Here is a 56,616-nt window from a genome sequence, read left to right on the forward strand (position 1 = left end):
GGCGGATGTCCAGGCGCACCGAGGCGTAGAACTTGAGCGCGTTGCCGCCGGTGGTGGTCTCGGGGCTCTGGCCCGGCATCATGATGCCGATCTTGTGCCGCAGCTGGTTGATGAAGATCACCATGCAGTTGCTGCGCTTGATGTTGCCGGTGAGCTTGCGCAGCGCCTGGCTCATCAGGCGCGCCTGCAGGCCCGGCAGCTGGTCGCCCATCTCGCCCTCGATCTCGGCCTTGGGGGTGAGGGCCGCGACCGAGTCGACCACCACCACGTCGACGGCGTTGGAGCGCACCAGCATGTCGGCGATCTCGAGCGCCTGCTCGCCGGTGTCGGGTTGGGACACCAGCAGGTCGTCGATGTTGACGCCAAGCTTCTGCGCGTAGTTGGGATCCAGCGCATGCTCGGCGTCGATGAACGCGGCGGTGCCGCCGGCCTTCTGGCACTCGGCGATGGTCTGCAGGGTAAGCGTGGTCTTGCCCGAGGATTCCGGGCCGTAGATCTCGACCACGCGACCCTTGGGCAGGCCGCCGATGCCCAGGGCGATGTCCAGCATCAGCGAACCGGTGCCGATGACTTCGGCCGGCTCGACGCTGCCGTCTCCCATGCGCATCACCGAGCCCTTGCCGAACTGCTTCTCGATCTGGCCCAGGGCGGCGGAAAGGGCGCGCTTCTTGTTCTCGTCCATCGTGGTGGTCCTTGTCATGTTGATATCGGGTTGGAAGCATCCTTGCAGGCGCCCATCGCAGGGACTGCGACGCCGACGCCAGGATCGACGGTAGTGCGGCCCGGGGAACGTGCCAGCCGGTCGACGCCGCGGACGGGCGTCGGAAAACCTCCCGCCCTCACCGGTTCGGCCTCACCAGCCCGCAGTACAGGCCCTCGATCGCGAAGTCCTGGTCGGGCAGCACCTCGATCGGCGCGTGATCGGGATTGCGCGGCAGCAGGCGGATGCGGTCCTTGCCCACCCTGAGCAGCTTGACGGTGATCGCATCGTCCACGCGCGCGACCACGATCTGGCCGCTGCGCGCCTCGGGCGTGCGGTGCACGCCGATCAGGTCGCCTTCGAAGATGCCCTCGTCGATCATCGAATCGCCCTTCACCTTGAGCAGGTAGTCGGGCGCGGGCGAGAACAGCACGCGGTCGAGCACGATGTAGTCGTCCGAGCCGATGTCGGCGCCGATCGGCAGACCCGCCGCCACCTGCCCGAGCACCGGCAACCGCAATGCCTCGTTGCCTGCAGGCAGGTCGAGCGCCTGCTGCGGGGGCGCGACAGGACGCAGGACGCGGATGCCGCGCGCCCGGCCCGGCACGCGTTCGATCGCGCCGGCCGCCTCCAGCGCCTCGAGATGGTATTGCGCGGCGCGCACACCGCTGAAACCGAAGGCCCGGGCGATCTCGGTCTGCGAGGGCGGGACGCCTTCGGCCTCGATCCGTTCGGCGATCAGGCCCAGGATCGCCTGCTGGGTGTCGGTCAGGGCTGCGGTGCGCATGGTTAGTAGTAATACTACTAAGCCGCAGTCCGGTCAACCTCGCACTGGCCGCTCAGCGCTTCCCGCCCCGCCAGATCGAGAACAGCACCCACAGCCCGCCGAGCGCGGCGCCGACGAAGCCGACCGTGCCCAGCAGCCGCAGCGCGCGACTGGTCACGCCGCCGGCGCTGTTGAGCACGATCGACGAGCCCACGATCAGGGCTGCGGTCACCACGCCCATGGTCAGCCGGCTCACGGCCCGGTCGACCTGGTCGCCGAAGGCCTTGAGCGCGTCGACCTCGATCTGCACCCGCATCCGGCCCCGGCGCGCCGTGCGCAGCAGGCGGTGGATGTCGCGCGGCATGTCGCGCAGCAGGTCGTAGAGTCCCGTCGCCGTGCGCCGCCCGCGCCGGGCGAGGACCGACGGCGCGTAGCGGGCCAGCAGCGCACGTTCGAGGAACGGGCGCGCTTCGCTGGCCATGTCGAAGTCCGGATCGAGCCGGCGGCCCATCCCCTCCAGCGTGAGGAAGGTCTTGATCATCAGCGCCAGGTCCGGCGGCAGGGTCAGGCCGTGCTCGCGCAGGATCGACGCGACGTCGCCCAGCATCGCGCCCATGCGCAGGTCGCGCAGGGGCACGCCGCGGTACTGGTCGACGAAGCGCTCCACGGCTTCCTGCAGCCGCGCCTCGTCGATGTCGGGATCGTCCCCGGTCCAGTCGACCAGCACGTCGGCGACGGCCGCGGCGTCCTGGTCCACCAGCCCGTGCAGCAGGCGCACGATCTGGAACCGCCGCGGCTCGGACAAGTGCCCGACCATGCCGAAGTCGATCACCCCGATCGCCCCGTCCTGCAGGTAGAAGACGTTGCCCGGGTGCGGATCGGCGTGGAAGAACCCGTCCTCGAGCACCATCTTGAGCACCAGGCCCGCGCCGGTGCGCGCCAGTTGCGCGCGATCGAGCCCGGCCGCGTCCACCGCGGCCAAGTCGCGGCCGGGAATGCCTTCGAGATACTGCTGCACGTTGAGCCGCTCGCAGGTCCAGGCCCAGTAGACCCGCGGGATGACGATGTCCCCGCGGCCGGCGAAGTTGCGGGCGATGCGCTCGGCATTGCGGCACTCGGCGGCGAAGTCCAGTTCGCGCCGCAGCGAGGCGGCGAACTGGCGCAGCATGTCGGCGGGATGGTAGCGGCGCACTTCCGGCATCTGCCGCTCGACGATCGTCGCCAGGTGCCGCAGCAGCCGCAGGTCGGCCTCGACCACGTCGCGGATGCCCGGCCTGCGCACCTTCAGCACCACCGGCGTGCCGTCGGGCAGCCGCGCGCGATGCGCCTGCGCGAGCGAAGCGGCCGCCATCGGCACGCGCTCGAGCTCGGCGAACACGATGTCGGGATCGGCGCCCAGGTCTTCCTCGAGTTGCGGCCGGATCAGCGCGAACTCGACCGGCGGCACCTCGTTCTGCAGCGCCGAGAGTTCCTCGATCCAGCGCGGCGGCAGCAGGTCCACGCGGGTCGCAAGCACCTGGCCGAGCTTGACGAAGGTCGGCCCCAGCTCCTGCAGCGCGGCACGCACCCGGGCGGGCGCGTCGAGCCGCAGGGTGCCCGCCTCCACCGCGTGCCAGTGCACCAGCCGGCCGGCGCGCTCCAATGCCCCCGCCAGGCCGATCCGGCGCACCACGTCGCCGAAGCCGTAGCGCACCAGCACGCCGGCGATGTCCTGCAGCCGGCCGAGGTCGCGCACCGTGCCCAGGGCCTCCCACATCACACCGCGCTCCCGGAGCCTGACACGTTCACGCCGGCCCGCTCACGCCAACGCGCCTTCAAGCCCGCGCAGGGCCGCGGCCACGGTCTGGCGCCGGACCGCCTCGCGGTCGCCGTCGAACTGGAACAGCTCCGCGCGCGCATAACCGCCGCGACGCTTCCATGCGATCCACACCGTGCCGACCGGCTTGTCCGCGCTGCCGCCGCCCGGTCCCGCGATGCCCGTGACCGCGACCGCCACGCTCGCGCCCGAGTGCACCAGCGCGCCGGACACCATCTCGATCGCCGTCTCGCGGCTCACGGCGCCGTGCACTTCCAGCGTCTGTGGATGCACGCCCAGCATCGCCTGCTTCGCCTCGTAGCTGTACACCGCCATGCCGCAGTCGAACCACTCCGACGAGCCGGCGATATCGGTCACTACCTTCGCGATCCAGCCCCCGGTGCAGCTCTCGGCGGTGACCAGCATGTGGTGGCCGGCGCGCAGGCGCGCCCCGGCCTCGAGGGCGATGGCGTGGAGGGCCGGGTCGTCGGGGATGTGCGAAGGCATGGTGAGCGGCGGCGTCCGGGCGGCGCTCCATTCTGAACCCAAAACGGCCTGCGCCCGAGCCTGCGCCCGCACCGGCCGCCGGGACGCCGCGCGTCGGGCCGCGTGCGACGGCCCGTCCGTCACACCGGCCCGCGCACCCGGGCGCGGGCCGGCGAGGTGCCGCGCTTCAGTAGCGGACGCGGAAGGTGACGCCGTACATCCGCGGCGCGCCCAGGAACGCGTTGAAGGTGTTGAGCGGGTTGCCCGGATCCGGGAACAGCCCCTGCAGCGGGGCGTCGAAGCCGACCTGCACGTACTCGGTGTCGGTGATATTCGTGCCCCACAGCTCGACCGTCCAGCGGTTGTCGCTGGCGCCGATGCCGACGCGGGCGTTGACCACCGTGTACGACGACTGCTCCTTTTCGACGTCCAGGTCGGAGCCGGTGTTGTAGTCGCCCATGTACTTGGCGCCGATGTTGAAGCGGCCGACCATGGCGTTGCTGAAGTCCCACTCGTAGGTCACGGCCATCGAACCCGACCACTCGGGCGCGAACGGCATCGTGGCGCCGGGCAGCTTGTACAGCGCGCCCGACGTGCTCAGCGGCGTGCGCTCGACGAAGTCCGCCCCGGGAATGTCGTCGCCGAAGGTGGTGTCGGCGTACATCAGGCCACCCTGCAGCATCAGGCCGGTCACCGCCTGCGGCTGCCACAGGATCTCCGCGTCCACGCCCTTGGAGGTGACCTTGGGGATCGAGCGCACCACGAAGCTGGTGCCCAGGAAGCTGTTGAGCTGGAAGTCCTCGTACTCCTGGTGGAACGCGGTCGCGTTGAGCAGCAGCGACCCGTCGGCCCAGGTGGTCTTGGCTCCGAGCTCGTAGCTGTCCACGAACTCGCCGGGGAACGAGGTATCGGCGACGGGCGTGATGCCGGCGCTGCTGGCGGAGTTGCCGTCGGCCGACTGCACCCGGTCGAGGTTGAAGCCGCCGCCCTTGTAGCCGCGCGCGGCCGAGGCGTAGGTCATCACGTTCTCGTTCCAGCGGTAGGCCGCCTTCAGCGTGCCGGACCACTCGGTCTCCTCGCTCTCCTGGAACGTGCTGCGTCCGTTGTGCAGCGCGTTGGCCCAGGGCAGGCACATGTAGCCGGCGATCTGCGGGCCGGCCGAGGCCATGATCGCGTCCTGCACCGGGCCGGGCAGCCCCGCGAACGCGGTGCTGCGGGAGGCCAGCGCGGCGCGCAGGCGCGCGTAGCGGGCCGGGTTGAGCGGGTTCTGGTCGGTCAGCGCACCGGTGCAGGCCAGGCTGCCGTTGGGGTTGCTGTAGTCCGACGTCAGTTCCTTGTCCTCGCGGGTGTAGCGCAGGCCCAGGGTGACGTCGAGCGCGTCGGTGGCGCGCCAGGTGTTGTTGGTGAACAGCGCGATGCTCTTGGCGTTCTGCTCGTAGCGGTCGAGCGCGCCCAGCCCGGTGAAACCGGTGCCGTAGGGCGTGCCGCCCACCTGCGAGAGGAAGGCCGCGGGCGGGATGCCCAGCGGATTGTCGAGCGGCACGCCGGCCTGGGCCAGGCTCTGCCCGACCAGCGTGTACACCAGCGTGGACACGTAGGGCTCATAGGCCGCGCCGACCCGATAGCTCTCGTTGCGGCGAAGGTCTTCGTCGGAATAGAACATGCCGACCATCCAGTCCAGCCGGTCGGTCGCGCCGGTGAGGCGGAACTCCTGGCTGAAGGTCTCGAAGCCGGTGAACGACTCGTCCTCGTCCGCATTGCGGTACAGCAGGTCGGCGGTGCTGAAGTCGTAGTCCAGGCCGTTGATCGCCTGCCACTCGCGCGCGGCGGTGATCGAGGTCAGGGTGGCGCCGCCCAAGCCGCCCAGGTCCCAGTTGACCTCGGCCGAGACGCCCTTGTCCTTGATGTCCTGGGTGGTGTCGCGATTGCTGTAGGCGACGCGGTCGAAGGGATCGTCGCCCGGCGCCGCCACGGCCTGGCCACCGGCCAGCGCGTTGAGGATCGGCGCCGTCCCGCCGACCGTGGTCTGCACCGCCGTGCAGCAGTTCTCCTCGCGGCTGGTGTAGTCGGCCGACAGCAGCACATCGAGCGATTCGGACGGCTCGAACAGCAGCTTGCCGCGCACGGTGTGGAAGTTCTGGTCGTAGTCCTCGTCCTCGGTGCGCGGGCCGTTGCCGGTCTCCACGTCCATCCAGCCGTCGCGCTTGCGCTTGGCGGCGTAGACGCTGAAGGCCGCGGTGTCGCTGAAGGCGTCGTTGTACGCGCCCGACACGCCCATGGCCCCGTAGTTGCCCACCGACACTTCCGCCTCGGCGCTCTGGGTATAGCTCGGGCGCCGGGTCACGACGTTGATCACGCCGGCCGAGGTGTTCTTGCCGAACACGGTTCCCTGCGGGCCCTTGAGCACCTCGATGCGCTCCAGCTGGCCGAGGTCGCCGAAGCCGACGCTGTTGCGCGGCCGGTACACGCCGTCGATCACCACGCCCACCGACGACTCCAGGCCGACGTTGTCGCCGACGGTGCCGATGCCGCGGATGCGCGCGGTGGTGATCGCCTCGTTCTGGGTGCTGGTGACGGTCAGGCCGGGCACCAGGATCTGCATGTCCTTGATGTCGCGCACGCTGCTGTCCTGGAGCAGTTGCTCGTCGAGCGCGGTGACCGAGATCGGCACGTCCTGCAGCGCCTCCTCGCGCTTCTGCGCGGTGACGGTGAGGGTGGCCAGGGTGCGGGTTTCCTCTTCCCCGGCCGCGGGCTCCTGCGCGGACACCGGGAAAGCCATGGACGCGATCGCCGAGACCAGGGCGACGGAAAGGATGCTGTGCTGCGGATGGCGTGACGCCATGTGGAAGTCCCCCAGGTGGTTGGATGCGATGCGGTGACGCCGGTATTGCGACGAGACGCAGCCGCGCGGCCGGGTCGCGGACGCGGGCTCCGGAGGGCGGCCTGCGTGGGGGACCGGCTGCCGTCCGATGGTGCTGGAGCGAACGAAAACCTAACACAATTTCCGGTGTTGGGAAGCGTCCCGTGCCCCGCCGTATGGCGCCTGGCGAAGGCCGGCCTGCCGGCCCGGCGAAAAGTCCGGGTGGAAGGGTCCGGCCGAGCATGACGCGTCGGGGCATCGCGATGTTGATCCTGCTCAAATCGGGGATGCCGATCCGCACGCGGACCCCGCCGCCAGTCCGGGTGTGCGGCCGCGCCGCAGGCGGAGCGCGCCGATGCGCCGCGGCAGGCCGGGGTACGGGCGCGCAGGCGGGGCGGATACAATTCCCGGCCGACGCGCCGTCGCGCGCGTCCCCGCCGCGGAACGAATGAAGCTGGACAGGTCGCCCGAACACACCCCCCTGATGAAGCAGTTCTTCGCCGCCAAGGCGGAGCATCCGGATGTCCTGCTGTTCTTCCGCATGGGCGATTTCTACGAGCTGTTCTACGACGACGCGCGCAAGGCCGCGCGCCTGCTCGACATCACCCTGACCCAGCGCGGCAGTTCCGGCGGCCAGCCGATCCCGATGGCCGGCGTGCCGCACCACTCGTCCGAGGGCTATCTGGCGCGGCTGGTGGCCCTGGGCGAGTCGGTGGCCATCTGCGAGCAGATCGGCGACCCGGCCGCGAGCAAGGGCCTGGTGGAACGCAAGGTGGTGCGCATCGTCACCCCCGGCACCGTGACCGACGAGGCCCTGCTGCAGGAACGCCGCGACACCCTGCTGCTCGCCGTCGCCCGCGGCCGGTCCGGCTACGGCCTGGCGTGGGCCGACCTGGCCGGTGGCCGGTTCCTGGTCAACGACGTCGCCGGCGACGCGCAGCTGGAGGCCGAACTGGCGCGCCTGGAGCCGGCCGAGGTACTGCTGCCCGACGAGGAGGGCTGGCCCGATGCGCTGCGCGAGCGCAGCGGCGTGCGCCGGCGCGCGCCCTGGCTGTTCGACGCCGAATCGGGGCGCCGCCAGCTGCTTCAGTTCTTCGGCCTGCACGACCTGACCGGCTTCGGCATCGAGGACCGTCCGCTCGCCATCGCCGCCGCCGGCGCGCTGCTGGGTTACGTCGAGGAGACCCAGAAGCAGCGGCTGCCGCACCTGACCTCTATCGCCGTCGAGAGCGGCGACGGCGCGATCGCGATGAACGCGGCCACCCGCCGCCACCTCGAGCTCGACAGCCGCGTCGACGGCGACACCCGCCACACCCTGCTCGGCGTGCTCGACACCACGGTCTCCCCGATGGGCGGGCGGCTGCTGCGGCGCTGGCTGCACCGGCCGCTGCGCGAGCGCGACACGGTGCGCCTGCGCCACGCGGCGGTCGCGACCCTGATCGACGCGCGCGCGGAGGAACCCTTGCGCGAGCGCTTCCGCGCCCTGGGCGACCTGGAGCGCATCCTCTCGCGCATCGCGCTGCGCTCGGCGCGCCCGCGCGACCTGTCCACCCTGCGCGACGGCCTGGCGATGCTGCCCGCGGTGCGCGAGTTGCTGGCGCCGCTGGATTCGCCGCGCCTGCGCGAACTGTCCGATTCGCTGGGCGAGCACGCCGCCGAGGCCCACCTGCTCGCCGGCGCGCTGGTGGAGCAGCCGCCGGTGCTGGCGCGCGACGGCGGCGTATTCGCCGAGGGCCACGATGCCGAGCTCGACGAGCTGCGCCGCCTCAGCGAGAACGCGGACGGATTCCTGGTGGACCTGGAAGCGCGCGAGAAGGCCGCCACCGGCATCGCCACGCTCAAGGTCGGCTACAACCGCGTGCACGGCTATTTCATCGAGATCAGCAAGGCGCAGTCGTCCAAGGCGCCCGCGCACTACACCCGGCGCCAGACCCTGACCGGCGCCGAGCGCTACATCACCGAAGAGCTGAAGGCGTTCGAGGACAAGGTGCTCTCGGCCCGCGAGCGCGCGCTGGCGCGCGAACGCCTGCTGTACGAACAGCTGCTCGACGCCCTCGCCGCCCGGCTCGAACCGCTGCGCCGCTGCGCCGCCGCGCTCAGCGAGCTGGACGTGCTGGCCGCGTTCGCCGAACGCGCGCAGGCGTTGGACTGGTCGCGGCCGCTGCTCACCGACGCGCCGTGCATCCAGATCGAACGCGGCCGCCATCCGGTGGTGGAAGCGGTGCGCGACGACCCGTTCGAACCCAACGACCTGGTGCTGGGCGAGGACCGGCGCATGCTGGTGATCACCGGCCCCAACATGGGCGGCAAGAGCACCTACATGCGCCAGAACGCGCTGATCGTGCTGCTGGCGCACATCGGCAGCTTCGTGCCCGCGGCGCGTGCCGAGATCGGCCCGATCGACCGCATCCTCACCCGCATCGGCGCCGGCGACGACCTGGCGAAGGGGCAGTCGACCTTCATGGTCGAGATGGCCGAGACCAGCTACATCCTGCACCATGCCACCGACCGGTCGCTGGTGCTGATGGACGAGATCGGCCGCGGCACCTCGACCTACGACGGCCTCGCCCTGGCCGAGGCCTGCGCGCGCCAGCTCGCCGCGACCAACCGCAGCTACACCCTGTTCGCCACGCACTACTTCGAGCTCACCGCGCTGGCCGAGCCCGGCAGCGGCATCGCCAACGTGCACCTGGACGCGGTGGAGCACCACGACGCGAACGGCCACGACACCCTGGTGTTCATGCACGCGGTCAAGGACGGCCCCGCCGACCGCAGCTTCGGCCTGCAGGTGGCGGCGCTGGCCGGCCTGCCGAAGGCGGTGATCCGCGACGCGCGCGCGCGCCTGGCCGAGCTGGAGCGGCGTTCGCACGACACCGCCGCCGCGGCGCCGATGTCGGCCGAACGCATCGACCAGCCGCAGCAGTTCGGCCTGTTCGCGCCCTCCTCGGCCGCGCTCGAAGCGCTGGCTTCGATCGATCCGGACGAACTCACGCCCAAGCAGGCGCTCGAGGCGCTGTACCGGCTCAAGGCGCTGTCGTGAGCGGCGCCGTCGCGGCCGCGCGACCGTGACCGTCACCCAGCACGCACCTGGCGGGGAGGCCACGCACCTCACCGATGCGGACGTGGTTGTGCTCGGCGCCGGCGCGGCCGGACTGATGTGCGCCATCGCCGCTGGCGCGCGCGGTCGGCGCGTGCTGGTGCTGGATCACGCCAACAAGGTCGGCAAGAAGATCCTGATGTCCGGCGGCGGGCGCTGCAACTTCACCAATACCGGCACCACGCCGGCCAACTTCCTCTCGGTCAACCCGCACTTCTGCAAGTCGGCGCTGGCGCGCTACACGCCGGCGGACTTCATCGCCATGGTCGAGCGCCACGGCATCGCCTACCACGAGAAGGAACTCGGGCAGCTGTTCTGCGACGAGTCTTCGAAGCAGATCGTGCGCATGCTGCTGGACGAGGCCGCGGCGGTCGGCGCGCAGGTGCGGACGCACTGCGCGATCGACGCGGTGGAGCCTGTCGGCGAACGACATTTCCGCCTGCGCACGTCGCAGGGCACGCTCGACTGCGGCGCGCTGGTGGTGGCGACCGGCGGGCTGTCGATTCCGAGCATGGGCGCCAGCGGGTTCGGCTACCAGCTCGCGCGCCAGTTCGGCCACGAGGTGCTCGCCACGCGCGCGGGCCTGGTGCCGCTGACGCTCTCGGGCCGCCCCCTGGAGCGGCTGCAGGACCTGGCCGGCCTGTCGCTGCAGGTCGAAGCAGGCTGCAACGGCGCATCATTCCGCAACGCGATGCTCGTCACCCACCGCGGCCTGAGCGGCCCGGCCATCCTGCAGATCTCCTCCTACTGGCAACCGGGCGACGACCTGCGGATCGACCTGCTGCCGGGCGAAGACGCGAACGCCTGGCTGGCGGCGCGCCAGCGCGCGCGTGGCGAGGCCGAATTGCGCACGGTGCTGGGCGACGTGCTGCCGCGCCGCTTCGCCCAGCGCCTGTGCGAGGCCTGGCTGCCCAGCCGGCCGATGAAGCAGTACACGCCGGCGCAGCTGCGCGAGGTGGCCGCCACCCTCGCCGCCTGGCCGGTGGTGCCCAGCGGCACCGAGGGTTACCGCACCGCGGAAGTCACCCTGGGCGGCGTGGACACCGCGGGGCTGTCGTCGTCGACGATGATGTCGCGCCACGTGCCCGGCCTGCATTTCATCGGCGAGGTGGTCGATGTCACCGGTTGGCTGGGCGGCTACAACTTCCAGTGGGCCTGGGCGTCCGGGCACGCCGCCGGCCAGGCGGTCTGAGCCCGGAGCGCCGGCTCTTTCGATAGCCAGGATCTATTTCGACTTTCGCATCAGTCGATTTCATCTATCCGTGACGCCAGCGTAAGGTGGACCCGACTTCCACCCGCCAGGAGCGCCACCATGTCGACCGAAACCCAGGGCAAGTGCCCCTTTCACGCCACCGCCGGAGGCGGCACCGGCAATCGCGACTGGTGGCCCACGCAGCTGCGGCTGGACCTGCTCAACCAGCACTCCAGCCGTTCCAACCCGCTCGACCCGGACTTCGACTACGCCGAGGCGTTCGGCAAGCTCGACTACCACGCGCTGAAGAAGGACCTGCGCGACCTGATGACCGATTCCCAGGACTGGTGGCCGGCGGACTTCGGCCATTACGGGGGCCTCATGGTACGCATGGCCTGGCACAGTGCCGGCACCTACCGCATCCAGGACGGTCGCGGCGGTGGCGGCCGCGGCCAGCAGCGCTTCGCCCCGCTCAACAGCTGGCCCGACAACGTCAGCCTGGACAAGGCGCGGCGCCTGTTGTGGCCGATCAAGCAGAAGTACGGGCAGGCGATCTCCTGGGCCGACCTGATGATCCTGGCCGGCAACGTGGCGCTGGAGACGATGGGCTTCCGCACCTTCGGCTTCGGCGGCGGCCGCGAGGACACCTGGGAACCCGACCAGGATGTGTACTGGGGCCGCGAGACCACGTGGCTCGGTGGCGACGTGCGCTACGCGCATGGCTCCGAAGGCGTCGAGAAGCCGGGCGACGAAGGCGTGCTGGTGTCCGATGACGATGCCGACGGCGACGTGCATTCACGCCGGCTGGAAAATCCGCTCGCGGCGGTGCAGATGGGCCTGATCTACGTGAACCCGGAAGGTCCCGACGGCAACCCCGACCCGCTGCTGGCGGCGAAGGACATCCGCGACACCTTCGGCCGCATGGCCATGGACGACGAGGAGACCGTGGCCCTGATCGCCGGCGGCCACTCGTTCGGCAAGACCCACGGCGCCGCGCCTGCGGACAACGTCGGCGCCGAGCCCGAAGGATCGGACCTGGAGCTGCAGGGCTTCGGCTGGCACAACCGCTACGGCAGCGGCAAGGGCCCCGACACCATCACCTCGGGCCTCGAAGTCACCTGGACCCAGACGCCCGCGCTGTGGAGCAACAAGTTCTTCGAGAACCTGTTCGGCTTCGAGTGGGAGCTGGAGAAGTCCCCGGCCGGCGCCCACCAGTGGGTGGCCAAGGACGCACCCGAGACCATCCCCGACGCCTACGACCCGGCGAAGAAGCACCGCCCGCGCATGCTCACCACCGACCTGTCGCTGCGCTTCGATCCGGTCTACGGCCCGATCTCGCGCCGGTTCCTGGAGAACCCGCAGGCGTTCGCCGATGCCTTCGCACGCGCCTGGTTCAAGCTCACCCATCGCGACATGGGCCCGCGCGCGCGCTACCTGGGGCCGGAGGTGCCGAAGGAAGAGCTCGTGTGGCAGGACCCGGTGCCGGCGGTGGACCATCCGCTGGTGGAAGCCGCCGAGATCGACGCCCTGAAGCGGAAGATCGCCGACGCCGGCCTGAGCGTCGCCGAGCTGGTGTCCACCGCCTGGGCTTCGGCGTCGACCTTCCGCGGCGGCGACAAGCGCGGCGGCGCCAACGGCGCGCGCATCCGCCTGTCGCCGCAGAAGGACTGGGAAGTGAACCAGCCGGCGCAGTTGGGCAAGGTGCTCGCCGCGCTCGAGCGCATCCAGTCCGACTTCAACCGCGACGCGCCCGGCGGAAAGAAAGTCTCGCTGGCCGACCTGATCGTGCTCGCCGGCGGCGTCGGCGTGGAGCAGGCGGCGAAGGCGGCCGGAGTGGAGGTCGAGGTGCCGTTCAGCCCCGGCCGTACCGACGCGCGCCAGGACCAGACCGACGTCGAATCGTTCGCGGTGCTCGAACCCTGGGCCGATGGTTTCCGCAACTACACCCGCGGCCATTCGAAGGTACCGGCCGAGCACCTGCTGGTCGACCGTGCCCAGCTGCTCACGCTCACCGCGCCGGAAATGACCGCCCTGGTCGGCGGGCTGCGCGTGCTCGGCGCCAACCATGGCGGCGCCTCGCACGGCGTACTCACCGACCGCCCCGGCGTGCTGAGCAACGACTTCTTCCGCAACCTGCTGGACATGGGCACGCAGTGGCAGCCGGTGTCGAAGGACGCCGAGGTGTTCGAAGGCCGCGACCGCAGTTCCGGCGCGAAGAAGTGGACCGGCACCCGCGTCGACCTGGTGTTCGGCTCCAACGCCGTACTGCGCGCGCTGGCCGAGGTCTACGCCAGCGCCGACGGCCAGGACAAGCTGGTGCGCGACTTTGTGGCGGCCTGGCACAAGGTGATGGAGCTGGACCGGTTCGACCTGCGCTGAGCCGGCGCAGGCAGGCGTGGGACATCGGCGCGTCCGCATGTCCCGGGCAGGTTGGTGAAACGCACCGCCCACCGAGGTGCACGCCCTGTCCGCGCGCCGTGTTGCCGCGCAGGGCCCTACCGCAGCCTGTGGAAGCACGTCGTTGCGGGACGGCGCATGCCCTTCACCCACGTCCCACGTGAGTGGAGACGCACTGGCTCCGCACCGCCGGGGACTGACCGAGCCCCGCTCAGCTGGCGTCGATATCGCCCAGCGCGCGGATCAGCCGGCGCGCGCGCTTGTCCGGCTTGGATTCCGGCGGGCGGAAGCCGTTGCGCTCGGCCCGGGCCAGCGCGCGTGCCGCCTCGCGCGCTTCACGCGATGCCTCGGATTCGGCATACATCGCCTGCGCCGCCGCCGCCGGACCACGCACGTCCGACAACGCATGCACCTGGATCTCGAAGAATTCGCCCGCGCGTTCGATGCGCATCGCATCGCCGATCCGGACGGTGCGGGCGGGCTTGGCCCGCTGTCCGCCCACTGCGACCTTCCCGGTGTCGATCGCCTGCCGCGCCAGCGCGCGCGTGCGGAAGAACCGCGCGGCCCACAGCCACACATCGAGCCGGACGGTTGGCGCGGGGGGCGACACGTCGTTCATGGCGAAGGATTGTAGTCGCGGCGCTCTGGCGCACGTCCTTGCGTGCCCGGCCTCACGGACGCCCGGCTCGCAAGGGCGGCATGGCTGGACGGCGCCCGCCATCGCGCCGGGCACTGCACGCCGTAGCGTCCGCTCGCGCCCGCATGGAGGGCGCCGCTGCACCGGTGATCGCCCCGAAACGCGAACGGCCGCCCGGGGGCGGCCGTCGTGAACGTGCGCGGCGCCTGCTTACTCGGCTGCCGCCGCCGCTGCCGCCTTCGCCTTGGAGTGCGCGGACAGGTCTTCCTTGATGCGCGCCTTCTTGCCTTCCAGGCCACGCAGGTAGTACAGCTTGCCGGCGCGGACCTTGCCGCGACGCTTGACCTCGACCGACTCGATCGTGGCGCTGTGGCTCTGGAACACGCGCTCGACGCCGTAGCCGTGCGAGATCTTGCGCACGGTGAACGACGAGTTGAGGCCGGCGTTCTTCTTGCCGATCACCACGCCCTCGTACGCCTGCACGCGCTCGCGGTTGCCTTCCTTCACCTTGACGTTGACGATCACGGTGTCGCCGGGGCCGAAGTCGGGAAGCTTGCGCTGCGCCTGTTCGGTCTCGAACTGCTGCAGCAGGGTGTTCAGGGACGGCTTGGTGGTCATGTCGGTATCTCGCTGGAGCCTGTTGGAGTCGTTGTAGGCGTGGTGCACGTGGACGCACGCTCTCGGCAATGCCTGCCTGTGGCAGGTCAGCCGCGCATGATAACGGGAAATCAGGCCCCCGGCCACCCGCGACCCGCGTCGCCCGGGTAAGCGAAGCGCATCCGGGGCCCGTCGCCCCGAGCGACCGCTCCTGGTCTCCGGGTCGGCCCGGCGACCCGGACATCGCACGGCCCGCCCAGCCGCCGGCCCGCCTCCACCGGTGCCGAACCGCCCGCCTCAGCCGGCTGGATCGCCGTCGGTCGCCTGCGCCTCCAGCCAGCGGGCCTCCTCCGCGCTCAGCCCGGCCGCGGCCAGCAGGTCGGGCCGGCGCGCGCGCGTGCGTAGCAGCGCCTGGCGGCGGCGCCAGCGCGCGATCTCGGCGTGGTTGCCCGACAGCAGCACCTCCGGCACGGTGCCGAGCGCGTGCTCCACCGGCCGGGTGTAGTGCGGGCAGTCCAGCAGGCCGTCGCCTTCGAAGCTGTCCTGGACGGCCGAATCGGCGTCGTTGAGGGCGCCGTCCTGCAGCCGCGCGACCGCGTCCACCACCACCGCCGCGGCCAGTTCGCCGCCCGAGAGCACGTAGTCGCCGATCGACAGCTCCTCGTCCACCTCGGCCGCCAGCAGCCGCTCGTCGACGCCCTCGTAGCGCCCGCACAGCAGGATGATCCGCGACTCCGCCGCCAGCTCGCGCACCCGCGCCTGGGTCAGCGGCCGGCCCTGGGGGCTGAGGTAGATCACCCGCGCGGGGGCCGGATCGGCGGCGCGGGCCGCGGCGATCGCCGCCCGCAGGGGGTCGATCAGCATCACCATCCCGGGCCCGCCCCCGAAGGGCCGGTCGTCGACCCGGCGATAGTTGCCGTCCGCGTAGTCGCGCGGATTCCAGCCCTGCATGGAGAGCAGTCCGCGCTCCTGTGCGCGGCCGACCACGCCGAAACCGGCGCACTGGGCCACGAATTCGGGAAACAGGCTGACGACGTCGATCCGCATCGCTCAGAAGTCCGCGTCCCAGTCCACCGTCACCACCCCGGCGTCGAAATCCACCGAGGTGACGTAGTCCGGTTCGATGAACGGGATCATCCGCTCGCGCTCGCCGCGGGCGACCAGCACGTCGTTGGCGCCGGTGGAGAACAGGTGCGACACCGTGCCGAAATCGATGCCGGCCGTGTTCACCACGCGCAGGCCTTCGAGGTCGACCCAGTAGTACTCGCCCGGCTTCGGCGGCGGCAGCGCGCCGCGCGGCACCCACAGCTCGCTGCCGCGCAGGGCTTCGGCCGCGTCACGGTCGTCCACGCCGGGCAGCTGCAGCACGATGCCCTTGGCGGTGCTGCGCCCGCGCCCGCCGTCGAGTTCGCGCTCGCGGCCCTGCGCGTCGCGCAGCACCCAGGGCCGGTAGCGGAAGACCGCCTCCGGCGGATCGCTGAAGGATTCGAGCTTGAGCTCGCCACGCACGCCGAACGCGCCGTGGATCCTGCCCATCAGGATGCGGCGCGTCGGGTCGTTCATCTCGGCAGGTGGCCGCGCCGGGGCGCGGCCCGGTATCAGGCGGCCGGAGCGGCGGCCTTGGCGGCTTCGCGGTACAGGTTGCGGACCTTGTCGGTCAGCTGCGCGCCCTGCGAAACCCAGTGGTCGACACGCGCGGTATCCAGCACGATGCGCTGCTCGGCGCCCTGGGCGACGGGGTTGTAGTAGCCCACGCGCTCGATGTTGCGGCCGTCGCGCGCGCTGCGCGAGTCGGTGACGATAATGTGGTAGAAGGGGCGCTTCTTCGCGCCGCCGCGGGTGAGGCGGATCTTGACCATGGTGCGTTCTCGGTGTTGCCCAGTCGCCAGGATGGCGAGGTAAGCCGGACATTATAGGGCATCGCGGCCGGCTCGCCACCCGCCGCCCGGTCAAGCGCGCCCGGTCGGGCCAGTCCGACCCGATCCCGTCTGCGCCGCCAGGACTCGCGCACGTGCGGGGGTGCGCATCGACGTCCCCGTTGCCGGGCGGCGCGACGCCGGCGCGTCTCGCAGGCGTCCTCCGGTGCGCTAGAGCGGCCGCAGCGGCATGGCCCGCACCGCGGCCTGCAGGGACTCCATCAGCACGGGATCGGGCCGCAGCGCGAGGTCGTCGATGCCCGACAGCGGCCAGACACCCGTGGCATTGGCCGCGAAAGCGGCTTTCAGCCCGCCCAGCGCCCGCGCCTCGACCGGCATGTGCCGCTGCGCCACCCCCACCTCCGCCAGCCCGGCCTGCAGCAGTTTCTCCTGCGTGCCGCGCAGCGCCTCGGCCTGCGGCCAGACCACCTGGGCCCCGTCCCAGAAGCCGATGTTCCAGACCGAGCCCTCGCTGATCCGCCCCCTCGCATCGACGAACAGCGCATCGTCGAAGCCGTCGCGCAGCGCCTGCCGCCGCCACTGGAACAGGGGGAAGGTGCCGACATGCTTGATGTGCGGCAGCGGTCGCTGGAACGCGAACGTCTTCACCCAGGCCGGCGTCGCCACCGCCTCGCGCGGCGGCGACAGCGAGACCAGCACGTCGACCGGCACGCTCCGGTCGGGCCGGAGGTAGTCGAACGCGCGCGAGAACACGGTGACGCGCGCACCGGCGTCGTCCACGCCGGCGGCGTCCAGCGCCGCAACGATGCCGGCACGTACCCGCGCCTCGTCGAGCGAGGCGTCGAACAGTTCGCGCGTGGCGGTCTTCAGCCGCTGGAAGTGCAGGTCGAGCCCGCGCACGGCGCGGCCACGCACCTGCATCGAGGTGAAGTGGCCGTAGTTGGTGAGCGCAAGTGCCAGCAGATCTTCGCCGCATGCAAGCGCACCATTGATCCAACTGGCGAACACGGGTGCCGCCGCGCGCGCCTCTTCACTCAAAGCCGGTAATGAATCGTTCCGGTAATCGACCCCGGGATGCCCGCACAACGTTGCTCGAACGTCGCGTACAGCGCGCTGACGGTACCGTCTGATGTCACCGTCATTCGCTTGATATCCAGCTTGCCCGTCGTCGTCCAGCATCGGCTCAGGCCACTGATCGCCATGCCCGCGCGCGTTGCAGTCGGCTCGCTGTTCGTGACGTACTGACCCACTTTGAGACGCTTCCCCAAGGGCGGTGTGATCGACAGCCACCAATTCTGCCGCCTTCCGCTACCGTAATAAGCCAAACCGTAGTCGGGATCACCATAGAGATCGAAGAGACTGGTGTCCCCGTAGAACGACTTTGGCACGCCCTGGGCCAGGAGAGCTCCGTCGAGTGTCAAGGACATCTGAGGAAGCTTCCACCTGATAACCCCGGCCAGTGGCGGCGCATCCGGGGACTCGCAGCGATGTACGAAGTCGGCCTCGAATCCCACCAACTCACCGTCAACATCCTGTTCGATCTGACGGATGTTGAAGCTACCCCAGGTCTGGTTGCAGCCTCGGCCCGGCGCATAGACGGCCAGCCCTGCGGAACGACCGGTCCTGAAAGGCGCGCGCTCGGCGTCCGTGAATCTGCCGGGCGCCAGCCTCTGCCCTTTGGGCACGGCGAACTCCATGTCCCAGCTTCCCTCGCTGGTACTGACAGTGACGGACACGTGTTGCTCTGAGGTTATGTACGCCGAAAAGCTCGCGGTAGCAGGCGTGAAAGATCCAGTCGCCCCCCCTCCCAGCCAATCCCCGTCGACACTGGAATACGCGAACACCGTCTGAGCCTGAACCCCGCCGGCCAGTAACGGTAAAACAAGCAGCGCCACGCGAAGAAAAGCGCCCAGTGGCCTAGCCATCCTTCCATTCCCCTGATCTTCTTCCCCGCCTGAAATCTACGCCCGAGTTCAGGGGATTGCAACACATCGATCGGGGCCGAATCCAAGTGTTCCCAGCACCTCTTGCCCGAAGCCTACAAGCCTCAGGAGCGCGCCCTGGGAGCGCTGTCGCCGAATGATGTGGGCTCCGCGGCAGGCATGTATGAGTCGCCACTCTGCGGGAAATGCAGCCGTCCAGCCTGATGTAAGCGCAACTCGCCAAATCGCTTCCCGCGTTGCGTGCATCATCCGTCGCCGAGACGGAGGCACTCAGGCGTCGCGTCAACGCCTCAGAAACGGCGCTCCGCCCATCATCCCCTGCAGGCCGCGCATCATGCCCTTCATGCCGCCGCGGGCCATCTTGCCCATCATCTTCTCCATCTGCTGGTACTGCTTCATCAGCTTGTTGACGTCGGAAGGATGGGTGCCGGAGCCGGCGGCGATGCGGGCACGGCGCGAGCCGTTGAGCAGGGCCGGATTGCGGCGTTCCTTCTTCGTCATCGAGTTGATGATGGCGATCATGCGCGGCACTTCCTTGCCCTGCTGCACCTGCTGCTTGAGGTGCTCGGGCACCTGGCCCAGGCCGGGCAGCTTCTCCATCAGGCTGCCGATGCCGCCCATGCTCTGCATCTGCTCGAGCTGGTCGCGCATGTCGTTGAGGTCGAACTTCTTGCCCTTGGCGACCTTCTCGGCCAGCTTCTGCGCCTTGTCCTTGTCGACCTGCTGTTCGACCTGCTCCACCAGCGACAGCACGTCGCCCATGTCGAGGATGCGGCTGGCGACGCGGTCGGGGTGGAACACGTCCAGGCCGTCGGTCTTCTCGCTGGTGCCGATGAACTTGATCGGGCGCCCGGTGATGTAGCGCACCGACAGCGCGGCGCCGCCACGGGCGTCGCCGTCGGTCTTGGTCAGCACCACGCCGGTGAGCGGCAGCGCCTCGTGGAAGGCCTTGGCCGTGTTGGCCGCGTCCTGGCCGGTCATCGAGTCGACCACGAACAGGGTTTCGGCCGGGTTCACCGCGGCGTGCAGGGCCTTGATCTCGGCCATCATCGCCTCGTCGATGGCGAGGCGGCCAGCGGTGTCGACCAGCAGCACGTCGACGAACGACTTCTTCGCATCGGCGATCGCCGCGCGCACGATGTCCACCGGCTGCTGGCCGGCGTCGGACGGGAAGAACAGTACGCCGGTCTGGGTGGCCAGCGTGCGCAGCTGCTCGATGGCTGCCGGACGGTAGACGTCGGCGCTGACCACCATCACCTTCTTCTTGCGCTTGTCCTTCAGCAGCTTCGCCAGCTTGCCCACGGTGGTGGTCTTGCCCGCACCCTGCAGGCCCGCCATCAGGATCACCGCCGGAGCCGGGACGTTGAGGTTGAGCTCGGTCGCCTGGGCGCCCATCACCGCCGCCAGCTCGTCGCGCACCACCTTGATCAGCGCCTGGCCGGGGGTCAGCGACTTGAGCACTTCCTGGCCGACCGCGCGCACCTTGATCCGCTCGACCAGCGCCTGCACCACGGGCAGCGCGACATCGGCCTCGAGCAGCGCGATGCGGACCTCGCGGGTGGCCTCGCGGATGTTCTCCTCGGTCAGCCGGCCGCGGCCGCGCAGGCGGTCGATGGTCCCGGACAGGCGCTGGGTGAGCGATTCGAACATGGGGCGAACACCGGCGAAAAAGCGATCCGTGATTATAGCGGGCCGCCGTCCGCGGCCGTGGTCCCGCGCCCGCCCGCCGGCCTCTTTCCTGGCACCGGGCGTCCTGCCGAGGCGTCAGGTCCATCGCCGCGCACGCATGGGCGTGCGACACTTCCGCGATGTCAATCGTTCTCATCGCGGCCGCGTTCTACCTGCTGGCCGGCTGGTTGGTGGTGCGCCGCCTGCTGGCCGTGGGCGGGGCCCGCGCCGGCTTCTGGCTGCTGACCGCGCTCAGCGCGGTTGCCCTGCACGCGCTTACCCACGTGCTGGCCTGGCGCCAGGAAGGCGGGCTGGACCTGCACTTCTTCGCCGCGCTGTCGCTGGTAGGGCTGGGCATGTCCGCGCTGACCACCCTGTACGCGGCCGGCGGCCGTCTGGGGGCACTCGGGGTGGTGGTCTACCCGATCGCCGCCGCATCGCTGCTGGCGTACGGCTTCGCCGACAGCCGGGTCGCGCGCGAGCTCGACTGGCGCCTGGAACTGCACGCCTGGCTGGCGCTGCTGGCCTACGCCACGCTCGCCATTGCCGCCCTGCTGGCGATCATGCTCTGGCTGCAGGAACGGGCGCTGCGGCGGCACCAGTTCCGCGGATGGACTCGCGTCCTGCCCCCGCTGACCGAGCTGGAAACGCTGCTGTTCCGTTCGATCGGGGTCGGCTTCGTGCTGCTCTCGGCCACCTTGCTGACCGGCGTGCTGTTCGTGCACGACTTCTTCGCCCAGCGCCTGATGCACAAATCGGTACTCAGTGCGCTGTCGTGGCTGGTGTTCGGTGCGCTGCTCCTGGGCCGGTGGCGCTACGGCTGGCGCGGCACCCGGGCCGTGCGCTGGACGCTGACCGCGATGGCCCTGCTGGTGCTGGCGTTCTTCGGCAGCAAGTTCGTGCTGGAGCTGCTGCTCGGGCGCGCCTGAGCGGGCGCCGAACCGCGCAGCCGCTGGCACAACGGCGCCGCGTGCGATGCGCCGTGGTACCGGACCGGCCGGGATCGACGACAATGTCGGTTCGTCCGCACCCGCCCGACCGCCATGCCCTTCGAGGATCCACCCAGCCGCCTGGCCTGCGCCACGCAACATGCATGGACGGCCGCGGCGATCCGGCGCATCGAGGCGGACTTCAACCGTTCCGCGGACACCCATCTGATCCCGATGTCGCTGCCCGGATTCCCCGGCATCGACGTGTACTTCAAGGACGAATCCAGCCACCCCACCGGCAGCCTCAAGCACCGGCTCGCGCGCTCGCTGTTCCTGTACGCGCTGGCCAACGGCTGGCTGCATGCGGGAAGCACGGTGGTGGAGGCCTCGAGCGGATCGACCGCCGTATCGGAGGCGTACTTCGCACGCCTGCTCGGCCTGCCCTTCGTGGCGGTGATGCCCGCGTCGACCTCGCCGGAGAAGATCGCGGCGATCGAGTTCCACGGCGGCCGCTGCCATCTCGTGCGCAACGCCTGCGACATCGCCGGCGAGTCCGCCCGCCTGGCGCGCGAGGCGGGCGGGCACTTCATGGACCAGTTCACCTACGCCGAACGCGCGACCGACTGGCGCGCCAACAACAACATCGCCGAGTCGATCTTCCGGCAGATGGAGCAGGAACCGCATCCGGTACCGGCGTGGATCGTGTGCAGTGCCGGCACCGGCGGCACCAGCGCGACGATCGGGCGCTACGCGCGCTACCGCGGGCTGCCCACCCGCGTGCTGTGCGCCGATCCCGAGCACTCCGCCTTCCACGCCCATTACGCCGCCCTCGCCGCGGGCCAGCCGCCGCCGACGGCGGCGGCCCCGGCCTCGCGCATCGAGGGCATCGGCCGGCCCACCGCCGAGGCCAGCTTCATCGCCGGCTGCGTGGACGCGATGGTCAAGGTGCCGGACGCGCTGAGCCTGGCGGCGATGCGCTACGTCAACGCCCGGCTCGGCCGCCGCGTGGGCGGCTCCACCGGCACCAATGTCGTCGGCGTGCTGGCGGTCGCGCACGGCATGCGCGCACGCGGCGATACCGGATCGATCGTCACCATCCTGTGCGACGGCGGCGAGCGCTACGCGCACAGCTACTACGACCCGGACTGGTACCGCGCGCAGGGGATCGAGGTCGACGGGGCAGACGCCATCATCACCCGCGCGGCCAGCGGCACCGCAGCCCTACCGGGACTGCAGCCGGTCTCGCGTCACGGCGATCCAATCCGCCATGATCCGCCGAGGCCTGCGATCCCGGCGTAGGGCGCGCTACCGACGCTGCCTCGAGCAATCCGCATACGGGTTGGGCTATCCAGCCGCTGCAAGGGCCTTGCGCACGATGTCGAGCGCCTGGATCGCGTACGCAAGCGCTGCTACTTCCGCTGACTCGAGCATCGGATGGACGATGTCGAAGATCAACACCGTCCGTGGCCGTCCCGACCGATTCGCGGCCGAGTGCAGGAACGAGTCGTCGAACACCAGGAAATCATCGTGCGGCCAACCGCGCGTGACTCCCGCAACAGTGATCGAGCAACCCTCGGGCGGAATGTCCACCGGCAGATGTACGGTCAGCTTGATGTTCGACAAGCCGAAATGTTCCGGCAGCACGACGCCCGGCGCCAGTCTGGAGACGAAGCACTCCGGCGCATGGGGTGGAAACTGGGCCAACGGTGCCGCGCCAAGCAGACTCGCAGTCAACGGCAATCCGGACAGCGGTGAATTCACCGGGTCGCCACCGCCCAGCAGATGGATCGACGACCAGTCTGCACGCCCAGCCAGGCCTTGCCAGCGCGCGTCGCGCTCAGCCTCCTGCCCGACGTAAGGACGCATAGACTGACCGTTGGAAAATGCCGCCAGTTCACAGCGCACATCCGGGATACGCTCGCGCAGTGCCGCCAAGGTGGAGAGCGCCCCCGGATCGAACCATGGAACAGGAGGTAGCCCGGGGTAATACAGGAAGTCTGGCTGCTGCAGATGTGAGCGATAGGCCGCTGGCAAGCCGCCGAGATAGACATCCAGCCACTGACGGAAGCGGGGATGCTCCGCACGACGCAGGAGGTGCCGGTATAACGCCCGGCCAACGGCTACGCCATCAGGGTTACCGTCGCAGGCCAGCGCGTCTGCACAGGCTTCTCGAAGCGCCTCGAGCGAATCCGAAGCGGATATTCGCTCGTCGAGAGTCGCGCTAGACATTTCGGTCGCCTCCATCGAAGAACGGTCTCACAACCCTGCCTCCAGCGCGTCCGCCAGCCGCTCCACGGCGATCACCTCCATCCCCTTCCAGCTCGAGCGACCGCCCTTGGGCGCGTTGGCCTTCGGCACGATCGCGCGCAGGAAGCCGTGGGTGGCGGCCTCTTTAAGCCGCTCCTCGCCGTTGGGCACGGGGCGGATCTCGCCCGACAGGCCGACCTCGCCGAACGCGATCGTCTTCTCGGGCAGCGGCGTGTCGCGCAGCGACGAGAGCACGGACAGCAGCACCGGCAGGTCGGCCGCGGTTTCCTGCACGCGGATGCCGCCGACCACGTTGACGAACACGTCCTGGTCGCCGGTCATGATGCCGCCGTGCCGGTGCAGCACCGCCAGCAGCATCGCCAGCCGGTTGCCTTCCAGCCCCACCGCCACCCGGCGCGGATTGGACAGCGGCGAGGCATCCACCAGCGCCTGCACCTCCACCAGCAGCGGGCGCGTGCCTTCGCGCGTGACCATCACGCAGCTGCCCGGCTGCTGCGCGCTGCCGCCGGAGAGGAAGATCGCCGACGGGTTCGGCACCTCCTTCAGGCCCTTGTCGCCCATCGCGAACACGCCCAGCTCGTTGACCGCGCCGAAGCGGTTCTTGAACGCGCGCAGCACCCGGAAGCGGCTGCCCGAATCGCCCTCGAAGTACAGCACCGCGTCGACCATGTGTTCGAGCACGCGCGGCCCGGCGATGCCGCCTTCCTTGGTGACGTGGCCGACCAGGAACACCGCGGTCCCGGTTTCCTTGGCGTAGCGCACCAGGCGCGCGGCACTCTCGCGGACCTGGCTGACCGAACCGGGGGCGGCGGTGAGCGATTCGGTCCACAGCGTCTGCACCGAGTCGGCCACGATGATGCGCGGGCGCAGTTGGGCGGCCTGCTCGAGGATGCGTTCGATGCCGGTTTCGGCCAGCGCGTCGACGCCGTCCACCGGCAGTCCGAGCCGCGCCGCGCGCCCGGCCACCTGCGCCAGCGATTCCTCGCCGGTGACGTACAGGCCGGGCAGGGTCGCGGCCATCGACGCCACCGCCTGCAGCAGCAGCGTCGACTTGCCGATACCCGGGTCGCCGCCCACCAGCACCACCGCGCCCTGCACCAGCCCGCCGCCGAGTACGCGGTCGAACTCGCCGATGCCGGTCGACACGCGCACGTCCTCGCCCTGCTGCACGTCGCGGAGCGCGGTGACCTTCGGCGGATCGACCTTGCCGGCCCAGCTGCCGCGGCGCGACGCGGGCGATTTCGCCGCCGCGACGGTCTCCAGCACGATCTCCGACAGCGTGTCCCAGGCGCCGCACGCGCCGCACTGGCCCTGCCACTTGCTGAAGTCGGCGCCGCATTCGCTGCACACGTAGGCTGTCCGGGCCTTGGCCATATTTCCGTAGATGCCTTCTGATCCGGCCCACAGCGTACCCAAGTCCCGTCTACGGGGTTGAGACGGCGGGCCATGCGCGCGAGAGGCCCAGGACCCCAGGATGATCGAAGACTTCCGTTCCGCCACCTGCCCCACCGATCTGGTGGCGGACGTCTGCATCATCGGCGCCGGGCCTGCCGGCATCAGCCTGGCGATGGAACTGGCCGGCACGCCCTGGACGGTGTGCCTGGTGGAAGGCGGGGGCCTGGGCAGCGAGGCCGCCAGCCAGGCATTGAACGAGGGCGAGTCGGTGGGTCCGCACCCGTTCGACCCCGCGCACAGCCGTTTGCGCGCGCTGGGCGGCGCAAGTCGGCTCTGGGGGGGCGGCTGCATCCCGCTCAGCGCGATCGAGATGGCACCCCGCGACTGGCTGCCGGACAGCGGATGGCCGATCGGCTGGGAGGAGCTGGCGCCCTACTACGCCCGCGCCAACCAGGCCTGCCGGGTGGAGCCGGGCGACTTCGCCGACGGCAGCTACCGCCTGCGCGAAGCCCTCCGCGACAGCCACGCCCCGCCGCCGCACCTGGAGCATCGCACCAGCCGCGTCAGCCCGCTCGATTTCGGCCGGGCGCACCTCGACACCCTGCGCGCGACGCCCGGCATCCAGCTGCTGCTGCACGCCAACGTGCTGCGGCTCGACGCCACCGGCAACGCCGACGCGGTCACCCGGGCGCAGATCGGCAGCCTCGACGGACGCCGCGGAACGGTCAGCGCCCGCTGCTTCGTGCTCGCCACCGGCGGGATCGAGAACGCGCGCCTGATGCTGCTGTCGGACGACGTCGCCCCGCACGGACTCGGCAACGAGCGCGACCTGGTCGGCCGCTACTTCATGGACCATCCGCGCTGCCGGCTGGGCACCTTCCGCGGCGGCCGCATGGACCAGCTGGCGCGTCTCTACAGCCGGCCGATCGACCAGGCCAGCAGCCCCGCCTACCACCAGCTCAGCCTGTCCGACGATGCGCAGCGGCAGCACCGGCTGTTCAGCGCGCGCGCGCGTCCCTTCGCGATCGAACGCACTCCGCCCACCGGCCTGTCCTCGCTGCGGGCATTGCGCGCGTCGCTCCGGCGCCCCGCGCAGCCGGATGACGAAGGCAGCCGGGTCGAGGAATCGCTGCTCGAGGCCCTGGCCCAGGACCTGCCCGAGCAGGTCGCCGCACCGTGGCGCGGCACCAGCCGCGGCCGCCTGGCCCTGCGCACCGCGCTCAACGCGCGCCACGTGCTGGATGCCGGCCGGCGCAAGCTGGCGCGGCGCGCCGTGGTCGACACCGACCGGGTGGAGATGGTCGGCTACTTCGAACAGGCGCCCAACCGCGACAGCCGCATCCGCCTGTCCGACCGGCGCGACGCCCTGGGCCTGCGCAAGGTGCAGGTGGACTGGCGCATGTCCGCCACGGACGATGCCAACATCCGCGCCACGTCCGAGCTCATCGGCCGCGACGTGGCAGCGCACTTCGACTGCGAATTCGAACCGGCCGACTGGTTGCGCGACCCCGCCGCGACCCCGCTGCTGCACGGCACCGCACACCACATGGGCACCACGCGCATGGCCGATTCGCCCACCGATGGCGTGGTCGACCGCCAGTGCCGGGTGCACGGCGTCGACAACCTGTACGTGGCGGGCAGTTCGGTGTTCCCCACCGGCGGCTGGAGCTTCCCGACCCTGACCATCGTCGCGCTGGCGCTGCGGATCAGCGACGAACTCCGCGCGCGGCTGCCGGACCTGCAGATGCTGGCGATGCTGTAGCGGCCCTGCCCGCCCGGCCGGGCGGCCCTTTGACCGGGCGCCCCTGTGCACCCTAGAATCTGCGACCCTCGCCGGAATAGCTCAGTTGGTAGAGCGGCGCATTCGTAATGCGTAGGTCGTAGGTTCGATTCCTATTTCCGGCACCAGTTTCGATCCCGGCCGCCACGTCTCCGGCGGACGCGGCGGATCCGCTTCCCGATCACCGATGCCCGCGCCTGAAGCGCGGGCATCGTCGTTCCGGGCAGGTGCCCTGCGCGGGGATCGCCGAGGTATCCGCCGGGCGCAGGCCATATGGTTTGACGGCGCCTGGCGCGGATGGCGGCCCGTCGGCGCCGGACCGGTCGCCGCTCACCGGTACACCGGGCTCACGGATGCGTTGAGACTGGCGGACTCGAGCAGCGCGCGCAGGCGCATTTCCACGCCGTGCAGGTCCTTCAGCTGCCGCGGCGCGTACAGCGTGTAGACCGGCCGGCCCTCGCGATGCGATTCCTTGCGGTCGACACCGACGTCGCGCGTGCCGCACGCCTGTCGCCACAGTGCGGTGAGGGCAGCCGGGCCGATGCTGCGGTCGCCGGCAAGCGTGAATGTGAACATCGCGACCTGATCGCTGGCCATGGCGCACTCCTGTTTGGCGTTCGAGTATGCGCCCACCGCCACGCGCGTGGGCCAGCGCGTTCACGGCAGAGGTTCGACGCTTCGCGTAGGATGCAGGCGTCTGAACGCTGTTTCGTGCGCGCGCCCGACGGTCGCCATCTTCGCGCGCTGCGCCTGTCTCCACGCGTTGCATCCACGTCCCGACGTGGGCGATGCCGCTGCCGGAGCGTCATGTCCATCCGCCCGTTGCGTTCCACCGCCGCCCCTGGGTCGCTCCGCGACCCGTACGGGCGCGTGGCGGCCTTGGTTCGTGCGCAGCCGCCCATGTCACGGGGGCGGCCGGCGCGATGAGCAGCGCTGGCGAAGCGATCCTGTGCGAGCGCTGCGATGCGGTCTGCTGCCGCCTGACCGTGGTGCTGCAGGACGGCGATCGCGTCGCGCCGCACCTGACCACCTGGCGCGACGGCCTGCACGTGATGGCGCGCGACGAGGAGGGCTGGTGCGTGGCGCTGGATTCCGCGCGCATGCGCTGCGGCTGCTACGAATCGCGCCCGGACGTCTGCCGCCGGTTCGCGATGGCCGGCCCGTACTGCCTCGAGCTGCGCGCCGACTACAGCGAACGCATGCGCCGCGGCATCCCGCTGCAGCTGCATTGACCGGAGGTTCCATGGCGCCCCGCAAGCCCCGCAGCAACGACACCGCGACGACCGCGATCGCCCCGTCGGGCACGACCCACCTGTTCACCCAGCGCGAGCGCAAGCGGCCACCGGCGATGAGCAGCGAACGGATCGCGGACGACCTGGCCGCCTTCCGCGAGGCGGGCGGGCGGATCGAGGTGCTCGGCACCACCCGCTCGCTGAAGAAGATCGGCGTCCAGGACGCCGACGAGGGCGCAGCGCCCACCAGATCCACCAAACCCGTCCCCTGAGCATACGAGGAGTCACCCACATTGGCGAAGATCAACTACGGATTCGAGAAGCGCCAGCGCGAACTGGCGAAGAAGCGCAAGCAGGAAGCGAAGGATGCCCGCAAGCGCGAGGCGCGCGAATCGGCCGTGACGCCTGACACCACGCCGGACCAGGCGCTGCCCGAGCCGCCACCGGCAGAGACGCCGGCCACCGTCGAAGACGGCACGCCCGCGCCACGCGTCCATCGGCGGCCGTCCTCCTGACGGCACCATGCGGCGGGCCACGCGCGCCGTCCATGCGCTGACGCGCGGATGGCCATGCGTCCATTGGCCGCGCGCCGTCCGGGGCCGCGCGCGACGCGTTCGCCGCCGCTGCCTTGCCGCAGCGGGCGTGCGCCCTCCGCTCAGTCCACCAGTTGCAGCCGCAGTTCCTTGGGCAGGGCGAACACCATGCTTTCGGGTTCGCCGTGCAGTTCGCGCACGGGCCCGGCGCCGAGTTCGCGCAAGCGCGCCAGCACCCCCTGCACCAGCACATCGGGCGCCGACGCACCGGCGGTCACTCCGATATGCCGGCGACCGGATACCCATTCCGGATCGATCTCGGCGGCGCCGTCGATCAGGTAGGCTTCCACGCCATCGCGTTCGGCCAGCTCGCGCAGACGGTTGGAGTTCGAACTGTTCGGCGACCCCACCACCAGCACGAGGTCGCACTGCTGCGCGAGTTCGCGCACCGCGTCCTGCCGGTTCTGGGTGGCGTAGCAGATATCGTCGTTCTTCGGCCCCTGCATGGCCGGAAAGCGTGCGCGCAGCGCGTCGATGATGCCGCGGGTGTCGTCCACCGACAGCGTGGTCTGGGTGGTGTAGGCGAGGTTCTCCGGCTGGCCGGGCTCCAGCCAGGCCACGTCTTCCAGGTCTTCGACCAGGTAGATGTGGCCGGCGCCGCACTCCGCCTTCCACTGCCCCATCGTGCCCTCGACCTCCGGATGACCGGCGTGTCCGATCAGCACCACGTCGCGTCCGGCGCGGCAGTGGCGTGCCACCTCGAAGTGCACCTTGGTCACCAGCGGGCAGGTGGCGTCGAACACCTTCAGCCCGCGCCGCGCCGCCTCCTCGCGCACCGCCTGCGACACGCCGTGCGCGCTGAAGATCACGGTATTGCCGTCCGGCACCTCGTCAAGCTCCTCGACGAAGATCGCGCCGCGGCGCTTGAGGTCCTCGACCACGAAGCGGTTGTGCACCACTTCGTGGCGCACGTAGATCGGCGCGCCGAGCGTCTCGATCGCGCGCTTGACAATCTCGATCGCGCGGTCGACGCCGGCGCAGAAGCCGCGGGGGTTGGCGAGGACGATGTCCATGGCGCGCATTCTAGCGCCGGGCCGGCCAACGCAGGCGCAACGCGCCGTCCCGGCTCCGGGTCGCTCGGCCGCGACGTCCGGCGCGCCGGTGGTCAGCGCGGACGACGCGGGCCGCGGTCAGGGGCCAGCGCGCGCAGCAGCGCGACCGCCAGCGCCGAGAGCATCAGCGCCGCGGTCCAGAACACCGGGCCCTGCTCCCAGCCGATCGCCGCCACGTAGCCAGCCAGGCTGGCCAGGAACCCCGCCGACGCGCCGATGCGCAGCGCGCGGCGACGGGACGCCGGGGCTGCCATCGCCACGGCCAGCGACCACCATCCGGCCAGCAGCAGGAGCGTCGAGAATGCGAGCATCTCAGGCCCCTCCGTCGGCGACGACCGTCCGGTTGGCGCGAACGTGCGCCTGCGCCTGCGCCTGCGCCGCGAGCGGCGCGGGACGCCGCGCGGCCTTGCGCGCCAGGGCGGCGAACGCGAGCGCGAAGCCGGTCGCGACCAGGTCCACCGCCGCCAGCGCCCAGTCGCCGCGCGCAAGCGTGGCAACGAGGTGGCTCTGCGGCGCAGTGGCGAAGTTGGCCACCGGGATCGCGACCATGGCCAGCGCCGTGGCCGCGAACAGGTCGCGCCAGCCATGGCCCTGGCGATCGCGCACCGCGCCCCAGGCGGCCGCGGCGATCCAGGCCAGCGCGAAGGCACCGACTTCGGCGCCCGCGCGATCGTCCAGCGAGGCCGGCAGCACGCGGTTGGCGACCAGCATTGCCGCACAGGCGAACGGCATCCCGCCGACCACGCCGACGTTGAGCGCGCGCACCAGGCCGTAGCCGCTCGCGATGCCCGCCGCGGCCACCCGCTGCTCGCGCTTGCGCACCCACACCTGCATGCCGGTAGCCAGCATCATGCAGCCGGCCAGCCCGAGCACGAAGTACAGCCAGCGCAGCGGCGCGCCGCCGAACTGCGCCATGTGCAGCCCGCCGAGGAACGCGTAGGTGTCGTAGCCGGCGGTGGCGGGCGTGGACTGGTGCACGAACGCGCCGGTGGCCGCGTCGTAGTGCACCTGCTGCATGTCCCAGGCGACGCGGCGCGAATGATCGGTGCCGAAGGCGATCGTGGCGCTGGCGTCGGCCGGGTGGTGGATCGAGGCCCACTCCACCGGCGCGCCCATGCGCTCGCGCGCATCGGCCACCAAGGCATCGACCGAATGCAGCGACGCGAGCGGCCGGCCGACCTCCGGACGCTCGTAGAAACCGCCGGCCTCCTCGTAGAACTTCTCGACGTCGCCGCCGTAGGATGCCTGGGTGCCGCCAAAGATGTAGCTGGCGGCGAAGATCGCCACGCCGGTGTAGGCGATCATCAGGTGGAACGGCAGGCCGAGCACGCCGGCGAGGTTGTGGCCGTCCAGCCACGCCCGCTGTCCGCCGCCGCGCCAGCGCAGCATGAAGAAGTCCTTGAAGATCTTCTTGTGGGTGATCACGCCGGCCACCAGCGCGACCATCATCAGCATGCCGGTGAGCCCGACCAGGTACATGCCCCACAGCCCGGCATGCAGGTCGTAATGCAGCTGGAAGAAGAACTGCCCGGGGCCGGACGCCGGCAGTTCCGCCCCGTCGCGCGGATCGAGCAGCACTTCGCCCTGGCTGCCGTCGTCGTTGTACCAGAACGCTTCCATGCCGCGCTTGCGGTCGCCGGACACGTGCGCCCACCACACATGCGCATCCGGCGCCTGCGCGCGCACGCGCGCGAACGCGTCATCGAAGCGCGTCGGCGGGGTCTCGCGCATGTCGTGCAGCGACGGACGCGCCCAGTCGTCGATCTCCCGGTCGAAACACGCCAGCGTGCCGCCGACGAAGATCACGAACAGCAGCCAGCCGGCGATCAGCCCCGACCAGGTGTGGAGCCAGGCCATCGCCTGGCGCAGCGAGTTCTTCATCGCGGAAGTCCGGTTGCGTGAGCGGTCATGGCCTGAGCGCCTGCTCGGCCAGCAGGCTGGCCAGGCCCAGCATCGCCAATCCCAGCGCCAGCGGCAGGCCGACCGCGCGCTTCCAGTCGCGCGCGCCGAAGGCGTATATCGCGGCCGCGCACCAGACCGGGAACGCCAGCAGCGCCCCGGCCACCACCCGGTCCGGGCGCGAGAACGGCAGGATCGAAGCGCCCAGCGCCGAGAACGCGTGGGCGAGGAAGTAGCCGCCGAACACGGCGGCAAGCGTGCGCACGAGCACCTGCGCGGCATGGCGCCAGCCGCCGGACGCGCGCTTGGGCCGTGATCGGGAAAGGGCTTGGGTCGACATCGGATCCGGTGGAGCAGGCCGGAGCGCCCGGCGGATCGCGATAGGTTAAATGAGATCCATTAGCAGGCGCAAATGCGCACCATCCCCATCGTCGTCACGGGCGCTCCCTGGCTCCCGCCCCGAGCACGCCAAACAGCGCGATCCCGATCGCACCGCCCACCACCGCGCAGTCGGCGATGTTGAAGGCCGGCCAGTAGTAGTCCTTCCAGTGCCACTGGATGAAGTCGACCACGTGCCCGTGCAGCTGGCGGTCGATGATGTTGCCCAGCGCGCCGCCGATCACCAGCGCGAACGGCAGCGCCGTGCGCCAGTCGCGGCGGGGCGTCTTCCACAGCCAGAATGCCAGCAGCGCGCTGATCCCGACCCCCAGCACGGTGAAGAACCATTTCTGCCAGCCACCGGCGCCGGCCAGGAAACTGAAGGCGGCGCCGGTGTTGTAGGTGCGGTACCAGTTCCAGAATCCGTCGATCACCGGGATCGGGGTGTACTCGGGCAGGCTGGTCAGCACCCACCACTTGGTGAGCTGGTCGAGCACGATCACCACGGCCGACAGCAGCAGCCAGACGAGCGCGTCCGGGCGCGGCCGCGGCGACGACGATGCAGGCGTCAGAACCATCGGCGCTCCTCCCCCGGGCCTTCGATGTTGGACACGCAGCGTCCGCACAGCTGCGGATGGCCGGCGTGCGTCCCCACGTCGCCGCGGCGCTGCCAGCAGCGCACGCACTTGGGCTTGGTGGTCGGCGTGGCGACGATGCGCGAGCCTTCGCCATCCCAGGGCAGCACGGTGACGTCGCCGCTGATCAGCAGGAAGCGCAGCTCGTCCACCAGCGGCGCGACGCGGATGTGGTCGGCGGTGCCGGCATGCAGCTGGATCTCGGCATCCAGCGCCGCCCCGATCTCGCCGCTGGCGCGCATCGGTTCGAGCACCTTGGCCACCTGCTCGCGCAGCGCCAGCAGGCGGTCGAAATCGTTCGCGCCCAGCGCTGCATCGGCCGGCAGCGGCGCGAGGCCGTCGTACCAGGTGGCGAACAGCACGTTGCCCTCGCGCTCGCCGGGCAGGTAGCCCCACAGCTCGTCGGCGGTGAAGCTGAGCACCGGCGCGATCCAGCGCACGAACGCCTCGCTGATCCGGTACATCGCGCTCTGCGCGCTGCGCCGGCCACGCGAATCCTCAGGCATCGTGTACAGCCGGTCCTTGGTGACGTCGAGGTACAGCGAGCCGAGGTCGACGCTGCAGAAGTTCAGCAGCGCCTGCACGATCTCGGCGAAGTCGTAACGCTCGTACGCGGCCTTGATCTTCTCCTGCAGCTCGAACGCGCGGTGCACGATCCAGCGGTCGAGCGCGACCATGTCGTCGAGCGGACGCAGGTCGCGCGCCGGATCGAAGCCGTTGAGGTTGCCCAGCAGGAAACGCGCGGTATTGCGGATGCGGCGGTAGGCGTCGGCGTTGCGCTTGAGGATCTCCTGCGACAGCGACATCTCGTTGCTGTAGTCGGCGCTGGCGATCCACAGGCGCAGGATGTCCGCGCCCAGCGTCTTCATGATGTCCTGCGGCTCGATGCCGTTGCCCAGCGACTTGGACATCTTGCGGCCGTGCTCGTCCACGGTGAAGCCGTGGGTCAGGCACTGCCGGTACGGCGCCGCCTTGTCGATGGCCACGCCGGTCAGCAGCGACGACTGGAACCAGCCGCGATGCTGGTCGGAGCCCTCGAGATACAGGTCGGCCGGCTTGCCGAGACCGCGTTCGAGCAGCACGCCCTCGTGGGTCACGCCGGAATCGAACCAGACGTCGAGGATGTCGGTGATCTTGTCGTAGTCCCCGGCCTCGTCGCCCAGCAGCTCGGCGGCGTCGAGCGAATACCACACGTCCACCCCGCCCTGCTCCACGCGGTCGGCGACCGCGCGCATCAGTTCGGTGCTGCGCGGATGCGGCTCGCCGGTCTCGCGGTGCACGAACAGCGCCAGCGGCACGCCCCAGGTGCGCTGGCGCGAGATCGTCCAGTCCGGCCGTCCTTCCACCATGCCGGCCATGCGCGCCTTGCCCCAGGCCGGATACCAGCGCACGGTCTCGATCGCCGCCAGCGCGTCGGCGCGCAGGTCGGCCTGCTGCATCGAGATGAACCATTGCGGCGTGGCCCGGAACGCGATCGGCGTCTTGTGCCGCCAGCAGTGCGGATAGCTGTGCTCCACCCGGCTGGCGGCGAGCAGCGTGCCGTCGCGGCGCAGCGCTTCGACGATCACGTCGTTGGCCTTCCAGATGTGCAGGCCGGCCAGTCCGGTGCCGTGCGCGGCCGGCGTGGACGGCAGGTACACGCCGCGGCCGTCGACGGGATTGATCTGGGAGGCGCTGTAGCGGTCGATCAGCCCGTACTGGCGCGCGACGGCGTAGTCCTCCTGGCCGTGCCCGGGCGCGGTGTGCACCGCGCCGGTGCCGTCATCGGCCGAGACGTGGTCGCCCAGCAGGATCGGGATGTCGCGTTCGTCGTAGAACGGATGCGCGAACAGCATGCCCTCGAGGCGCTCGCCGGTCGTGCGGCCGAGCACCTTGGGCGACTCGATGCCGTAGCGCGCGAGCGCCGGGCCGACCAGGGCATCGGCCAGCACCAGCCAGCGCGCGCGGCCGTCGTGCGGCGGGCCTTCGACGAGCGCGTACTCCAGCTCGGCACCGAGCGAGATCGCGAGCGAGGCCGGCAGCGTCCAGGGCGTGGTGGTCCAGATCGGCACCGCGACCTCGACGTCCTCCGGCACTTCCACGCCGAACCGGCGCGCCACCGCCTGCGGGCTGCGCGCGGCATAGGCGACGTCGATCGCGGGCGAGACCTTGTCGGCGTATTCGATCTCGGCCTCGGCCAGCGCCGAACCGCAGTCGAAACACCAGTGCACCGGCTTCACGCCGCGCGTCAGGTGGCCGTTGTCCACGATCTTGGCCAGCGCCCGGATCTCGTTGGCCTCGAAGCGGAAATCGAGCGTCTTGTAGGGGTTGTCCCAGTCGCCCAGCACGCCGAGGCGCTTGAAGTCCCTGCGCTGCAGTTCGATCTGCGACTCGGCGTACTCGCGGCATTTCTGCCGGAACTCGACCGCGTCGAGCTTCACCCCGACCTTGCCGTACTTCTTCTCGATCGCGATCTCGATCGGCAAGCCGTGGCAGTCCCAGCCCGGCACGTAGGGCGCGTCGAAGCCCGCCAGGTACTTCGACTTGACGATGATGTCCTTGAGGATCTTGTTGACCGCGTGGCCCAAGTGGATCGCGCCGTTGGCATACGGCGGACCGTCGTGCAGCACGAACAGCGGGCGACCGGCCGCATTCGCGCGCAGCTGCGCGTACAGGTCGTCCTTCTCCCAGCGCTCGAGGATGCCCGGCTCGCGCCTGGGCAGGTCGCCGCGCATCAGGAACTCCGTTGCGGGCAGCAGGATCGTGGACTTGTAGCGCTGGCTGTCGTCGGTATCGGTCACGCCGTGGCCCGTCGTGGGAAATGCTGTTGGAGGAGGCCGCGCGCCTGGCTGGCATCGCGGTCCATCTGCGCGACCAGGGCCGGCAGGTCGTCGAATTTCTCTTCATCACGCAGGCGCGCGACGAACTCGACCTCGATCCGGCGCCCGTACAGGTCGCCATCGAAGTCGAACAGGTGCGCCTCGAGCAGCGGTTCGACGCCGCCCACGGTGGGCCGGGTGCCGAAGCTCGACACCGAGGCCCACGGCGCATCGGCGACGCCGTGCACGCGGGTGGCGTAGATGCCGCGCAGCGCGGGCACCCTGCCGGCGAAGCGCAGGTTGGCGGTGGGATAGCCGAGCGTGCGGCCGAGCTGCTGTCCGCGCACCACCCGCCCCGAGACGGCATACGGCTTGCCGAGCAGCCGCGTGGCGGTCTCGAAGTCGCCCTCCACCAGCGCCTGGCGGATGCGCGTGCTCGACACCCGCTCGCCGGCGACCGCGACCGGCTCGATCTCGCCGGCCACGAACCCCAGCCGCGCGCCTTCGCGCTGCAGCAGGGCGAGATCGCCGGCGCGCCGGTGGCCGAACCGGAACCCCGGCCCCACCCAGACCTCGGCCGCACGCAGCCGCCCGGCCAGCACCTGCGCGGCAAAGGCCTCGGGCGACATCGCCGCCATGCGGGCGTCGAAGCGCAACAGCCCGATGATCTCGGCGCCCAGCTCGCACAGGCCCTGCACCTTGGCCCGCGGCAGGCTCAGCCGCGGCGGTGGCGCATCGGGGGCGAAGAACTCGCGCGGCAGCGGCTCGAAGCTCAGCGCCGCGGCAGGCACGCCCAGATCGCGCGCACGCGCCACCGCATGCCGCACCAGGGCGCGATGGCCCAGGTGCAGGCCGTCGAACGCACCGATGCAGACCACACTGCCGGTGGGGCACAAGGGCCCGCCGTCGACGTCGCGGAACAGCCTGCTCATGGACTCTCGGTTCGGTGCCCGTCCACATGCGGACGGGCGTGGGCGCATCGCTGCGCGGGAAAAAGTATAGCGGCGCCGTCAACCGGCACGGCGCGATGGCAGGCAGCGGCGTCAGTGGCGCAGGTCGCGCGGCCGGATCCCCTGCAGCCACAGCGCCGCGGCGTACACCACCGCGCCCGGCCCCACCACCAGCGCCAGGCGCCATGCGCGCTCGCTCCAGTGCCACGTGGTCCAGCCGTTCCAGGCCCACAGCAGCGCCAGCACCAGCGCCGACATGGCCGCGCTGGCCACCAGCAGCTGGCGCGCGAACCGCCCCCAGCCCGGCGCGGGACGGAACACCTGCGCCCGGCGCAGGTACCACCACAGCTGGATCGCGTTGGTCCAGCCCGCCACGGCCGTGGCCAGGGCCAGGCAGCCGTGCGCGCCGGGCATCGCCTTGAGCGCGGCGCGCAGGTTGCCGCCGCCCTGCGCCCAGGCCTCGCGCCCGACCTCGGTGAAGCCCAGCGCGAGCGCCAGGAAGACTGCCGTGGCGGCGATGTTCGCCAGCACCGCCACCACGCCGGCCTTGACCGGCGTGCGCGTGTCCTGGCGCGAATAGAATGCGGGCGCCAGCACCTTCACCAGCAGGAACGCCGGCAGCGCCGTGGACAGCGCCATCACCGTCAGCGCCGCCATCCGGGTGTCGTCGGGGGTGAAGCGACCGTGCTGGAACAGCGTCGCCACCAGCGCCTCGGCGCACAGCATCAGCCCCAGGCAGGCCGGGACCGCGATCATCAGGCACAGCCTCAGGCCCCAGTCCAGCGCCTTCGAATAGCCGTCCGGGTCGGCGGCCGCATGGCGGCGCGACAGGTGCGGCAGGATCACCGCCCCGATCGCCACGCCGAACATGCCCAGCGGGAATTCAAGCAGCCGGTCGCCCAGGTACAGCCAGGTCACGCTGCCGCCGATCAGCATCGAGGCGACGACCGTGTTGAGCAGCAGGTTGAGCTGGGCCACCGAGGAGCCGAACAGGGTCGGCACCATCAGCCGCATCACCCGGCGCACGCCCTCGTGCGCGGCGCCCCAGCGCGGCCGCGGCAGCAGGCCCAGCCGCGCCATCGACGGCAGCTGGAACGCCAGCTGCAGCACCCCCGCCGCCAGCACGCCCCAGGCCAGCGCCATCACCGGCTGTTCCATCCGCGGCGCCAGCGCCAGCGCGGCGGTGATCATCGACACGTTCAGCAGCACCGGCGACAGCGCAGGCACCGCGAAGCGCTGGTAGCTGTTGAGCACGCCGCCGGCCAGCGAAGCCATCGAGATGAACAGCAGGTACGGGAAGGTGATGCGCAGCATGTCCGTCGCCAGCCGGCCCTGTTCGCCCTCGGCGTCGAATCCGGGCGCGAACACCCGGATCACCCAGGGCGCGGCCAGGACGGCCGCGGCAGTCACCACCAGCAGCACCGCCAGCAGGGTGCCGGCGACCCGGTCGACCAGCTCCTTCACCGCGGCGTGGTCGCGGCGCTCCCGGTATTCGCTCAGGACCGGCACGAAGGCCATGGAGAACGAGCCCTCGGCCGAGAGCCGGCGCAGGAAGTTCGGGATCCGGAACGCCACCAGGAACGCGTCCATGGCCGGGTTGGCGCCGAACGCGGCGGCATAGACCTGGTCCCGGACCAGCCCGGAGACCCGGGAAATGAAGGTCATGGCGCTGAACACGGCGGTCGAGCGCAGCAGGCCGGCGCGGCGCGGCGCCGGGGCGGTGCCCTGTCCCGGGGGAAGGGTCGGGTCCGGCTCGCTCACGCCCTGCCCCCCTGCCGGCCACCCGGGTTGACCCAAGTGACTGAAACCCGCATAATTTCCGGCTCCGTTTTCCCGAGTACCGGCCTGCGCCGGTGTTCGACGTTCAACTCCATACAAGATTCCAGGATCCCATCGTGGCCAACATCAAGTCCGCCAAGAAGCGCGCCAAGCAGACCGTCGTGCGCAACGCGCGCAACACGGCCCAGCGTTCGCAGCTGCGCACCGCCGTCAAGAAGGTCGTCAAGGCCCTCGACGCGAACGACGCCGCCGGCGCCGAAGCCGCTTTCGCCGTCGCCCAGCCGCTGCTCGACCGCTTCAGCTCGCGCGGCCTGATCCACCGCAACAAGGCCGCCCGCCACAAGAGCCGCCTGACGGCCCGCATCAAGGCGCTCAAGGCCGCGGCCTGATCCAGCAGCGACGTTGGCTGTTCCGAAAAACCCGGCGCGAGCCGGGTTTTTTGTTGCCGCGCCGGTGCACCCGCCGCGGAAGGGTCCGCCCATGCGCCATGTGCGCAACGCCGGTGCCCCGCGTCGCGAGCGGATGTAGCGCACGGCCGCCGGCGGCGACGCAAGGCACGGCATCGGGCCGCGCCCAGGCGAGGCCCGGTGCGCAGCACGCGTGGCCTGGCGGCGGCCGGAGCGTGGCGCTGACGCCTCCAGGCCCGCCTGTCCGTCGCGCGTCGCCTCAGCCATTGCCCGGCGCGTCGACGTCGGCCGGTCCCGCAGCGTCGCCGGCGTCGGCGGGCGCGTCGTCCGCCTCGCGCTCCTGGCGCCCCATCTCGTCCAGCGCCGCCTGCACCTTGAGCATCACCTCGCGGGTGCCGGCGTGGGCCAAGCCCGAGATGATGAACCAGGGCGCGTTCCAGCCCAGGGCGGACACGATCCGTTCGCCCAGCTCGCGCGCGTCGTCGGCCGGGATCAGGTCGGCCTTGTTGAGCAGCAGCCAGCGCGGCTTGTCGAGCAGGCCGGCGTCGAACTTCGCCAGCTCGCGCTCGATCGTGCGCACCTGTTCGACCGCATCGCTGCCGTCGAGCGGCTCGATCTCCACCAGGTGCAGCAGCAGCCGCGTGCGCTGGATGTGGCGCAGGAACAGCGCACCCAGCCCGGCGCCATCGGCCGCGCCCTCGATCAGCCCGGGAATATCGGCGATCACGAAGCTGCGCGCGGGCTCGACGCTGACCACGCCCAGGTTCGGGTACAGCGTGGTGAACGGATAGTCCGCCACCTTCGGCGTCGCCGCCGACACCGCGCGGATGAGCGTGCTCTTGCCGGCGTTGGGAAAGCCCAGCAGGCCGACGTCGGCCAGCAGCTTGAGTTCCAGCCGCAGCGTGCGCTCCTCGCCCGGCGTGCCCGGCGTGGACTGCCGCGGCGTGCGGTTGGTCGAGCTCTTGAAGTGCATGTTGCCCAGCCCGCCCTTGCCGCCGCGCGCCACCAGCAGGCGCTCGCCGTGGCGGGTCAGGTCGCCGATCACCTCGTCGGTGTCGACGTTGTGCACCACGGTGCCGGTGGGCACCGCGATCAGCACGTCCTCCCCGCCCTTGCCGTACATCTGCCGGCCCATGCCGTTCTCGCCGCGCTGGGCGCGGAACTGCTTCTGGTGCCGGAAGTCGACCAGGGTATTGAGGTTCTCGTCGGCGACGAGATAGACGCTGCCGCCGTCGCCGCCGTCGCCGCCGTCCGGGCCGCCGAGGGGGATGAACTTCTCGCGGCGGAAGCCCACGCAGCCATTGCCGCCGTTGCCGGCGGTGACGGTGATTTCAGCTTCGTCGACTAGCTTCATGGGGACATCCGGAGCAGCATTCGGGATAGCGCAGGCGTACAGCGTATCGGGCGGATCGCCATCGGGCATGCGCCGGGCAGCCCGGCCGCCGCGGAGCGCTTCGCGGGCGTGGGGACCCGACGATGCGCGGCATCTTCGCAACCTGCCCGTCAGCCCCGGGCGTGGAAACGAAAAACCCCGCCGAAGCGGGGTCTTCGCTGCGTCGTCGCGCGGCTTACGCCTCGGCGACCACGCTCACGGTGCGCCGCTTCTTCGGACCCTTGACCGAGAACTCGACCTTGCCGTCGACCAGCGCGAACAGGGTGTGGTCGCGGCCCAGGCCCACGCCCGGACCCGGATGGAACTGGGTGCCGCGCTGGCGGACGATGATGTTGCCGGCGTCGATGGCCTGGCCACCGTAGATCTTCACGCCGAGGTACTTCGGGTTGGAGTCGCGGCCGTTGCGCGAGGAACCTACGCCCTTCTTGTGTGCCATGACTGCTGCTCCTTACTTGCTGTCGCCACCGGCGATGCCGATGATCTCGATTTCGGTGTAATGCTGGCGATGTCCCTGCCGCTTCATGTGGTGCTTGCGGCGGCGGAACTTGATGATGCGCACCTTGTCGGCGCGGCCGTGGCCGACGACCTTCGCGGTGACGCTGGCGCCCTTGAGCGCGTCGCCGATCTTGATGCCGTCGCTGTCGCCCAGCATCAGGACGTTGTCGAACGTGATCTCGTTGCCGGCTTCGGCCTCGAGCTTCTCGACGCGGAGCGTTTCGCCCTGCGCCACGCGGTATTGCTTGCCGCCGGTGACCAGTACTGCGTACATGTGGAGCCTCTCGTATCGGTGTTGGTTCTGTAGTTATTCTTGTGCCTGGCCGCCATCGAGGGCGGACAGAAGCGGAATCATAGCGGTTTCAGCGACTTGCGTGCAACTCCCCTGGCATCGGACGCCTCAGGCCCACCCGGCGCGGCGCCCCAGGGCGGAGGGGCGAAATGCGCCGCCAGGTGGGCGACGAAGGCCCGCACCCGCGGCGGGACGAGCGTCCGGCCGGGCATCACCGCGTGGATCCCGCTCGGCGGCGGCGGATGGCCGGGCAGCACCACCCGCAGCCGCCCGGCCGCGAGGTCGCGGTGGACGTGCCAGACCGAATGCAGGGCGATGCCCAGCCCCGCCACCGCCGCTTCCCGCAGCACCTCGCCGTAGTTGCTCTCGAAGCGGCCGCGCACCCGCACGTCCACCGTCCCCCCATTGCCATCGCCCAGCCGCCAGAGCTCGCGGCGGCCGTCGCGGCCGGTCAGCAGCAGGCAGTCGTGCCGGGCCAGCGCCGCGGGCCCGTCCGGCTCGCCGCGCCGGCGCAGGTAGTCCGGGGACGCGCACAGAACGCGCTCGTTGGCCACCAGCTGGCGCGAGACCAGGTCGGAATCATCGAGCCGGCCGATCCGGATCGCCAGGTCGAAGCCGGCGCCCACCAGGTCGACCACGCGGTCGTCCAGGTCCAGGCTGACCCGCAGCCCGGGATGCGCGGCCAGGAACCCGGCCATCAGCGGCGCGATGTACTGGCGGCCGAAGGAGGCCGGCGCGGTGACCCGCAGCGTGCCGGCCACCTCGCCGCCCCGCTGCCGCAGGCGCTCGCCCAGCAGCCCCAGCTCCTCGACCAGCGCCCGCCCCTCCTGGGCCAGCGCAAGGCCCTCGGGCGTGGGGTGCAGGCGGCGCGTGGTCCGGTGCAGCAGACGCACCCCCAGGTCGCGCTCCAGGCGCTTGAGCCGCTGGCTGGCGACGGCGACCGACAGGTCGAGGTGCCGCGCGGCCGCACTGATCGAGCCGTGGTCGAGGACCTGCAGGAACAGGGCGATGTCGCCGACGCGATCCATGGATCTTCAATCCTGCGTTGAAACTGATTCGCCAGTTTCTCGCTTTTTCGAGGTCGTGCAAGCCGCGACAGTGGCGGCCACGGGCGCCCTGCCCGGCGTGCCCACACCGCGTTCCGATCGAGGAGACCTCCACATGCAGTACCGCGCACTCGGCAACTCGGGTCTCCGGGTGTCGGCCCTGGGATTCGGCGCCGGCACCTTCGGCGGCACCGGGCCGCTGTTCTCGGCCTGGGGCGACACCGGCGAAGCCGAGTCGCGACGCCTGCTCGACATCGCGCTCGACGCCGGCGTCAACCTCGTCGACACCGCCGATGTCTATTCCGACGGCGCCTCCGAACGCATCCTCGGCGCCGCGCTCAGGGGCCGGCGCGACCGCGTCGTGCTGTCGACCAAGACCGCGTTGCGCACGGGCGAAGGACCCAACGAGGTCGGCGCCTCGCGCCACCGCCTGCTGCGCGCGGTGGACGCTTCGCTGCGACGGCTGGGCACCGACTACATCGACCTGCTGCAGTTGCACGCCTTCGATGCCCACACGCCGCTGGAGGAAACCCTGGCGACGCTCGACGGGCTCGTGCGGGCGGGCAAGCTGCGCTACGTGGGCGTGTCCAACTTCTCCGGCTGGCAGCTGATGAAGGCGCTCGCGCTCGCCGACCGGCACGGCTACCCCCGCCCGGTCGCGCACCAGGCCTACTACTCGCTCATCGGGCGCGACTACGAGTGGGAGCTGATGCCGCTGGGGCTGAACCAGGGCGTGGGCGCGGTGGTCTGGAGTCCGCTCGGCTGGGGCCGGCTGACCGGGAAGCTTCGCCGCGGCCAGCCGCTGCCCGACGGCAGCCGGCTCCGCGCCACCGAGGCGTTCGCGCCGCCGGTCGACGGCGAACGCCTGTTCCGGGTGATCGACGCGCTCGAGATGGTCTCCGCCGAGACCGGCCGGCCGCTGCCGCAGGTGGCGCTGGCCTGGCTGCTGCAGCGGCCAGGCGTGGCCACGGTCCTGGTGGGTGCGCGCAATGCCGCCCAGCTCGAGCAGAACCTGGGCGCGGCGGACCTGGCGCTCGCGCCCGCTCAGGTCGACCGTCTCGACGCCGCCAGCGCGACGACACCGCCGTATCCCTACTATCCCTACTGGAACGGCATGTTCACCGAACTCGCCGCGCCGCCCGTCCGGCCGCACCGGGAGCCCATGCCATGAACGCCGCTTCGCATCCCCACAGGCGGCCGCTCCATCGCGTCCCGCTGCGCCCGGGCGCCCACGTCCGCGAGGTGTGTCCATGACGTCCCGACTGCTGCGCTATGCCGCGTTCGCCCGCGATCCCGCGGGTGGCAATCCCGCCGGAGTCTGGATCGACGAGCGCCTGCCATCCGCGGACGAGATGCAGGCCATCGCGGCCGGGGTCGGCTACTCGGAAACCGCCTTCGTCGCCGCACCCGACGCCGCCGGCCGGCGCCAGGTCCGCTACTTCAGCCCGGTCGCCGAAGTTCCCTTCTGTGGCCACGCGACGATCGCCGCGGCCGTGGCGCTGGGCAATCTCGGTGGCGGCGAGCGGCAGCGCTTCGAAACGCCGGCCGGCGGAATCGAGGTCCGCGTGTCGCGCGACGACGGCGCGCGTATCGCGACCCTGGTCTCGGCACCCCCGCGCATCGCGCCGGTGCCGGACCAGCTGCTGCGCGAGGCGCTGGCCGCGCTCGACTGGCGCGAGGACGAACTGGATCCTTCGATTCCGCCCGCCCTCGCCTTCGCCGGCGCCTGGCACCTGGTGCTCGCCACGCGCACGCGTCAGCGGCTCGCGACGCTGGCCTACGATTTCGAGCGGCTCAGGGCGACGATGCTCACCCACGACCTCACCACCCTCCAGCTCGTGTGGCGCGAGTCGGAGAATGTCTTCCACGCGCGCAACCCGTTCCCGGTCGGCGGCGTGGTCGAAGACCCGGCCACCGGCGCGGCGGCCGCCGCGCTGGGTGGCTACCTGCGCGACGCCGGCCTGCTCGCCGCGCCCGCCCGCTTCACGATCCACCAGGGCGAGGCGATGGGCCGGCCGGGACGGCTGCTGGTCGACGTCCCGGTCGCCGGCGGCATCGCGGTGTCCGGCCACGCCGTACCTATTCCCGATCCATCCCCTGCAGGAGAGCCCCGATGACCACCATGAAGGCAGTCGCCCTCACGCATTACCTGCCGATCGACGACCCGCGGTCGCTGCTCGACGTCGAACTCGAAGTCCCGGTCGCGCACGGCCGCGACCTGCTGGTGCGGGTGGAGGCGGTGTCGGTCAATCCGGTCGACACCAAGGTGCGCGCGCCCAGGCCGCAGGTCGAAGCGGCCCCGAAGGTGCTGGGCTACGACGCCGCCGGCGTGGTCGAAGCCGTGGGCGCGGACGTCACCCTGTTCCGGCCCGGCGACGCGGTCTACTACGCCGGCGACATCACCCGCCCGGGCAGCAATGCGCAACTGCAGCTGGTGGACGAGCGCATCGTCGCGCGCCGGCCCGCCTCGCTCGATGCCGCCCAGGCCGCCGCACTGCCGCTCACCGCGCTCACCGCCTGGGAACTGCTGTTCGAGCGCATGGGCTACGCGTTCGACGGCGGCGGCGACGGCAAGCTGCTGCTGGTGATCGGCGGCGCCGGCGGCGTGGGTTCGATCGCGATCCAGCTGGCGAGGCTCGCCGGCTTCACGGTGGTGGCCACCGCCTCGCGCGACGAGACCGCCGACTGGTGTCGCACGCTCGGCGCGACGCACGTGGTCGACCACCGCCAGCCGTTGCTGCCGCAGCTGCAGGCGCTGGGCTTCGATGCGGTCGATGCCGCCCTCAACCTCGCCGACACCGACCGCTACTGGACCGAACTCGGCGAACTGCTCGCGCCGCAAGGCCACGTCGGCTTGATCGTCGAGCCCACCGGCGCGCTGCGCATCGGCGACCCGTACAAGGCCAAGTGCATCGGCATCCACTGGGAACTGATGTTCGCGCGGCCGCGCTTTCGCACCCACGACATGGACGAACAGGGCCGCATCCTGGCGCGCGTGGCCGAGCTGGTGGACGCCGGGCGTCTGCGCGGCACGCTGCGCGAGACGCTGTCGCCGATCGACGCGGCCAACCTGCGTGAGGCGCACCGCCGGCTGGAATCCGGGCGCAGCATCGGCAAGCTGGCGCTGGTGGGCTGGTAAGGCGCGCGTCTGGAATCGACGCCGGCATCCGCATCCCGGAACACAGTGGCGCGCGTGGGCCCATGGCTCGCGCGCTGCATCGCGAAGAGAATCCCCCGCATGAAACGAGCGACCCTGCCCGCACGACGACTGGCCAAGCTGCTGCTGGGCCTGTTCGGCTACGGCATCGCGATCAGCCTGATGGTGCGCGCCGGCCTCGGCGTCGCGCCCTGGGACGTGCTCACGCAGGGCCTGGTGCACCAGACCGGCCTCGCGTTCGGCCTGCTGACCAACCTGATCGGCATCGCCGTGCTGGCGCTGTGGTGGCCGCTGCGCCAGCGCCCCGGGCTGGGCACGGTGCTCAACGTGCTGCTGGTCGGGCCCAGCGCGCAGTTCGGACTGTGGCTGCTGCCCGACGCGCACGCGTGGTGGCAGCAGGTGGCGTTCTTCGCCGCCGGGCTGGGATTGCTAGCGCTGGCGACCGGCCTGTACATCGGCGCGAGGTTCGGCCCGGGGCCCCGCGACGGTTTGATGACCGGACTGCACGCCCGCTTCGGCTGGCCGGTCTGGGCGGTGCGCACGGGCATCGAAGGTTCGGTGCTGCTGGCGGGCTGGTCGATGGGCGGCACCGTGGGCCTCGGCACGCTGGCGTTCGCGCTGCTGATCGGGCCGCTGGTGGGGCGCAGCCTGCGCTGGTTCGAGCCGCGCGCGGCGGTCGCGCCGGCGCCGGCCTGAGGTCGACCGCCGCGCGACGCCGGCGCTTGCCGGCGCGAAGGATTCGCGGCATCGTGCGCGCTCCATACGCATGCGTATTCCGATATGACAGCCGCCCCGCACGCGCCTGCCAACTCCTATCCGCACCTGTTCGCGCCGCTCGACCTCGGCTTCACCACGCTGCGCAACCGCGTGCTGATGGGCTCGATGCACACGGGGCTGGAAGACCGCAAGCGCGATTTCCCGAAGCTGGCGGCGTACTTCGCCGAGCGCGCCGAAGGCGGCGTGGCGCTGATCGTGACCGGCGGCTTCTCGCCGAACTTCGAGGGTTGGCTGACGCCGTTCGCCAGCCGGCTGGCCTGGCCGTGGGAAGCGCGCAAGCACCGCCAGGTGACCGATGCGGTGCATGCGCACGGCGCGAAGATCTGCCTGCAGCTGCTGCATGCGGGGCGCTACGCCTACCACCCGCTGTCGGTGGCGCCGTCGCGGATCAAGGCGCCGATCAACCCGTTCACGCCGCGGGCGCTGTCGGCGCGCGGCGTCGAGCGCACGATCGACGCGTACGCCTCCGCCGCGAAGCTCGCGCGCGACGGCGGCTACGACGGCGTCGAGCTGATGGGCTCGGAAGGCTACCTGATCAACCAGTTCCTCAGCGCGCGCACCAACCGGCGCGGCGACGGCTGGGGCGGCGACGTGGCTTCGCGCATGCGCTTCGCCACCGAGATCGTGCGCCGCGTGCGCGAGGCGTGCGGGCCGGACTTCATCGTGATCTACCGGCTGTCGATGCTGGAACTGGTGCCGGACGGCTCGGACTGGAACGAGATCGTGCAGCAGGCGCGCGCGATCGAGGCCGCTGGCGCGACGCTGCTCAACACCGGGATCGGCTGGCACGAGGCGCGCGTGCCCACCATCGCCACCTCGGTGCCGCGCGCCGCGTTCGCCGGCGTGACCGCGAAACTGCGGCCGCACGTGTCGCTGCCGCTGGTGGCGACCAACCGCATCAACATGCCGGACGTGGCCGAACGCATCCTCGCCTCCGGCGGCGCGGACATGGTGTCGATGGCGCGGCCGCTGCTGGCCGACCCGCAGTGGGTGGCCAAGGCGCGCGCGGGCGCGCCGCAGGCCATCAACACCTGCATCGCCTGCAACCAGGCCTGCCTGGACCACGTGTTCCAGCGTCGCAACGCGAGCTGCCTGGTGAACCCGCGCGCCTGCGCGGAAACCGAACTCAACTACCCGCCCGCTTCGGCGCCGAAAGCGATCGCGGTGGTCGGCGCGGGACCTGCGGGACTGGCCTGCGCGACGGTCGCCGCGCAGCGCGGTCATCGCGTGGTGCTGTTCGATCGTGCGCCGGAGATCGGCGGCCAGTTCAACCTCGCGCGGCGCATCCCGGGCAAGGAGGAGTTCGACGAGACGCTGCGCTATTTCAACCATCGCATCGCCGAGACCGGAGTCGATCTGCGTCTGTCGACCGATGTCGTCCCGGAGGCGCTGGACGCGTTCGACGAGGTCGTGCTCGCCACCGGCGTCACGCCGCGCGCGGTGGGCTTCGCGGGCCACGATCATCCGCGCGTGGTGACCTACATCGACGTGCTGCAGGGGCGCGTGGTGCCCGGCCGGCGCGTGGCGATCGTGGGTGCCGGCGGCATCGGTTTCGACGTCGGCGAGTTTATGGTGCAGGACGCGCCCTCGCCGTCGCTCGATCTCGAGGCCTGGATGCGCGAATGGGGCGTGGATCCGCGTTTCGAGAGCGCCGGAGGGCTCGCGCCGCCGCGCGTAGCGCCATCGCCGCGCCAGGTGTGGCTGCTGCAGCGCAGTCCCGGCAAGCCGGGCGCGCGCCTGGGCAAGACCACCGGCTGGATCCATCGCAGCACGCTCAAGCACAAGGGCGTGCGCATGATCGGCGGCGTGGAGTACGTGGCGGTCGACGACGAGGGCTTCCACCTGCGCATCGACGGCCAGCCGCAGCGCCTGCCGGTGGACCATGTGGTGGTGTGCGCCGGGCAGGAGCCCCATCGGCCGCTGCTGGCGCCACTGCAGGCGCTGGGGCGGCGCGTGCACGTGGTCGGCGGCGCCGACGTGGCCGCCGAACTCGACGCCAAGCGCGCCATCGCCCAGGCCAGCCGGCTCGCCGCTGCCCTCTGATGCCGCGTGACCCGGGGCCTGCACTGTCGGCCCTAACGCATTGATCCTGCACGGCAGCGACACGCGTTCCGAGCAAAAAACTCCAAGCGAATCATTCACTTCCACCCGCTGTTCAGGAACGATTGGGATTCCGACCCGTACCGTGCGCCCACTTTTCCCGCCGCCACCCGTTGGCGGGAACCGGCCCGAGCCGCATTCCGCGGACTTCGGCGCCCGGGCAAAAGCGCCATAGAGCCGCTGCCCTCCCCAACACGCCATGTCCGGCCATCGTCGACGTCTTCCCGCTGCGGAAGGCGCCGCGCGGGACCGGGCGCAACGGAGCAAGGAGTTCCCGATGAAGCTCGACTGGATCCTGTGGCTGGCATCGATGATGTCGCCCGAAGCCGCAGATTCCCTCTGCCTGAGTACCACCCTCTATCTCGAGGCCCGCGACCAGTCCGTCCGTGGCCAGCAGGCCGTCGCCGAAGTCGCGTTGCGGCGCGAGGAAAGCGGGCTGTGGGGCGATTCGATGTGCGAGGTGGTGACCGCGCGCAAGCAGTTCGCCCCCACGATCGTGTCGCCGCGCACGCGCATGCACAACACCCAGGCCTGGGCCCGGGTGGTCAGCGTCGCGATCGAATCGGAACAGAACTGGGCGCTGCCACTGGGCCAGCGCAAGGAAATCGTGCCCGGCGCCAGCCACTTCATGGCGCATGCCATCGCCGCGCCGAGCTGGCGCAATGCCTACCAGGTGGCCACCATCGGCGATCACACCTTCCTGCGCGTGCAGCCGCTCAAGCCGCGCAAGGGCTGACCGCGAACGCGTGCGGCGCCGGTCGCACCGCGCCGCCGCGACCTCCTAGCCTCCCGCTTCGGGACCGCGCTGCAGGGCGCGACGGATTTCCTCCAGCGCGCCTGGATCGTCCAGCGTCGACAGGTCGCCCGGGTCGCGATCTTCGGCCAGCGCCTGCAGCGATCGACGCAGCAGCTTGCCCGACCGGGTCTTGGGCAACGCGCCCACGACGTACACGCGCGCGGGCCGCGCCACGCCGCCGAGCTGATCGACCACCACCTTCTGCATCTGCGCCGCGGTCTCGCCGGCCTCGGCTTCGGTATGCGCGCGCCGCAGGGTGGCGAACACGATCGGCACCTGTCCCTTCACCGCATCGTGCACGCCGATCACCGCGGCCTCCGCCACGTCCGGATGGCTCGACACCGACTCCTCGATCTCGCGCGTGCCCAGTCGATGCCCGGCCACGTTGATCACGTCGTCGGTGCGGCCCAGGATGAAGGTGTAGCCGTCCGCGTCGCGGATGGCCCAGTCCAGCGAGCTGTAGAGCAGTTCGCGGAAATGCCCGAAGTAGCTGTCGACGAAGCGCTGGTCGTCGCGCCACACGGTGGTCATGCACCCGGGCGGCAGCGGCGGCTGGATCACCAGCACGCCCTTTTCCCCGGCCGGCGCGTCCTCGCCGGTCACCTCGTTGATCACGCGCAGGCGATAGCCGAGGTTGGGCAGGCCCGGCGAGCCCAAGCGCACGGGTTTCATGTCCAGGCCCGGCAGCAGCGTGAGCACGGGCCAGCCGGTCTCGGTCTGCCAGTAGTTGTCGATCACCGGGCGGCCGAGCACGTCCGAGATCCAGCGCGCGGTGGGTTCGTCGAGCGGCTCGCCGGCGAGGAACAGGTGCTCGAACTTGGACAGGTCGCGATCGGTGACGAAGGCGCGGTCGTGCTTCTTGAGCACCCGCAGCGCCGTGGGCGAGGAGAACATCGTGCGCACGCCGTAGCGCTCGACGATGCGCCACCAGATGCCGGCGTCCGGCGACGTCGGCAGCCCTTCGTAGAGGATCGAGGTGGCACCCGCGATCAGTGGACCGTAGACGTTGTACGAATGCCCGACCACCCAGCCGATGTCGGAGGTCGAGAACATCACTTGCCCCGGCCGGATGTCGTACACCGACCACATCGACAGTGCCAGCGCGACCGCGTAACCACCGACGTCGCGCTGCACGCCCTTGGGCCGGCCCGTCGTCCCGGAGGTGTAGAGGATGTAGCTCGGCGCGTTCGACTCGAGCCAGGCGACCGGCACCTGCGCATCCTCGTGCGCGCGCCGGGCGACGCCATAGTCAACGTCGCGTCCGTCGCGCAGCGACAGCGGCCCGGCCAGTCCGCGGTCGACCACCAGCACCTGCTCGGGCGGATGGCCGCAGCGCGAGAGCGCCTCCTCCACCAGCGGCAGGAACGGGATCACCTTGCCCCCGCGGATGCCGGCGTCCGCCGTCACCAGCACATGCGGCTGCGCGTCGTCGATGCGCAGCGCCAGGTTGTGCGCGGCGAAACCGCCGAACACCACCGAGTGGATCGCACCGATGCGCGCGCAGGCGAGCATGGCGATCGCCGCATCGAGCGTGTGCGGCATGTAGATCACCACCCGCTCTCCGCACGCGACGCCCAGCGACTGCAGCACCGACGCGAACACGTTCACCTCGCGGTGCAGCTGGCGATAGGTCAGTTCGCGCACGTCGCCGGTTTCGCTCGACCAGCCCACGAGCGCCAGCTGGTCGCCGCGCTCCTCGAGGTGGCGGTCGACCGCGTTGAAGCACAGGTTGGTCTCGCCGCCTACGAACCACTTGCGGAACGGCGGATTCGAATCGTCGAGGATCCGCTGCGGCGCGCGGTGCCAGTGGATCGCCTGCGCCTGCTCGGCCCAGAACTCCTCCGGGGCGTCGATGGAACGTCGATACCTGTCTTCGTAGCGCATGGCCGGGCCCTCCCGCTGCGGCTGGCCACAAGGCTAGGCCCGGCGAGGTTCCGACGCGTTACGACCTTGGTCGGAGCGAGTCTGATGTCTTGCGAATCAACGCGTTGCACGTCCGTTGGACGCGCCGATCACCGCTATCCGCAATGCGCCGGCCGCCACTCAGCGCGGGCTCTGCGCGGCGCCGTCAGGCCGGCACGCGCCTGGACCGTCCCGAACCCCTTCTGCGCTCGACGCCACTGCGCGCAGCGCGAGCGCACACCACAACGGCGCCAGCAGGTACAGGCCGAGGAAGTAGCGGCCCTGTACTTCGAAAACCGCGTGCACCATCCAGAATCCACTCACCCACGCCAACGGCAGCCAGCCGAGTCGATCGCCGCGTCGGAGCAGCCGCAGTGCGGCCAGCACGCAGGCGGCCAGGATCGCCAGGCACAGACCCCGGTAGGCGACGTTCTCAATCCGGCGCAGGGTGCGGTACGCGGCCTGGGCACGATCTCGATCCGGCCGACGCTCGATGCGCTCGCGCACGTTCGGAGCCTCGAACAGCCAGTACAGCGCATACGGGGGCGGGCTGACGATCTGCGGCACCTTGCACGCGACCACCGACGCCCAGTGACTGGCGGGTCGTGCCGCCAACCGATCCGCGACCGCGTGCAGCATCGGTCGATCCAGATCCTCTCGCGCCGCAGCGGCTGCGGACGGCGACCAGTTGCCGCAGCGTTCGCTCCAGCGATCGCTCGACACCAGCAGGCCCGCATACAGCGTGACCGCCGAACTGGTGCGGATCTCGTCGGTGCGCCCGCTGGCCTGGCGCATCGCCATGTCGGTCGCGAACCCGACCAGGGATCCCGCCACCAGAATGCCCTGCACGATGAGTACGCGCGCCCCGGGGCGGCCCCGAACCGCGAGCAGGAGCGCAGTCAGTGGCACGAACACCCAGAGCACCAGCGCATACTGCGGCCTCGTCGACACGGCAAGCGCAATCGCGACGATGGCCAGCGCAACGCGGGGCAATTGCGAACCGCGTCTGGCCTGGCTGGCCGCCAGCCACACGCCGGTCCCCAGCTGCGCAGCGGCGATCAGGTCAAGCTGGACGATGCCGAAAAACGGCGTGATCAGCAGCAGATACCCCGCCGTCGCGTGAGCCAGAATGCGCCAGCGGGTGGGATCGGAATGCCACGCGAGCAGAAGCGCGACCGTCGCAGCAGGCAGATTGAGTGCCAACGCGCACGCCACCGGCGACCAGCCCAGCGCCTTGGGCAGCGCCAGCAGCCACAGCGACAGACCTCCCCGCTCATACGCCGACGCGGTTCCGGCCGCGGACCAGTAGTAACCCCAGTCGCTGTGGGGCGCTGGCTGCCACCAGAACGCCAGCGCGGCTCCCACCGCCGTGATCATCACCAAGTGAAAGCCCAACATCCACTTCTGTAGCACTTCGACGACATCCTCTTCAGAGACCCCGGACCATCACCCTGCCCGCCCCAGTCCTGACAGGCCATCCCGCTATCACCTGGCCGATCAATCAGATCATGTCTGCCTGTGGACGAGCTGACTATCCAGAGTGCCTTCAGGCACGCTTCTTCGCCATTGTCGATCCGTAGTCACGGGGCAGGCCAGTCACTGGCCGCAGCCCTAGTCGAGCACTAGAATCGCGAATCCCGCCGTGCGGAGTAAAGAGATGGATCTCGCGCTTGCCCACAAGTCCACAGGAATCGCCATTGCGCCCGTGCGCGAGCTTCTCAGCGTTCTTTGCGCCGTGCTGCTGGTGAAGCTGGCTTGGCTGGTTGCGGACCCCACATTGCGTCTTTACATGGGCGATTCGATGGTCTACTTGCAGACCGCGGCCTGGCTAAGCGGGTCGCCCGGCCGCTCGTACCTCTACGGTGCAATTCTCCATTTCACGGCCTTTCCCTTCGGATCTCCGCTGCTCATTATCCTGCTTCAATCGCTCTGGTCTTCGGCTTCAGCATTCTTCCTGTATCTCTTCCTTCGCGCCGGACTTGGAGTTCCGCTGCTCTTCTCCGCGGCAGCTGCACTGATTTTCTCGACGGAGCCGGCGCAGGTGTTTCTCGAGCGCATGGTCATGGCGGAAACCGCCGGCCTTCTCGCCCTCGTCGCCACCTTCTTGGCATACGCCCGCTATATCCAACATGGAAAGCTGCACTGGTACGTCGCCGGCTGCTTGCTTGGTTTGGTCGCGTCCAACTTGCGCATGAGCATGCTGCCCGTGGCGGTCGGGCTTGGTTTGCTCGCACCCTTCCTGTTCCTGTTTGCACGACGCGAAGTGACTCTCAGCGCGTGGGCGCGTCTCCGTCATGGACTGATCGTGATGTGTGTTCTGGTGTGCAGCCACCTTCTCTATACCCACGCATACGGCCTCGCGACAAAATCTCCTCCCGGCTACCTGGCCTTGACCGGAATGATGCGGATCGGCCTCGTCGCACCGCTGATCGAACCCAAGCACTTTGAGGATACGGGCGTGTCGGGCGAAATCCTCGACCAGGTCGAGCTTCCGCTAGATAACCACTGGATGAGGGGAAGCCAGATCTGGAGCCCCAACGGCTTATGGCGCCAACTCGAGGAAAGCGCTGCCGATCCGGAGGCGGTCGCCAGGGTGATCACCCGCCGCGCGATGCTTGATCATCCGCTGTCGTTATTACAGATCAACATCGAAACCCTCGGGGGCTACTTCGATGACAAACGAGCTCACGCGAGGATGGAGGACGATATAGGTGTCGTCGCACCGGACGCGAACGCCCGCGACATCATCCTGAAATGGATGGACTGGGATGTGGCAGGAATTGACAAAAAGGACACAATCGCACGCGTCTACTTCGCGAAATCCCGGTGGTGGCTCACCGGATGTCTGTTCCTGTTGGCGCCGCTCGCCTTGATTACCCTCTTCGTCGGTTGGCGTCACGAGCGGCGAGAACTTTACGCTCTTCTGGCGTTCACATCGCTGGGACTCGTAGCCTCCCACGTGTTGTTTTCGCACATCGTGTCATTCCGCTACCTGCACCCATTGCCATGGTTCGTGCTGGCCAATGTGGCAGTTCTCTTGGCAACAACATCGACGCGCATCCACCCGCAGCGCCTCCGCTAGGACAAAGGCGGGCCAGGAAACCGTAGATATGCCAGCATTTTGGCCTCCTTCCGCGCCCTCGTCACCGCATCCACGACCAGGCCGATAAGAAGAGACAAGACCGAAATCACGATCAGTGCGGTAACGAGCAGCGCAGTCGGAATACGCGGCACCATACCGGTTTCCAAGAAGGTGAAGATCAGCGGCAGCCCCATGGCCACCGCCATGATCAGCGTCACGACGCTAATCGCGCCGTAGAAGGAAATCGGACGCTCCGTACTGAATAGTCGCAACATCGTCCGCAGGATGCGGAGGCCATCGCTCCACGTCCTGAGTTTGCTCGTCGATCCAATCGGACGCTCCTTGTATAGGGTGGCGATGTCACTGGTGGGCATCTGTAGCTCAAGCGCGTGCACGGTCAGCTCAGTCTCGATCTCGAAGCCTTCGGACCGGGCTGGGAAGCTCTTGACGAAACGACAGGAGAAAGCTCGGTAGCCAGAGAGAATGTCTTTGCATGTGCTGCCAAAAATCCAGCCCAGGAACCCCGTCAACAGCACGTTCCCTGTCTCATGCCCCGCGCGATAGGCCTGCGAGGCCGTGGCCACCCGCGTTCCGACGGCCATGTCCGCGCCATTCAGCACTGCCTGCACGAGGGAAGGAGCCATGGTTGCGCTGTAGGTGTCGTCGCCGTCGACCATGACATATACGTCGGCCTCGATATCAGCGAACATCCGACGGACGACATGCCCCTTCCCCTTCGCACGTACGTTGCGGACCTTGGCGCCCTCAGACAGGGCCAACGCAGCGGTCTCGTCGCTGGAGCCATTGTCGAAGACGTAAACGTCGGCATCAGGAAGCGCGCGCCGGAAATCCGCCACCACCTTCCGCACGGTCATCGCTTCGTTGAAGCAGGGCACCAGCACCGCGACACGGCGCTGGTGGCCCTTGGCGTCCTTGCACTCGGTGTCCATATCAATCCAGCAGATGCGACACGCCGCTGCGCTCTTCCTCGAGCTCGGCAAGGGTCTTGTCGATGGCCTTCTGGCTGAAGTCGTCGATCGGCAGGTCGCGGACGAGGGTGTAGCGACCGTTTGCGGTGGTGACCGGGAAACCGAAGATCACGCCTTCGGGAATGCCGTAGCTGCCGTCGGACGGGATGCCCATGGTGACCCACTTGCCGTCGCTGCCCAGCACCCAGTCGCGCACGTGGTCGATCGCGGCGTTGGCGGCGGAGGCGGCGGACGACAGGCCGCGCGCCTCGATGATCGCCGCACCGCGCTTGCCGACCTTGGGGATGAACTCATTGGCGTTCCAGTCGGCGTCGTCGATCCGGTCCTTGAGCGAAGCGCCGTCGACGGTCGCGAAGCGGTAATCGGGGTACATGGTCGGGCTGTGGTTGCCCCACACCACCAGCTTCTCGATCTCGCCGACCGCCACGCCGGCCTTGTTCGCCAGCTGGCTCAGCGCACGGTTGTGGTCCAGGCGCAGCATCGCGGTGAAGTTCTTCGGATCCAGGTCCGGCGCGGACTTCATCGCGATGTAGGCATTGGTATTGGCCGGGTTACCGACCACCAGCACCTTGACGTCGCGCGAGGCGACCTTGTTCAGCGCGGCCCCCTGGGCGGTGAAGATCTTCGCGTTTTCCAGCAGAAGGTCCTTGCGCTCCATGCCCGGGCCGCGCGGGCGGGCGCCGACCAGCAGGGCGACGTCGGCGTCCTTGAACGCGACTTCCGGATCATCGGTGCCCACCATGCCGGCGAGCAGCGGGAAGGCGCAGTCCTCCAGCTCCATCATCACGCCGCGCAGCGCGGCCTGGGCCTTGTCGATCGGCAGTTCCAGCAGCTGCAGGATGACCGGCTGGTCCTTGCCCAGCATTTCGCCGGAGGCGATGCGGAACAGCAGCGCGTAACCGATCTGGCCGGCGGCGCCGGTGACTGCGACTCGAACGGGAGCTTTCATCGGGACATCCTCTTGCAACGGGGAAGGCGGGTCCGCGTCGTCGCGCGGTTACCCGACGGGGAGAAAACGGTCTGCGGCGCCATGCGCACGGGGCTCGCGCGCGCCACGTCAGGCCAGTTCCGCGAAGAATTCGCGGAAGCGCTGCAGCCCCGGCTCGAGCTGCGGCGCGGGACAGGTGTAGGAAATGCGCAGGGCCCGCGGCTCGCCGAAGGCCGAGCCCGGCACGCAGGCCAGTCCCTTGGCCTCGAGCAGCGCGTTGCACAGGTCGACGTCGTCGTCGATGCGCAGGCCTGTCGGCGCATGCGTGCGCCCGAAGGCGATGCTCACGTCCGGGAACGCGTAGAACGCGCCCTGCGGCCGCGGGCAGACCAGCCCCGGAATCTGCGCCAGGGCATCGAGCACGCGGTCGCGGCGCTGCTGGAACTCGGCGCACTTCTCCGCCGGCACGTCCTGCGGGCCGGACAGGGCTGCGATCGCAGCTGCGGTCACCACCTCGGGCACGTTGGTGACGTGGGTGGAGTTGAGCGCGGTCAACGCCGCCGCCACCGGTTCCGGTCCCGCCATGAAGCCCACCCGCCAGCCCGGCATGCCATAGGTCTTGGACAGGGAGTCGACGAAGATCACCCGGTCGCGCAGCTCCGGACGCACGTGCAGGAAGTTGTGGTAGCCCACGCCGTCGAACACCATGCGGTGGTAGATGTCGTCGGTGATCACCCAGGTGTCGGGATGCCGCGCGATCACCTCCGCCAGCGCCGCGATCTCCTCGCGGGTGTAGACCATGCCGGTCGGGTTGGACGGGTTGTTGAACAGGAACACTTTCGGCCTGGCGGCCAGCGCGGCCTCGAGCTGCGCGGGCACCAGCTTGTAGTCCTGCCCGGGCGGGCACGGCAGCAGCCGCACGGCGGCGCCCAATAGCGCGCCGATATCGGCATAGGTGGTCCAGTAAGGGGTCGCGAACGCGAACCCGTCGCCCTCTTCCAGCAGCGCCTCGCACAGGTTGAACAGCACGTGCTTGGCGCCGATGCCGGTGGCGCAGTTGGCGCGGCGGTAGCCGGTCAGGCCCGCGCGGTCCAGATGCGCCAGGAACGCATCGAGCAGGGCATCGGTGCCGCGGTTGCTCCCGTATTGCCCCGAGTCGGCCGCCAGCGCTTCGCGCGCCGCGGCGTAGACGTGCTCGCCGGGGAGGAAGTTCGGCACCCCGATCGAAAAACTGATGATGTCGCGCCCCTGCGCCTTGAGCTGCCTGGCCCGTTCGGCGACGAGCATGATCGCGCTCTGCTTGGCGCGGCCCATGCGGCGGGCGAGTTCGGGCATCAGGGGATCTCGAGCGGATGGCGGGAGCGGCGCCAGCGGGACACTGGACGCCGCGTGGCGGCCGCGAATTCTAGCATGGGCCTGAACCGGGATCGTCCCCGCGCGGCTGGCAAGCCACTGTTTCCAATGGGACAATTCCTGGCCGAAGCCGGTGCACCGCGCGCTCGCGTACGAGCCGCGGCAGTGCACCTGACAGGGACCGCACACGCATCCA

50 protein-coding genes and 1 tRNA gene (1 of these 51 cut by a window edge) are annotated in these 56,616 nt (G+C 70.3%); 18 read left to right on the forward strand and 33 right to left on the reverse strand.

From position 1 onward, the window contains the following. The 5 genes from recA to QFW80_RS05950 form a co-directional block, all read right to left on the reverse strand. On the reverse strand, positions 1 to 682 hold the 5' portion of the coding sequence (gene recA / locus QFW80_RS05930) for a recombinase RecA (RefSeq protein WP_280600641.1). The gene continues 356 nt to the left of window position 1, outside the view; the window shows 682 of its 1,038 coding nt (coding positions 1-682); its start codon is at positions 680 to 682; its stop codon lies beyond the left edge, outside the window. Positions 683 to 839: 157 nt separating this feature from the next. Further along, on the reverse strand, positions 840 to 1,487 hold the full coding sequence (gene lexA / locus QFW80_RS05935; RefSeq protein WP_280600512.1) for a transcriptional repressor LexA: 648 nt from the start codon (positions 1,485 to 1,487) through the stop codon (positions 840 to 842). A 52-nt stretch (positions 1,488 to 1,539) separates the two neighbouring features. Next, positions 1,540 to 3,222 carry a 2-polyprenylphenol 6-hydroxylase gene (gene ubiB, locus QFW80_RS05940; protein ID WP_280600513.1) on the reverse strand — a complete coding sequence of 561 codons (1,683 nt, stop codon included), beginning with the start codon at positions 3,220 to 3,222 and terminating at the stop codon, positions 1,540 to 1,542. 42 nt (positions 3,223 to 3,264) lie between these two features. Beyond that, positions 3,265 to 3,768, reverse strand: coding sequence for a CinA family protein (locus tag QFW80_RS05945; protein ID WP_280600515.1), 504 nt, complete (start codon positions 3,766 to 3,768; stop codon positions 3,265 to 3,267). Between the two features lie 166 nt (positions 3,769 to 3,934). Next, on the reverse strand, positions 3,935 to 6,589 hold the full coding sequence (locus tag QFW80_RS05950) for a TonB-dependent receptor (RefSeq protein WP_280600517.1): 2,655 nt from the start codon (positions 6,587 to 6,589) through the stop codon (positions 3,935 to 3,937). A 466-nt stretch (positions 6,590 to 7,055) separates the two neighbouring features. Here QFW80_RS05950 and mutS point away from each other — a divergent pair, with 466 nt between their 5' ends. The 3 genes from mutS to katG all read left to right on the forward strand — a co-directional run bounded on the left by mutS (position 7,056) and on the right by katG (position 13,275). Further along, positions 7,056 to 9,647 carry a DNA mismatch repair protein MutS gene (mutS, locus tag QFW80_RS05955; RefSeq protein ID WP_280600518.1) on the forward strand — a complete coding sequence of 864 codons (2,592 nt, stop codon included), beginning with the start codon at positions 7,056 to 7,058 and terminating at the stop codon, positions 9,645 to 9,647. A gap of 25 nt (positions 9,648 to 9,672) precedes the next feature. Continuing rightward, positions 9,673 to 10,896 (forward strand): BaiN/RdsA family NAD(P)/FAD-dependent oxidoreductase, encoded by a 1,224-nt coding sequence (locus QFW80_RS05960; RefSeq protein WP_280600519.1) that lies wholly within the window; start codon positions 9,673 to 9,675, stop codon positions 10,894 to 10,896. Between the two features lie 120 nt (positions 10,897 to 11,016). Then, positions 11,017 to 13,275: a catalase/peroxidase HPI gene (katG, locus tag QFW80_RS05965; RefSeq protein ID WP_280600520.1), complete on the forward strand. Its 2,259-nt coding sequence runs from the start codon at positions 11,017 to 11,019 to the stop codon at positions 13,273 to 13,275. A gap of 229 nt (positions 13,276 to 13,504) precedes the next feature. On the opposite strand, the gene QFW80_RS05970 is transcribed toward katG, so the two are convergent. The 8 genes from QFW80_RS05970 to ffh form a co-directional block, all read right to left on the reverse strand. Then, positions 13,505 to 13,912: an RNA-binding S4 domain-containing protein gene (locus tag QFW80_RS05970; protein ID WP_280600643.1), complete on the reverse strand. Its 408-nt coding sequence runs from the start codon at positions 13,910 to 13,912 to the stop codon at positions 13,505 to 13,507. 228 nt (positions 13,913 to 14,140) lie between these two features. Further along, positions 14,141 to 14,548, reverse strand: coding sequence for a 50S ribosomal protein L19 (gene rplS / locus QFW80_RS05975; protein WP_280600521.1), 408 nt, complete (start codon positions 14,546 to 14,548; stop codon positions 14,141 to 14,143). A 276-nt stretch (positions 14,549 to 14,824) separates the two neighbouring features. Beyond that, the gene (gene trmD / locus QFW80_RS05980) at positions 14,825 to 15,574 is read right to left on the reverse strand and encodes a tRNA (guanosine(37)-N1)-methyltransferase TrmD (RefSeq protein WP_280600523.1); all 750 of its coding nucleotides are present in this window, start codon (positions 15,572 to 15,574) and stop codon (positions 14,825 to 14,827) included. Between the two features lie 3 nt (positions 15,575 to 15,577). Next, positions 15,578 to 16,090, reverse strand: coding sequence for a ribosome maturation factor RimM (gene rimM, locus QFW80_RS05985; RefSeq protein WP_280600525.1), 513 nt, complete (start codon positions 16,088 to 16,090; stop codon positions 15,578 to 15,580). Between the two features lie 35 nt (positions 16,091 to 16,125). Further along, a complete protein-coding gene (gene rpsP / locus QFW80_RS05990; protein ID WP_149104264.1) occupies positions 16,126 to 16,386 on the reverse strand; it encodes a 30S ribosomal protein S16 in 261 nt (86 codons plus the stop codon). A gap of 228 nt (positions 16,387 to 16,614) precedes the next feature. Beyond that, on the reverse strand, positions 16,615 to 17,412 hold the full coding sequence (locus QFW80_RS05995; protein ID WP_280600526.1) for an aminotransferase class IV family protein: 798 nt from the start codon (positions 17,410 to 17,412) through the stop codon (positions 16,615 to 16,617). Positions 17,413 to 17,438: 26 nt separating this feature from the next. Further along, positions 17,439 to 18,101 (reverse strand): hypothetical protein, encoded by a 663-nt coding sequence (locus tag QFW80_RS06000; RefSeq protein WP_280600527.1) that lies wholly within the window; start codon positions 18,099 to 18,101, stop codon positions 17,439 to 17,441. Positions 18,102 to 18,629: 528 nt separating this feature from the next. Beyond that, entirely contained in the window at positions 18,630 to 19,997 is a 1,368-nt protein-coding gene (ffh, locus tag QFW80_RS06005; RefSeq protein ID WP_280600528.1) for a signal recognition particle protein, read from the reverse strand. Between the two features lie 158 nt (positions 19,998 to 20,155). Here ffh and QFW80_RS06010 point away from each other — a divergent pair, with 158 nt between their 5' ends. Next, positions 20,156 to 20,944, forward strand: a complete 789-nt coding sequence (locus tag QFW80_RS06010) for a cytochrome C assembly family protein (RefSeq protein ID WP_280600529.1) — start codon at positions 20,156 to 20,158, stop codon at positions 20,942 to 20,944. Between the two features lie 114 nt (positions 20,945 to 21,058). Beyond that, a complete protein-coding gene (locus tag QFW80_RS06015) occupies positions 21,059 to 22,243 on the forward strand; it encodes a PLP-dependent cysteine synthase family protein (protein WP_280600530.1) in 1,185 nt (394 codons plus the stop codon). 45 nt (positions 22,244 to 22,288) lie between these two features. On the opposite strand, the gene QFW80_RS06020 is transcribed toward QFW80_RS06015, so the two are convergent. After that, positions 22,289 to 23,188, reverse strand: coding sequence for an aspartyl/asparaginyl beta-hydroxylase domain-containing protein (locus tag QFW80_RS06020; RefSeq protein WP_280600531.1), 900 nt, complete (start codon positions 23,186 to 23,188; stop codon positions 22,289 to 22,291). A 12-nt stretch (positions 23,189 to 23,200) separates the two neighbouring features. Continuing rightward, positions 23,201 to 24,586 carry a DNA repair protein RadA gene (radA, locus tag QFW80_RS06025; protein WP_280600532.1) on the reverse strand — a complete coding sequence of 462 codons (1,386 nt, stop codon included), beginning with the start codon at positions 24,584 to 24,586 and terminating at the stop codon, positions 23,201 to 23,203. 100 nt (positions 24,587 to 24,686) lie between these two features. Between radA and QFW80_RS06030 the strand changes: the two genes are divergently transcribed. Both QFW80_RS06030 and QFW80_RS06035 read left to right on the forward strand, forming a co-directional pair. Then, positions 24,687 to 26,369: an FAD-dependent oxidoreductase gene (locus tag QFW80_RS06030; protein WP_280600533.1), complete on the forward strand. Its 1,683-nt coding sequence runs from the start codon at positions 24,687 to 24,689 to the stop codon at positions 26,367 to 26,369. 70 nt (positions 26,370 to 26,439) lie between these two features. Next, a tRNA-Thr gene (locus QFW80_RS06035) sits at positions 26,440 to 26,515 on the forward strand. A gap of 202 nt (positions 26,516 to 26,717) precedes the next feature. Here the strand turns inward: QFW80_RS06035 and QFW80_RS06040 are convergent. Continuing rightward, positions 26,718 to 26,984 carry a hypothetical protein gene (locus QFW80_RS06040; protein WP_280600534.1) on the reverse strand — a complete coding sequence of 89 codons (267 nt, stop codon included), beginning with the start codon at positions 26,982 to 26,984 and terminating at the stop codon, positions 26,718 to 26,720. Between the two features lie 326 nt (positions 26,985 to 27,310). On the opposite strand from QFW80_RS06040, the gene QFW80_RS06045 reads away from it, so the two are divergent. From QFW80_RS06045 to QFW80_RS06055, 3 genes are read left to right on the forward strand one after another with little or no spacing between them, the layout of a single operon-like run. Beyond that, positions 27,311 to 27,619 carry a YkgJ family cysteine cluster protein gene (locus QFW80_RS06045; RefSeq protein WP_280600536.1) on the forward strand — a complete coding sequence of 103 codons (309 nt, stop codon included), beginning with the start codon at positions 27,311 to 27,313 and terminating at the stop codon, positions 27,617 to 27,619. A gap of 11 nt (positions 27,620 to 27,630) precedes the next feature. Then, positions 27,631 to 27,891, forward strand: a complete 261-nt coding sequence (locus QFW80_RS06050) for a hypothetical protein (RefSeq protein ID WP_280600538.1) — start codon at positions 27,631 to 27,633, stop codon at positions 27,889 to 27,891. Positions 27,892 to 27,912: 21 nt separating this feature from the next. Beyond that, entirely contained in the window at positions 27,913 to 28,134 is a 222-nt protein-coding gene (locus QFW80_RS06055; protein ID WP_280600540.1) for a hypothetical protein, read from the forward strand. A 140-nt stretch (positions 28,135 to 28,274) separates the two neighbouring features. Here the strand turns inward: QFW80_RS06055 and ispH are convergent, their stop codons facing one another. The 8 genes from ispH to murJ all read right to left on the reverse strand — a co-directional run bounded on the left by ispH (position 28,275) and on the right by murJ (position 37,619). Next, positions 28,275 to 29,225, reverse strand: coding sequence for a 4-hydroxy-3-methylbut-2-enyl diphosphate reductase (gene ispH, locus QFW80_RS06060; protein WP_280600542.1), 951 nt, complete (start codon positions 29,223 to 29,225; stop codon positions 28,275 to 28,277). A gap of 92 nt (positions 29,226 to 29,317) precedes the next feature. Next, positions 29,318 to 29,575 (reverse strand): DUF3325 family protein, encoded by a 258-nt coding sequence (locus QFW80_RS06065; protein WP_280600544.1) that lies wholly within the window; start codon positions 29,573 to 29,575, stop codon positions 29,318 to 29,320. A gap of 1 nt (position 29,576) precedes the next feature. Continuing rightward, a complete protein-coding gene (locus QFW80_RS06070; protein ID WP_280600546.1) occupies positions 29,577 to 31,145 on the reverse strand; it encodes a PepSY-associated TM helix domain-containing protein in 1,569 nt (522 codons plus the stop codon). Between the two features lie 25 nt (positions 31,146 to 31,170). Next, positions 31,171 to 31,503, reverse strand: a complete 333-nt coding sequence (locus QFW80_RS06075) for a DUF3649 domain-containing protein (protein WP_280600547.1) — start codon at positions 31,501 to 31,503, stop codon at positions 31,171 to 31,173. A gap of 94 nt (positions 31,504 to 31,597) precedes the next feature. Further along, on the reverse strand, positions 31,598 to 32,119 hold the full coding sequence (gene lspA, locus QFW80_RS06080) for a signal peptidase II (RefSeq protein WP_280600548.1): 522 nt from the start codon (positions 32,117 to 32,119) through the stop codon (positions 31,598 to 31,600). Next, positions 32,110 to 34,890, reverse strand: coding sequence for an isoleucine--tRNA ligase (gene ileS / locus QFW80_RS06085; protein WP_280600645.1), 2,781 nt, complete (start codon positions 34,888 to 34,890; stop codon positions 32,110 to 32,112). Before ileS ends, lspA begins: the two co-directional genes overlap by 10 nt. 62 nt (positions 34,891 to 34,952) lie before the next feature. Then, positions 34,953 to 35,906, reverse strand: a complete 954-nt coding sequence (locus QFW80_RS06090) for a bifunctional riboflavin kinase/FAD synthetase (protein ID WP_280600550.1) — start codon at positions 35,904 to 35,906, stop codon at positions 34,953 to 34,955. A gap of 111 nt (positions 35,907 to 36,017) precedes the next feature. Further along, entirely contained in the window at positions 36,018 to 37,619 is a 1,602-nt protein-coding gene (murJ, locus tag QFW80_RS06095; RefSeq protein WP_280600647.1) for a murein biosynthesis integral membrane protein MurJ, read from the reverse strand. A gap of 200 nt (positions 37,620 to 37,819) precedes the next feature. On the opposite strand from murJ, the gene rpsT reads away from it, so the two are divergent. Then, positions 37,820 to 38,092 (forward strand): 30S ribosomal protein S20, encoded by a 273-nt coding sequence (gene rpsT, locus QFW80_RS06100; protein ID WP_280578293.1) that lies wholly within the window; start codon positions 37,820 to 37,822, stop codon positions 38,090 to 38,092. Positions 38,093 to 38,369: 277 nt separating this feature from the next. On the opposite strand, the gene cgtA is transcribed toward rpsT, so the two are convergent. The 4 genes from cgtA to QFW80_RS06120 all read right to left on the reverse strand — a co-directional run bounded on the left by cgtA (position 38,370) and on the right by QFW80_RS06120 (position 41,318). Next, positions 38,370 to 39,464, reverse strand: a complete 1,095-nt coding sequence (gene cgtA / locus QFW80_RS06105) for an Obg family GTPase CgtA (RefSeq protein ID WP_280600551.1) — start codon at positions 39,462 to 39,464, stop codon at positions 38,370 to 38,372. 214 nt (positions 39,465 to 39,678) lie between these two features. Then, on the reverse strand, positions 39,679 to 39,939 hold the full coding sequence (gene rpmA, locus QFW80_RS06110; protein ID WP_280600553.1) for a 50S ribosomal protein L27: 261 nt from the start codon (positions 39,937 to 39,939) through the stop codon (positions 39,679 to 39,681). Positions 39,940 to 39,951: 12 nt separating this feature from the next. Beyond that, positions 39,952 to 40,272 carry a 50S ribosomal protein L21 gene (rplU, locus tag QFW80_RS06115; RefSeq protein WP_280600554.1) on the reverse strand — a complete coding sequence of 107 codons (321 nt, stop codon included), beginning with the start codon at positions 40,270 to 40,272 and terminating at the stop codon, positions 39,952 to 39,954. A gap of 77 nt (positions 40,273 to 40,349) precedes the next feature. Next, positions 40,350 to 41,318 carry a LysR family transcriptional regulator gene (locus tag QFW80_RS06120; protein ID WP_280600556.1) on the reverse strand — a complete coding sequence of 323 codons (969 nt, stop codon included), beginning with the start codon at positions 41,316 to 41,318 and terminating at the stop codon, positions 40,350 to 40,352. A 133-nt stretch (positions 41,319 to 41,451) separates the two neighbouring features. Here QFW80_RS06120 and QFW80_RS06125 point away from each other — a divergent pair, with 133 nt between their 5' ends. From QFW80_RS06125 to QFW80_RS06150, 6 genes are all read left to right on the forward strand, one after another. Further along, positions 41,452 to 42,507 carry an aldo/keto reductase gene (locus QFW80_RS06125; protein WP_280600557.1) on the forward strand — a complete coding sequence of 352 codons (1,056 nt, stop codon included), beginning with the start codon at positions 41,452 to 41,454 and terminating at the stop codon, positions 42,505 to 42,507. Between the two features lie 79 nt (positions 42,508 to 42,586). Then, positions 42,587 to 43,453: a PhzF family phenazine biosynthesis protein gene (locus QFW80_RS06130; RefSeq protein WP_280600558.1), complete on the forward strand. Its 867-nt coding sequence runs from the start codon at positions 42,587 to 42,589 to the stop codon at positions 43,451 to 43,453. 5 nt (positions 43,454 to 43,458) lie between these two features. Next, positions 43,459 to 44,475, forward strand: a complete 1,017-nt coding sequence (locus QFW80_RS06135) for a zinc-binding alcohol dehydrogenase family protein (protein ID WP_280600649.1) — start codon at positions 43,459 to 43,461, stop codon at positions 44,473 to 44,475. A 99-nt stretch (positions 44,476 to 44,574) separates the two neighbouring features. Next, positions 44,575 to 45,189 carry a membrane protein YczE gene (gene yczE / locus QFW80_RS06140; RefSeq protein ID WP_280600559.1) on the forward strand — a complete coding sequence of 205 codons (615 nt, stop codon included), beginning with the start codon at positions 44,575 to 44,577 and terminating at the stop codon, positions 45,187 to 45,189. A gap of 84 nt (positions 45,190 to 45,273) precedes the next feature. Further along, complete coding sequence (locus QFW80_RS06145) at positions 45,274 to 47,313, forward strand: NADPH-dependent 2,4-dienoyl-CoA reductase (protein ID WP_280600560.1); 2,040 nt, start codon at positions 45,274 to 45,276, stop codon at positions 47,311 to 47,313. Between the two features lie 334 nt (positions 47,314 to 47,647). Continuing rightward, the gene (locus QFW80_RS06150) at positions 47,648 to 48,106 is read left to right on the forward strand and encodes a cell wall hydrolase (protein WP_280600562.1); all 459 of its coding nucleotides are present in this window, start codon (positions 47,648 to 47,650) and stop codon (positions 48,104 to 48,106) included. A gap of 45 nt (positions 48,107 to 48,151) precedes the next feature. Here the strand turns inward: QFW80_RS06150 and prpE are convergent, their stop codons facing one another. After that, the gene (gene prpE, locus QFW80_RS06155) at positions 48,152 to 50,050 is read right to left on the reverse strand and encodes a propionate--CoA ligase (RefSeq protein WP_280600563.1); all 1,899 of its coding nucleotides are present in this window, start codon (positions 50,048 to 50,050) and stop codon (positions 48,152 to 48,154) included. Between the two features lie 159 nt (positions 50,051 to 50,209). Beyond that, positions 50,210 to 51,466, reverse strand: a complete 1,257-nt coding sequence (locus tag QFW80_RS06160) for a hypothetical protein (RefSeq protein ID WP_280600565.1) — start codon at positions 51,464 to 51,466, stop codon at positions 50,210 to 50,212. Positions 51,467 to 51,725: 259 nt separating this feature from the next. Here QFW80_RS06160 and QFW80_RS06165 point away from each other — a divergent pair, with 259 nt between their 5' ends. Further along, complete coding sequence (locus QFW80_RS06165; protein ID WP_280600566.1) at positions 51,726 to 53,150, forward strand: glycosyltransferase family protein; 1,425 nt, start codon at positions 51,726 to 51,728, stop codon at positions 53,148 to 53,150. Here the strand turns inward: QFW80_RS06165 and QFW80_RS06170 are convergent. From QFW80_RS06170 to QFW80_RS06180, 3 genes are all read right to left on the reverse strand, one after another. Further along, positions 53,147 to 54,100 (reverse strand): glycosyltransferase, encoded by a 954-nt coding sequence (locus QFW80_RS06170; protein ID WP_280600568.1) that lies wholly within the window; start codon positions 54,098 to 54,100, stop codon positions 53,147 to 53,149. The two genes, QFW80_RS06165 and QFW80_RS06170, sit on opposite strands and share 4 nt — an antisense overlap. A 1-nt stretch (position 54,101) precedes the next feature. Next, complete coding sequence (locus QFW80_RS06175; protein WP_280600569.1) at positions 54,102 to 55,088, reverse strand: malate dehydrogenase; 987 nt, start codon at positions 55,086 to 55,088, stop codon at positions 54,102 to 54,104. A gap of 108 nt (positions 55,089 to 55,196) precedes the next feature. Then, positions 55,197 to 56,402, reverse strand: coding sequence for a pyridoxal phosphate-dependent aminotransferase (locus tag QFW80_RS06180; RefSeq protein ID WP_280600571.1), 1,206 nt, complete (start codon positions 56,400 to 56,402; stop codon positions 55,197 to 55,199). Positions 56,403 to 56,616: the final 214 nt, after the last annotated feature.

The organism is Luteimonas rhizosphaericola, from assembly GCF_029888045.1.
GTDB classification, from domain to species: domain Bacteria; phylum Pseudomonadota; class Gammaproteobacteria; order Xanthomonadales; family Xanthomonadaceae; genus Luteimonas; species Luteimonas rhizosphaericola.

Bases quoted from the DNA above. Each gene is read 5' to 3' on its own strand.
- QFW80_RS06120 (WP_280600556.1), bottom strand. From the start codon at position 41,318: ATGGATCGCGTCGGCGACATCGCCCTGTTCCTGCAGGTCCTCGACCAC.
- QFW80_RS06125 (WP_280600557.1), top strand. From the start codon at position 41,452: ATGCAGTACCGCGCACTCGGCAACTCGGGTCTCCGGGTGTCGGCCCTG.
- QFW80_RS06065 (WP_280600544.1), bottom strand. From the start codon at position 29,575: ATGCTCGCATTCTCGACGCTCCTGCTGCTGGCCGGATGGTGGTCGCTG.
- QFW80_RS05950 (WP_280600517.1), bottom strand. From the start codon at position 6,589: ATGGCGTCACGCCATCCGCAGCACAGCATCCTTTCCGTCGCCCTGGTC.
- rpsP (WP_149104264.1), bottom strand. From the start codon at position 16,386: ATGGTCAAGATCCGCCTCACCCGCGGCGGCGCGAAGAAGCGCCCCTTC.
- QFW80_RS06000 (WP_280600527.1), bottom strand. From the start codon at position 18,101: ATGGAGTTCGCCGTGCCCAAAGGGCAGAGGCTGGCGCCCGGCAGATTC.
- QFW80_RS06160 (WP_280600565.1), bottom strand. From the start codon at position 51,466: ATGTTGGGCTTTCACTTGGTGATGATCACGGCGGTGGGAGCCGCGCTG.
- QFW80_RS06145 (WP_280600560.1), top strand. From the start codon at position 45,274: ATGACAGCCGCCCCGCACGCGCCTGCCAACTCCTATCCGCACCTGTTC.
- QFW80_RS06010 (WP_280600529.1), top strand. From the start codon at position 20,156: ATGTCAATCGTTCTCATCGCGGCCGCGTTCTACCTGCTGGCCGGCTGG.
- QFW80_RS06040 (WP_280600534.1), bottom strand. From the start codon at position 26,984: ATGGCCAGCGATCAGGTCGCGATGTTCACATTCACGCTTGCCGGCGAC.
- ispH (WP_280600542.1), bottom strand. From the start codon at position 29,225: ATGGACATCGTCCTCGCCAACCCCCGCGGCTTCTGCGCCGGCGTCGAC.
- QFW80_RS06175 (WP_280600569.1), bottom strand. From the start codon at position 55,088: ATGAAAGCTCCCGTTCGAGTCGCAGTCACCGGCGCCGCCGGCCAGATC.
- prpE (WP_280600563.1), bottom strand. From the start codon at position 50,050: ATGCGCTACGAAGACAGGTATCGACGTTCCATCGACGCCCCGGAGGAG.
- radA (WP_280600532.1), bottom strand. From the start codon at position 24,586: ATGGCCAAGGCCCGGACAGCCTACGTGTGCAGCGAATGCGGCGCCGAC.
- QFW80_RS06015 (WP_280600530.1), top strand. From the start codon at position 21,059: ATGCCCTTCGAGGATCCACCCAGCCGCCTGGCCTGCGCCACGCAACAT.
- katG (WP_280600520.1), top strand. From the start codon at position 11,017: ATGTCGACCGAAACCCAGGGCAAGTGCCCCTTTCACGCCACCGCCGGA.
- mutS (WP_280600518.1), top strand. From the start codon at position 7,056: ATGAAGCTGGACAGGTCGCCCGAACACACCCCCCTGATGAAGCAGTTC.
- rplU (WP_280600554.1), bottom strand. From the start codon at position 40,272: ATGTACGCAGTACTGGTCACCGGCGGCAAGCAATACCGCGTGGCGCAG.
- ileS (WP_280600645.1), bottom strand. From the start codon at position 34,890: ATGCGCGGCGACCTGCCCAGGCGCGAGCCGGGCATCCTCGAGCGCTGG.
- lexA (WP_280600512.1), bottom strand. From the start codon at position 1,487: ATGCGCACCGCAGCCCTGACCGACACCCAGCAGGCGATCCTGGGCCTG.
- QFW80_RS06020 (WP_280600531.1), bottom strand. From the start codon at position 23,188: ATGGAGGCGACCGAAATGTCTAGCGCGACTCTCGACGAGCGAATATCC.
- QFW80_RS06070 (WP_280600546.1), bottom strand. From the start codon at position 31,145: ATGAAGAACTCGCTGCGCCAGGCGATGGCCTGGCTCCACACCTGGTCG.
- rpmA (WP_280600553.1), bottom strand. From the start codon at position 39,939: ATGGCACACAAGAAGGGCGTAGGTTCCTCGCGCAACGGCCGCGACTCC.
- QFW80_RS06030 (WP_280600533.1), top strand. From the start codon at position 24,687: ATGATCGAAGACTTCCGTTCCGCCACCTGCCCCACCGATCTGGTGGCG.
- QFW80_RS06180 (WP_280600571.1), bottom strand. From the start codon at position 56,402: ATGCCCGAACTCGCCCGCCGCATGGGCCGCGCCAAGCAGAGCGCGATC.
- QFW80_RS06050 (WP_280600538.1), top strand. From the start codon at position 27,631: ATGGCGCCCCGCAAGCCCCGCAGCAACGACACCGCGACGACCGCGATC.
- QFW80_RS06090 (WP_280600550.1), bottom strand. From the start codon at position 35,906: ATGAGCAGGCTGTTCCGCGACGTCGACGGCGGGCCCTTGTGCCCCACC.
- QFW80_RS06165 (WP_280600566.1), top strand. From the start codon at position 51,726: ATGGATCTCGCGCTTGCCCACAAGTCCACAGGAATCGCCATTGCGCCC.
- QFW80_RS06135 (WP_280600649.1), top strand. From the start codon at position 43,459: ATGAAGGCAGTCGCCCTCACGCATTACCTGCCGATCGACGACCCGCGG.
- rplS (WP_280600521.1), bottom strand. From the start codon at position 14,548: ATGACCACCAAGCCGTCCCTGAACACCCTGCTGCAGCAGTTCGAGACC.
- QFW80_RS05970 (WP_280600643.1), bottom strand. From the start codon at position 13,912: ATGAACGACGTGTCGCCCCCCGCGCCAACCGTCCGGCTCGATGTGTGG.
- ffh (WP_280600528.1), bottom strand. From the start codon at position 19,997: ATGTTCGAATCGCTCACCCAGCGCCTGTCCGGGACCATCGACCGCCTG.
- QFW80_RS06170 (WP_280600568.1), bottom strand. From the start codon at position 54,100: ATGGACACCGAGTGCAAGGACGCCAAGGGCCACCAGCGCCGTGTCGCG.
- QFW80_RS05945 (WP_280600515.1), bottom strand. From the start codon at position 3,768: ATGCCTTCGCACATCCCCGACGACCCGGCCCTCCACGCCATCGCCCTC.
- trmD (WP_280600523.1), bottom strand. From the start codon at position 15,574: ATGCGGATCGACGTCGTCAGCCTGTTTCCCGAATTCGTGGCCCAGTGC.
- cgtA (WP_280600551.1), bottom strand. From the start codon at position 39,464: ATGAAGCTAGTCGACGAAGCTGAAATCACCGTCACCGCCGGCAACGGC.
- lspA (WP_280600548.1), bottom strand. From the start codon at position 32,119: ATGGTTCTGACGCCTGCATCGTCGTCGCCGCGGCCGCGCCCGGACGCG.
- yczE (WP_280600559.1), top strand. From the start codon at position 44,575: ATGAAACGAGCGACCCTGCCCGCACGACGACTGGCCAAGCTGCTGCTG.
- rimM (WP_280600525.1), bottom strand. From the start codon at position 16,090: ATGAACGACCCGACGCGCCGCATCCTGATGGGCAGGATCCACGGCGCG.
- QFW80_RS06045 (WP_280600536.1), top strand. From the start codon at position 27,311: ATGAGCAGCGCTGGCGAAGCGATCCTGTGCGAGCGCTGCGATGCGGTC.
- QFW80_RS06150 (WP_280600562.1), top strand. From the start codon at position 47,648: ATGAAGCTCGACTGGATCCTGTGGCTGGCATCGATGATGTCGCCCGAA.
- ubiB (WP_280600513.1), bottom strand. From the start codon at position 3,222: ATGTGGGAGGCCCTGGGCACGGTGCGCGACCTCGGCCGGCTGCAGGAC.
- QFW80_RS06130 (WP_280600558.1), top strand. From the start codon at position 42,587: ATGACGTCCCGACTGCTGCGCTATGCCGCGTTCGCCCGCGATCCCGCG.
- QFW80_RS06075 (WP_280600547.1), bottom strand. From the start codon at position 31,503: ATGTCGACCCAAGCCCTTTCCCGATCACGGCCCAAGCGCGCGTCCGGC.